This window comes from Streptomyces sp. CB01635 (assembly GCF_002803065.1).
Taxonomy (GTDB): domain Bacteria; phylum Actinomycetota; class Actinomycetes; order Streptomycetales; family Streptomycetaceae; genus Streptomyces.
Map to the genome: position 1 here is coordinate 270,461 of NZ_NNBL01000001.1, position 57,671 is coordinate 328,131.

Annotated in this window: 44 protein-coding genes (1 of these 44 cut by a window edge); 29 read left to right on the forward strand and 15 right to left on the reverse strand. The window is 71.6% G+C overall.

The annotated features are described in order from the left end of the window. On the reverse strand, nucleotides 1–539 hold the 5' portion of the coding sequence (locus CG723_RS01145) for a hypothetical protein (RefSeq protein ID WP_100591252.1). It extends 397 nt beyond the left edge of the window; the window shows 539 of its 936 coding nt (coding positions 1–539); the start codon lies at nucleotides 537–539; the stop codon falls past the left edge of the window. Nucleotides 540–598: 59 nt separating this feature from the next. Here CG723_RS01145 and CG723_RS01150 point away from each other — a divergent pair, with 59 nt between their 5' ends. The 5 genes from CG723_RS01150 to CG723_RS01170 all read left to right on the forward strand — a co-directional run bounded on the left by CG723_RS01150 (nucleotide 599) and on the right by CG723_RS01170 (nucleotide 7,413). Next, nucleotides 599–1,816, forward strand: a complete 1,218-nt coding sequence (locus CG723_RS01150; RefSeq protein ID WP_100591253.1) for a CapA family protein — start codon at nucleotides 599–601, stop codon at nucleotides 1,814–1,816. Nucleotides 1,817–2,046: 230 nt separating this feature from the next. Beyond that, nucleotides 2,047–4,281, forward strand: a complete 2,235-nt coding sequence (locus CG723_RS01155) for a HAMP domain-containing protein (protein ID WP_100591765.1) — start codon at nucleotides 2,047–2,049, stop codon at nucleotides 4,279–4,281. 6 nt (nucleotides 4,282–4,287) lie between these two features. Beyond that, entirely contained in the window at nucleotides 4,288–5,841 is a 1,554-nt protein-coding gene (gene pgsB, locus CG723_RS01160; protein WP_100591254.1) for a poly-gamma-glutamate synthase PgsB, read from the forward strand. Continuing rightward, nucleotides 5,838–6,320, forward strand: a complete 483-nt coding sequence (locus CG723_RS01165; protein WP_100591255.1) for a poly-gamma-glutamate biosynthesis protein PgsC/CapC — start codon at nucleotides 5,838–5,840, stop codon at nucleotides 6,318–6,320. The genes pgsB and CG723_RS01165 overlap by 4 nt, the downstream gene beginning before the upstream one ends. A gap of 22 nt (nucleotides 6,321–6,342) precedes the next feature. After that, complete coding sequence (locus CG723_RS01170; RefSeq protein WP_100591256.1) at nucleotides 6,343–7,413, forward strand: C40 family peptidase; 1,071 nt, start codon at nucleotides 6,343–6,345, stop codon at nucleotides 7,411–7,413. A gap of 76 nt (nucleotides 7,414–7,489) precedes the next feature. On the opposite strand, the gene CG723_RS01175 is transcribed toward CG723_RS01170, so the two are convergent. From CG723_RS01175 to CG723_RS01200, 6 genes are all read right to left on the reverse strand, one after another. Then, nucleotides 7,490–9,622 carry a 3-hydroxyacyl-CoA dehydrogenase NAD-binding domain-containing protein gene (locus CG723_RS01175; protein ID WP_100591257.1) on the reverse strand — a complete coding sequence of 711 codons (2,133 nt, stop codon included), beginning with the start codon at nucleotides 9,620–9,622 and terminating at the stop codon, nucleotides 7,490–7,492. Then, the gene (locus CG723_RS01180) at nucleotides 9,619–10,845 is read right to left on the reverse strand and encodes a thiolase family protein (RefSeq protein WP_100591258.1); all 1,227 of its coding nucleotides are present in this window, start codon (nucleotides 10,843–10,845) and stop codon (nucleotides 9,619–9,621) included. Before CG723_RS01180 ends, CG723_RS01175 begins: the two co-directional genes overlap by 4 nt. Nucleotides 10,846–10,979: 134 nt before the next feature. Then, nucleotides 10,980–11,690 carry a hypothetical protein gene (locus CG723_RS01185; protein ID WP_100591259.1) on the reverse strand — a complete coding sequence of 237 codons (711 nt, stop codon included), beginning with the start codon at nucleotides 11,688–11,690 and terminating at the stop codon, nucleotides 10,980–10,982. Between the two features lie 98 nt (nucleotides 11,691–11,788). After that, complete coding sequence (locus CG723_RS01190; RefSeq protein WP_100591260.1) at nucleotides 11,789–13,072, reverse strand: HRDC domain-containing protein; 1,284 nt, start codon at nucleotides 13,070–13,072, stop codon at nucleotides 11,789–11,791. A gap of 323 nt (nucleotides 13,073–13,395) precedes the next feature. Next, on the reverse strand, nucleotides 13,396–14,058 hold the full coding sequence (locus tag CG723_RS01195) for a response regulator transcription factor (protein ID WP_100591261.1): 663 nt from the start codon (nucleotides 14,056–14,058) through the stop codon (nucleotides 13,396–13,398). Between the two features lie 356 nt (nucleotides 14,059–14,414). Continuing rightward, nucleotides 14,415–15,089: a DUF3000 domain-containing protein gene (locus CG723_RS01200; protein WP_100591262.1), complete on the reverse strand. Its 675-nt coding sequence runs from the start codon at nucleotides 15,087–15,089 to the stop codon at nucleotides 14,415–14,417. Between the two features lie 110 nt (nucleotides 15,090–15,199). On the opposite strand from CG723_RS01200, the gene hemE reads away from it, so the two are divergent. Then, nucleotides 15,200–16,267 (forward strand): uroporphyrinogen decarboxylase, encoded by a 1,068-nt coding sequence (gene hemE, locus CG723_RS01205; RefSeq protein ID WP_100591263.1) that lies wholly within the window; start codon nucleotides 15,200–15,202, stop codon nucleotides 16,265–16,267. Nucleotides 16,268–16,403: 136 nt separating this feature from the next. Next, on the forward strand, nucleotides 16,404–16,760 hold the full coding sequence (locus CG723_RS01210) for a hypothetical protein (protein WP_100591264.1): 357 nt from the start codon (nucleotides 16,404–16,406) through the stop codon (nucleotides 16,758–16,760). On the opposite strand, the gene CG723_RS01215 is transcribed toward CG723_RS01210, so the two are convergent. Next, on the reverse strand, nucleotides 16,757–18,136 hold the full coding sequence (locus CG723_RS01215; protein WP_100591265.1) for an FAD-dependent oxidoreductase: 1,380 nt from the start codon (nucleotides 18,134–18,136) through the stop codon (nucleotides 16,757–16,759). The genes CG723_RS01210 and CG723_RS01215 overlap by 4 nt on opposite strands. Nucleotides 18,137–18,163: 27 nt before the next feature. Then, a complete protein-coding gene (locus CG723_RS01220) occupies nucleotides 18,164–19,156 on the reverse strand; it encodes a DUF4349 domain-containing protein (protein ID WP_100591266.1) in 993 nt (330 codons plus the stop codon). A 147-nt stretch (nucleotides 19,157–19,303) separates the two neighbouring features. On the opposite strand from CG723_RS01220, the gene hemG reads away from it, so the two are divergent. Together hemG and hemQ are read left to right on the forward strand one after the other, a co-directional pair. Then, the gene (hemG, locus tag CG723_RS01225; RefSeq protein WP_100591267.1) at nucleotides 19,304–20,770 is read left to right on the forward strand and encodes a protoporphyrinogen oxidase; all 1,467 of its coding nucleotides are present in this window, start codon (nucleotides 19,304–19,306) and stop codon (nucleotides 20,768–20,770) included. Between the two features lie 4 nt (nucleotides 20,771–20,774). After that, nucleotides 20,775–21,494, forward strand: a complete 720-nt coding sequence (gene hemQ, locus CG723_RS01230; protein WP_100591268.1) for a hydrogen peroxide-dependent heme synthase — start codon at nucleotides 20,775–20,777, stop codon at nucleotides 21,492–21,494. 75 nt (nucleotides 21,495–21,569) lie between these two features. Here hemQ and CG723_RS01235 read toward each other — a convergent pair whose 3' ends face one another. The 6 genes from CG723_RS01235 to CG723_RS01260 all read right to left on the reverse strand — a co-directional run bounded on the left by CG723_RS01235 (nucleotide 21,570) and on the right by CG723_RS01260 (nucleotide 27,571). Continuing rightward, nucleotides 21,570–23,162, reverse strand: a complete 1,593-nt coding sequence (locus CG723_RS01235) for an alpha/beta hydrolase (protein WP_100591269.1) — start codon at nucleotides 23,160–23,162, stop codon at nucleotides 21,570–21,572. 149 nt (nucleotides 23,163–23,311) lie between these two features. Next, on the reverse strand, nucleotides 23,312–24,082 hold the full coding sequence (locus tag CG723_RS01240; RefSeq protein WP_100591270.1) for a TIGR04222 domain-containing membrane protein: 771 nt from the start codon (nucleotides 24,080–24,082) through the stop codon (nucleotides 23,312–23,314). 112 nt (nucleotides 24,083–24,194) lie between these two features. Then, nucleotides 24,195–24,938 carry a DUF4142 domain-containing protein gene (locus tag CG723_RS01245; RefSeq protein ID WP_100591271.1) on the reverse strand — a complete coding sequence of 248 codons (744 nt, stop codon included), beginning with the start codon at nucleotides 24,936–24,938 and terminating at the stop codon, nucleotides 24,195–24,197. Between the two features lie 104 nt (nucleotides 24,939–25,042). Continuing rightward, nucleotides 25,043–26,368: a DUF692 domain-containing protein gene (locus tag CG723_RS01250; RefSeq protein ID WP_100591272.1), complete on the reverse strand. Its 1,326-nt coding sequence runs from the start codon at nucleotides 26,366–26,368 to the stop codon at nucleotides 25,043–25,045. Nucleotides 26,369–26,542: 174 nt separating this feature from the next. After that, entirely contained in the window at nucleotides 26,543–27,319 is a 777-nt protein-coding gene (locus CG723_RS01255) for a peptidyl-tRNA hydrolase (protein ID WP_100591273.1), read from the reverse strand. A 57-nt stretch (nucleotides 27,320–27,376) separates the two neighbouring features. Further along, a complete protein-coding gene (locus CG723_RS01260) occupies nucleotides 27,377–27,571 on the reverse strand; it encodes a hypothetical protein (protein WP_100591274.1) in 195 nt (64 codons plus the stop codon). A gap of 641 nt (nucleotides 27,572–28,212) precedes the next feature. Here CG723_RS01260 and CG723_RS01265 point away from each other — a divergent pair. From CG723_RS01265 to CG723_RS01360, 20 genes are all read left to right on the forward strand, one after another. After that, nucleotides 28,213–30,078, forward strand: a complete 1,866-nt coding sequence (locus tag CG723_RS01265; RefSeq protein WP_100591275.1) for a phage tail sheath subtilisin-like domain-containing protein — start codon at nucleotides 28,213–28,215, stop codon at nucleotides 30,076–30,078. Between the two features lie 34 nt (nucleotides 30,079–30,112). Further along, nucleotides 30,113–30,637: a phage tail protein gene (locus CG723_RS01270; RefSeq protein WP_100591276.1), complete on the forward strand. Its 525-nt coding sequence runs from the start codon at nucleotides 30,113–30,115 to the stop codon at nucleotides 30,635–30,637. A gap of 79 nt (nucleotides 30,638–30,716) precedes the next feature. Further along, nucleotides 30,717–31,445: a T4 family baseplate hub assembly chaperone gene (locus CG723_RS01275; RefSeq protein ID WP_100591766.1), complete on the forward strand. Its 729-nt coding sequence runs from the start codon at nucleotides 30,717–30,719 to the stop codon at nucleotides 31,443–31,445. Beyond that, complete coding sequence (locus CG723_RS01280; RefSeq protein WP_100591277.1) at nucleotides 31,438–32,163, forward strand: hypothetical protein; 726 nt, start codon at nucleotides 31,438–31,440, stop codon at nucleotides 32,161–32,163. Before CG723_RS01275 ends, CG723_RS01280 begins: the two co-directional genes overlap by 8 nt. 60 nt (nucleotides 32,164–32,223) lie before the next feature. Next, on the forward strand, nucleotides 32,224–33,051 hold the full coding sequence (locus CG723_RS01285; RefSeq protein ID WP_100591278.1) for a DUF4255 domain-containing protein: 828 nt from the start codon (nucleotides 32,224–32,226) through the stop codon (nucleotides 33,049–33,051). Nucleotides 33,052–33,084: 33 nt separating this feature from the next. Beyond that, nucleotides 33,085–35,046 carry an ATP-binding protein gene (locus tag CG723_RS01290; RefSeq protein ID WP_100591767.1) on the forward strand — a complete coding sequence of 654 codons (1,962 nt, stop codon included), beginning with the start codon at nucleotides 33,085–33,087 and terminating at the stop codon, nucleotides 35,044–35,046. Continuing rightward, complete coding sequence (locus CG723_RS01295) at nucleotides 35,037–35,369, forward strand: DUF4424 domain-containing protein (RefSeq protein ID WP_234374081.1); 333 nt, start codon at nucleotides 35,037–35,039, stop codon at nucleotides 35,367–35,369. The genes CG723_RS01290 and CG723_RS01295 overlap by 10 nt, the downstream gene beginning before the upstream one ends. Further along, a complete protein-coding gene (locus tag CG723_RS01300; RefSeq protein WP_234374083.1) occupies nucleotides 35,366–41,785 on the forward strand; it encodes an eCIS core domain-containing protein in 6,420 nt (2,139 codons plus the stop codon). The genes CG723_RS01295 and CG723_RS01300 overlap by 4 nt, the downstream gene beginning before the upstream one ends. 30 nt (nucleotides 41,786–41,815) lie before the next feature. After that, the gene (locus CG723_RS01305) at nucleotides 41,816–42,592 is read left to right on the forward strand and encodes a hypothetical protein (protein ID WP_100591279.1); all 777 of its coding nucleotides are present in this window, start codon (nucleotides 41,816–41,818) and stop codon (nucleotides 42,590–42,592) included. Further along, nucleotides 42,589–43,263, forward strand: a complete 675-nt coding sequence (locus CG723_RS01310) for a hypothetical protein (protein WP_100591280.1) — start codon at nucleotides 42,589–42,591, stop codon at nucleotides 43,261–43,263. Before CG723_RS01305 ends, CG723_RS01310 begins: the two co-directional genes overlap by 4 nt. A gap of 10 nt (nucleotides 43,264–43,273) precedes the next feature. After that, nucleotides 43,274–43,627: a hypothetical protein gene (locus CG723_RS01315; protein WP_100591281.1), complete on the forward strand. Its 354-nt coding sequence runs from the start codon at nucleotides 43,274–43,276 to the stop codon at nucleotides 43,625–43,627. Continuing rightward, nucleotides 43,620–44,759: a hypothetical protein gene (locus CG723_RS01320; RefSeq protein ID WP_100591282.1), complete on the forward strand. Its 1,140-nt coding sequence runs from the start codon at nucleotides 43,620–43,622 to the stop codon at nucleotides 44,757–44,759. Before CG723_RS01315 ends, CG723_RS01320 begins: the two co-directional genes overlap by 8 nt. Nucleotides 44,760–44,789: 30 nt before the next feature. Next, nucleotides 44,790–45,326, forward strand: a complete 537-nt coding sequence (locus CG723_RS01325; protein WP_100591283.1) for a phage baseplate assembly protein V — start codon at nucleotides 44,790–44,792, stop codon at nucleotides 45,324–45,326. A gap of 19 nt (nucleotides 45,327–45,345) precedes the next feature. Then, nucleotides 45,346–45,681, forward strand: coding sequence for a hypothetical protein (locus tag CG723_RS01330; RefSeq protein ID WP_100591284.1), 336 nt, complete (start codon nucleotides 45,346–45,348; stop codon nucleotides 45,679–45,681). After that, nucleotides 45,678–46,070 carry a GPW/gp25 family protein gene (locus tag CG723_RS01335; RefSeq protein ID WP_100591285.1) on the forward strand — a complete coding sequence of 131 codons (393 nt, stop codon included), beginning with the start codon at nucleotides 45,678–45,680 and terminating at the stop codon, nucleotides 46,068–46,070. Before CG723_RS01330 ends, CG723_RS01335 begins: the two co-directional genes overlap by 4 nt. Continuing rightward, on the forward strand, nucleotides 46,067–49,177 hold the full coding sequence (locus CG723_RS01340; RefSeq protein ID WP_100591286.1) for a putative baseplate assembly protein: 3,111 nt from the start codon (nucleotides 46,067–46,069) through the stop codon (nucleotides 49,175–49,177). The genes CG723_RS01335 and CG723_RS01340 overlap by 4 nt, the downstream gene beginning before the upstream one ends. Further along, complete coding sequence (locus CG723_RS01345; RefSeq protein WP_100591287.1) at nucleotides 49,174–52,932, forward strand: putative baseplate assembly protein; 3,759 nt, start codon at nucleotides 49,174–49,176, stop codon at nucleotides 52,930–52,932. Before CG723_RS01340 ends, CG723_RS01345 begins: the two co-directional genes overlap by 4 nt. Further along, nucleotides 52,932–55,109 carry a hypothetical protein gene (locus tag CG723_RS01350; RefSeq protein ID WP_100591288.1) on the forward strand — a complete coding sequence of 726 codons (2,178 nt, stop codon included), beginning with the start codon at nucleotides 52,932–52,934 and terminating at the stop codon, nucleotides 55,107–55,109. Before CG723_RS01345 ends, CG723_RS01350 begins: the two co-directional genes overlap by 1 nt. 54 nt (nucleotides 55,110–55,163) lie before the next feature. Next, nucleotides 55,164–56,732, forward strand: coding sequence for a DUF6519 domain-containing protein (locus tag CG723_RS01355; RefSeq protein ID WP_100591289.1), 1,569 nt, complete (start codon nucleotides 55,164–55,166; stop codon nucleotides 56,730–56,732). Next, complete coding sequence (locus CG723_RS01360) at nucleotides 56,732–57,625, forward strand: peptidoglycan-binding protein (protein ID WP_100591290.1); 894 nt, start codon at nucleotides 56,732–56,734, stop codon at nucleotides 57,623–57,625. Before CG723_RS01355 ends, CG723_RS01360 begins: the two co-directional genes overlap by 1 nt. Nucleotides 57,626–57,671: the final 46 nt, after the last annotated feature.

Consider the following 57,671-nt stretch of genomic DNA (forward strand, 5'->3'; position numbering starts at 1 on the left):
TCCGCCGCGTCACCCGTGCCGGCTTTGCGATGTGCACCAGCAATTACGAGGACGCCGCCCTGGCCGCCGCGCAGGACGCCCACCGCGAGCCGCTCGGTGTTGCGGTCGGCGACCGGGTGCGGGACCTGCACGGACCAGCGTGCGGGGGAGCCGGTCTCCACGTACACGCGCCCCCAGCCGCGAGGCGCGCGGCCCTGCTCGGTGCGGTCGGCGATCTCCGCGTACCGCCGCCCGGTGGAGCTGTCCGTGACGTTGTCGAGCGAGAGGTCGATTTCGGACAGGCGCTCCCTTGCCTGGTCCGCCTGGCCGGCGAGCAGCAGCCGGAGACCGCTCGCGGCCGTGTGCCGCTCATTGCGTGTCGGGGACCGGTAGCCGGTTGAGGGGGTGAAGCGCGCGGTGTAGTCCGTGACCCGGGTCAGCAGGTCGACGCCCGTCCGGCCGCCGGTCCCTGCGCCGGGAGCGCGGCTGGCCGCCGGCTCTTTCCGGTGCGTGATCCCGGCCACGAGCGCGGTCGCAACGACCGCTGCGATCAGCAGCATTGTTGCAATCGTTACCGTCTTCGTCCTGTTCGTCCTCATGCTTGTATAAAGATAGCCCGGTGAATAGACGCCCCTCCCGCCGGTCGTGGTCCGGCATAGCCCTGTCCGCGCTGCTCGCGGGAACCGCGGCCTGCGGCCCCTTCGGCTCGGACGACGGCAAGGCGGCCGCGGACGGCCCCTCGTTCACCGTCGCGGCGGCCGGAGACATCCTCATCCACCCGCAGCTCACCGAACAGGCGCGCAAGGACGCCAAGGTGACCGGCCGGGGCGAGAAGGGCCTCGACTTCGACCCGATGCTGGCCGGGGTCAAGCCCGTCATCAGCAAGGCCGACCTGGCCATCTGCCACTTCGAACCGGTCGCCGGCAAGCCCGAGGGCCCCTTCGAGAGCTACCCCGCGTTCCTGGTGCCGCCGCAGATCGCCACCACCATCAAGCACGTCGGTTACGACACCTGCTCCAGCGCCTCCAACCACACCCTCGACCATGGCGTCGCCGGTGTGCAGAACACGCTGAACGTCCTCGACCGGGCGGGCCTGAAGCACACCGGGTCGGCACGCAGCGCCGCCGAGGCGGCCAAGCCGCTCATCATGGAAGTCAAGGGCGTCAAGGTCGCCCAGCTCTCGTACGCCTTCGGGTTCAACGGCAACGAGATTCCGGCGGACAAGCCCTGGCTGGTCAACCAGATCGACTTCAGGAACATCGCCGCGGCCGAGAAGCGGGCCCGCGCCGCGGGCGCCGACGTGGTGATCCTCAGCATCCACTGGGGCCGCGAGAACCAGCCGAACCCCAGCCGCTCCCAGCTCCAGCTGGGCCGCAAGCTGGCGCGCGAGACCGGCATCGACCTGATCATCGGCCACCACGCGCACGTGGTGCAGCCCATGGAGAAGGTCGACGGCACCTGGATCGCCTACGGGCTCGGCAACCAGATCGCCCGCCACGACGTGCCGACCGGCCTCACCGAGGAGGGCGTCATCGGCTGGTTCGAATTCACCAAGAGGGCCGGGAAGTGGGACGTACAGGCGAAGTACGTGCCGACGTTCACGCAGATCCCGCCGGACCCGGACGAGTCGGGCAATCTCCCCAAGGGTGCGGTCGAGAACCACCGGCTCGTGGACATCGCGGCGGCCCTGCGGGACGGCCGGGGTGACGGTGACACGAAGCTGAGCGAGCAGCAGCGCGCCCGCTACCGCCTGGCCTTCGAGCGCACGGAGGGCACGATGCTCAACCGCGGCGCGGCCAAGGACGGACTCGCCCCGCTGGAGCCGCTGCCCGAGTAGGACCTCGGCAAAGCGACGCTTGTCACCTTTTTCCTCACCAGTACAACCCTTTGACTTCGATGTGGGTCAGATGTTTCCGGATCGCACTCCTGTGCGTTCCGGTGCGCGCAACCCCCACGGCCGCGGAGCGACTTTCGCGTGTCCGGACGCGCCCCCACGTTCCAGAGAGGAGCCCTCCGTTGGCCGCTTCGCGCCAGAAGCGGCGGCACAAGGTCCGCCGACGGGCCGACATGTCCCTGCTGGGCGGCATACGTCCGCCCATCGCAGTGCTGTCGGTTCTGCTCCTCGCCCTCGCGGGCATCACCGCCCTCACCCTCGGCCGCGTCGGTCACGACCGCGTACCGGAAGCCGTCCGCACCTCGCAGCAGCACTTCGCCGAGGACGGGGCCATCGGCCTGCGCGCCTCCGTCGACGAGGGCGTCACCGACCTCACCAGGACGGCCGCGCTGTTCAGCGCCGGCGATCCGGTGTCGGCCGACGCCGTCCTCGACAAGATCGGCAACGTCTACCAGAAGTGGATGGGCACCGCCGTCGTCGAGATCAAGTCCGGCAAACTCCTCGCCGCTCGCGGCGAGAACGTGCCGCTGACCGCGATCGACCGCGCCAAGCTCTCCGACGACAACGGCCTCGCCCCGCGCATGGTGCGCCTCCAGAACGGCGAGACGCGCCTGCTCACCTTCGCGCTCCTGAACTGGAAGGGTCAGCCGCAGCAGCTGCTCGTCGCCTCCAACAGTCTGAAGTTCCCCGGCATCAGCCTCGGCGAGTTCCGCTCCATCGCCGTCATCGACCAGGCCGGCACGATCCTCAGCAGCGACGGCATCCCCGAGCCCGAGCAGGTGCTCACCGACCTTCAGCGCGCCGAGGTCAAAGAGTCCAACCGGCAGCTGAAGGCCTTCGCGAAGAGCGCCGCCGGCAAGGCGGAACAGCACCCCATCAAGTCCAAGGAGCCCGGCTCCGGCGGCTTCCTCGGCGTCAGCGGCAGCCTCAGCGGCGACCGCTACATGGGCGAGCGGTCCGTCGCCGGCTACGCCGCGCTCGCATCGCCGCAGCCCGGCGAGCCCACGGTCGCCACCGGCCTCGGCCTGACCGTCGTCGCCATGGTCAAGGTCGCCGAGGACCCGGCGGTCACCGCCAGCCCGATGTTCGGCCTGGCGGCCGCGGCCGCCCTGCTGCTCATCGGCGGCCTCACCGTCACGCTGCTGCTCGGCACCGTGCAACGGCCACTGATCAGGCTGTTCCTGGAGAGCCGCCGCATCACCCGCGGCGACCTCGCCCGGCCCGTCGCCGTGCCCCGGCGCGGCGAGGCCGCCAGGATCGGCGCGGCCCTGGAGCGCCTGCGCCGCCAGCTGCTCGGCGAACTCCCGCAGCCCGCTGCGCCTGCCCGCCGCCGCTTCGGCGCCCGCTCGCTCCTCGCGGTCGCCGGGGTCCTGCTGCTCGTCTGGTCGGGCCCCCTGCTGCTCATGCTCAACCGCGCCGGCGACACCGTCGTCGTACCCCAGCAGATGGTCAACGACCAGCGCGAACGCACCGACACCCTGTCCGACCGGGTGCGCCGCGCGCTCAACGAGGGGCACGCCGACCTGATGTCGGTCGCCTCCCTCATCGGCGACCGCACCAAGCCCTCGCAGATGACCGAGGTGCTCGAAGCCACCATGAACGAACACGAGCGCTACGAGTCCCTCTATGTACTCGACGCCCAGGGCAACGTCCTCGCCAGGTCCGGGCACGGCCCGCACAACGAGAAGGGCGAAGGTCCCTCGGCGCAGCCCATCCGCGTCCTGGACGACCAGGGCAAGAAGCCGGTCATCGTGGGCACCGCCGAACTGCCCGGCCGCCAGGGTGCCGCCGTGGTCGGCGAGTTCCGTATCGACTTCCTCAACTCACTGCTCAAGCGCCCCGGGCTCGGCGACGTCCGGGTCGTCGACGCCGAGCGGCGCGTCATCGGCGGCAACACCGGCTATCTCGCCTTCCACAAGCTGCCCGGCAACCGCCTCGACGAGCTCGCCGACGGCACCAACCAGAAGGTCGGCATGAGCCCGCGCCCCAGCGGGGTCCTGTTCCGTGACGGCGGCGACATCCAGATCGCCGCGGCCGCCCCCTTCGTCGGCGGCGGCGCGGCCAAGTCGCTCGGCTGGACCGTCGTCAGCTGGCAGCCCGCATCGAGCCTCGCCATCCCCGAGTACAGCCTCCAGAACCGCACGGTCCTGGCCGGTCTGCTCGGGATCACCGCGGCGGCCGCCTGCCTGGGCTGGCTGCACATCGTCGTCGTACGGCCCCTGCGCGACCTGGCCCGGCAGGCCGAGTCGCTCGCGGACGGTGACCGCAAGACCGTCCTGTTCCCACGCCACCACGACGAGGTCGGCGCCGTCGCCCGCAGCCTGGAGCTGATCAGGCAGCAGGTCCAGAGCCAGCAGCGCAAACGCGACGGCGGTGCCCGCACGCCCGCCGGAGCCGGAAGGAACTAGAACCCCGTGCTCTTCCTCTACACCGTGCTCGTGGTGTGCGGAGCCGTCCTGCTGATCGCCGGAATCGTCGAACAGCGGCGGCACTTCGCCAACCTCGAACACATACCGACCCGCGTCCTCGTCAACGGCATTCGCGGCAAGTCGTCCATCACGCGCCTGTGCGCGGGCGCCCTGCGCGGCGGCGACCTGACCACGGTCGCCAAGACGACCGGCACGGCGGCCCGCTTCATCCACCCCGACGCCACCGAGGAACCGGTCTACCGCAAGTTCGGTATCGCCAACGTCGTCGAGCAGATCGGCATCGTGCGCCGCGCCGCCGCCTACAACCCGGACGCGCTCGTCATCGAGTGCATGGCCGTCATGCCGGCGCTCCAGGAGATCAACCAGTCCAAGCTGATCCGCTCCACCATCGGCGTCCTGTGCAACGTCCGTGAGGACCACCTCGCCGAGATGGGCCCCACCCTCGACGACGTGGCGCGCTCGCTGTGCCGCTCCATGCCGGAGGGAGGCATCTGCGTGACCGCCGAGCAGGAGCGCTTCCACATCCTCCAGGAGGAGGCGGACGCCAGGGACTGCAAGCTGATCTACGCCGACCCCGAGACGGTCAGCGACGAGGAGCTGCGCGGGTTCAGCTGGTTCACCTTCAAGGAGAACGTGGCGATCGCGCTGACCGTCGCCGAGCTGGTGGGCGTCGACCGGGACACCGCGCTCCAGGGCATGTACGACGCCCCGCCGGACCCCGGAGTCCTCTCCGTCGAGCGCTATCTCACGCACGACAACAAGAAGCTCCGTTTCGCGAACGTCTTCGCGGCCAACGACCCCGAGTCGACGCTGATGAACATCAACCAGCTCCTCGACCTCGGTGCCATCCACCGCCCGCTGAACGTCGTCATCAACTGCCGCCCGGACCGCGTCGAACGCAACGGCCAGATGGGCGAGATCATCCCCGAGCTCGATCCGGACCAGGTCTTCGTCATCGGCCACCCGGCCAAGTCCGCCATCGACGCGATCCCGGCCGCCTACCGGGACCGGGCCGTGGACCTCGGCGGCGACCGGCGTGAGGCCGAGGAGTTCATGGGCAAGCTGCTCGGCAGCCTCGGCCCCGACTCCTCGCTCGTCGCCATCGGCAACATCCACGGCCAGGGCGAGCACCTCCTGGAGCACCTCGCCGAACTCCCCGCGGACGAGTCCGACGACCCGGCGGACCGCTTCGAGCCCGCCGAGTCCTCCTGGCAGGACGCACCGGCCGTGCCGGAACACATCGAGACGGTGCAGCTGTACGCGCCCCGCATCGACCCGTACCAGCAGTACCCCGAGGCGTACGAGACGCGCTACACGCCCCCGCTGCACATCCCCGTGCAGCGCGACGCGGACCACCCGCATCCCGGGTACCAGGATCCGCAGCCGCTCCGCGAGGCCTGGCCCGCGGTCACGCAGCACCAGCCCGTCCAGCCGGCCGAACAGACCGTCCCCCGTGGCCCGTTCGAACCGCGCATCCCGCCCGCACCTCCCGCCGAAGACCCGCAGCAGTGGCACAGCAGCCCAGGAGAACCACGTTGATCCCCACCGTCCTCACCCCCGAGATCGCCGCGATCGGCATCGCGATCGGGCTGCTGTTCTCCCTGGTCTGCTACCTCACGACGAACCTCTCGCCGGGCGGAATGATCACCCCGGGCTGGATCGCGCTGACGCTCGTCGAAGACCTCCAGCGCGCGGCCATGGTCGTCGGCGTCACCGTCCTCACCTATGTGGGCACCCTCCTGATGCAGCGCTACGTGATCCTCTACGGCAAGCGCCTGTTCGCCGCCGTCGTGCTGCTCGGAGTGACGCTCCAGGCCACCGTGATGATCGTCCTCTCCCTCGAGTTCCCGCTGATGTACGCGAACCAGACCCTGGGCTTCATCGTCCCCGGCCTCATCGCCTACCAGCTCGTCCGCCAGCCCAAGGGCCCCACGATCCTCGCCACCGGCTCGGTGACGCTGATGGCGTACGTCGTCCTCACCGCCGGAATCCTCCTCGGCGTCATGCCGTCCGCCTGAACCACCCACCGGAGCCGACCCCATGAGTGCCAAGAAGAAGCACCCCGTCCTGCACACCGCGATCGTTCTGTCGCTGCTCGGCGGCAGCGCCTATCTGACGGTGGAGCTGCGCAAGGACGAGCAGGCGAAGGCGCCCGCCGTCCAGGCCGTCACCGACACCCCGCTCCTGGAGTCCAGCACGGGCCAGCAGGGCGGCGAGCGGAACTGGGAGCGGCTGAAGAACCCCGAGCGTTCCGTCCTGCGCGGCGAGGGGGGCCAGGTCCTCGCGACCTTCACCGACAGCGCGCGCACGGCCACGCTCAAGGGCCCGAGCCGCACCTTCACCGAGCCCGCCAACACCAAGTCCCGCGTGGTCACCGAGGACTGGGTGCGCCTCATGCCGGAACCCTGGCGCAAGGGCGCGGAGAAGGAGAAGTGGTTCAAGGACTGGTTCAAGGAGTTCTACGGGAGCGAGGAGGACGACATCTTCGCCTTCGCCTTCCAGTACCTGGAGGGCGCCCCGGTCAAGAAGGACGACGAGGGCATCGCCTACGGCGGTGACGCCAACTTCGGGCCGATCAACCCGAACGGCAGCGAGGGCAACGACCTGCGCGACGAACTCTCCGACTTCTACGACTACCTGGGCATCCCGTACACCTTCCGGGACGGGGTCACGCAGCAGCCCGAGACCAAGCGCGCCCGGTCCGTCGACTGTTCCGGCTTCCAGCGTCTGGTGTGGGGCTACCGGGCCCGCTACCCCCTGATGTCCTCCGACAAGTCGGGCGACGGTCTGCCGCGCACCGCCAACGGCATGGCCCGCTCGGACGTCGGGGCCGACATCATCCCGCTCAAGGGTGTCGGCGCCGCGGACCGGCCCCAGTCCATCGACGTGCTCCAGCCCGGAGACCTCGTGTTCTTCAAGCTCGACGCCCGCACGAATCAGCGCCTCGACCACGTCGGTCTGTACATGGGCCACGACACGGACGGCCACATGATCTTCGTGTCGAGCCGCGAAGAGGTCAACGGCCCGACGATCGGCGACAAGGGCGGAACGTCCCGCCTCGACGGCAACGGCTACTACGCGAGCACCCTGCGCAGCGCGAAGCGGCTCTGAACCCGCGCCGCGGCGTCCGCAAACGCCGGTGCCCGGCACGCCAGTCGGCATGCCGGGCACCGAAAACGCCGGGGAGTTACGCCGGAACGCTGGCCACGCCCTGCGCCAGGAACCGCTTGCCGGTCACCCGCTCGCTGACGCCCTCACGGTCCAGGTACGGCGTGATGCCGCCCAGGTGGAAGGGCCAGCCGGCGCCGGTGATCAGGCACAGGTCGATGTCCTGCGCCTCGGCGACGACACCCTCGTCGAGCATGAGCCCGATCTCCTGCGCCACCGCGTCGAGCACGCGGTCACGGACCTGCTCCTCGGTCAGGACGACATCGCCCTGCTTGAGGAGCGCGGCGACCTCGGGGTCCAGCTCCGGCTTGCCGGAATCGTAGACGTAGAAGCCGCGCTTGCCCGCCTTGACGACGGCCGCGAGGTTCGGGGACACCGTGAACCGCTCCGGGAAGGCGCGGTTCAGGGTCTCCGAGACGTGCAGACCGATCGCCGGACCGACGAGCTCCAGGAGCACCAGCGGGGACATCGGCAGGCCGAGCGGCTCGACGGCCTTCTCGGCGACCTCGACCGGGGTGCCCTCGTCGATGACGTTCTGGATCTCGCCCATGAAGCGGGTGAGGATGCGGTTGACGACGAACGCCGGGGCGTCCTTCACCAGAACCGCCGTCTTCTTCAGCTTCTTGGCGACACCGAAGGCCGTGGCCAGCGAGGCGTCGTCGGTCTGCTCGCCGCGGACGATCTCCAGGAGCGGGAGGATCGCGACGGGGTTGAAGAAGTGGAAGCCGACGACCCGCTCGGGGTGCTTCAGCTTCGACGCCATCTCGGAGACCGAGAGGGACGAGGTGTTGGTGGCGAGGATCGCGTGCGCCGGGGCGACCGCCTCGACCTCCGCGAACACCTGCTGCTTGACGCCGATCTCCTCGAAGACGGCCTCGATGATGAAGTCCGCGTCGGAGAAGCCCTCGGCCTTGTCCAGGACACCGGAGACGAGCGCCTTGAGGCGGTTGGCCTTGTCCTGGTTGATGCGGCCCTTGCCGAGCAGCTTCTCGATCTCGGCGTGGACGTAGCCCACACCCTTGTCGACGCGCTCCTGGTCGATGTCGGTCAGGACGACCGGCACCTCGAGGCGGCGCAGGAAGAGCAGCGCGAGCTGCGAGGCCATCAGGCCCGCACCCACGACGCCGACCTTGGTGACCGGACGCGCGAGCGACTTGTCCGGGGCGCCTGCCGGGCGCTTGCCGCGCTTCTGGACGAGGTTGAACGAGTAGATACCCGCGCGCAGCTCGCCGCCCATGATGAGGTCGGCGAGCGCCTTGTCCTCGGCGTCGAACCCGGCCTGCAGGTTCCCGTCCTTGGCGGCGGCGATGATGTCGAGGGCGCGGTACGCGGCCGGGGCGGCGCCGTGCACCTTGCTGTCGGCGATGAACTTGCCGCGCGCGACGGCCTGGTCCCACGCGTCACCGCGGTCGACCTCGGCGCGCTCGACGGCCACGTCGCCCTTGAGGACGTTCGCCGTCCAGATCAGCGACTGCTCCAGGAAGTCGGCGCCCTCGAAGATCGCGTCGGCGATGCCGAGTTCGAAGACCTGCTTGCCCTTGAGCTGGCGGTTCTGGTTGAGCGAGTTCTCGATGATGACCGAGACGGCCTTGTCGGCGCCGATCAGGTTCGGGAGCAGCGCGCAGCCGCCCCAGCCCGGGACCAGACCGAGGAAGACCTCGGGGAGCGAGAAGGCCGGGAGCGCCTTGGAGACGGTGCGGTAGGTGCAGTGCAGACCGACCTCGACACCGCCGCCCATGGCCGCGCCGTTGTAGTACGCGAACGTCGGCACGGCGAGGCCCGAGAGGCGCTTGAAGACCTCGTGGCCGCCCTTGCCGATGGCCAGCGCGTCGTCGTGCTTCGTGAGGAGCTCGACGCCCTTGAGGTCGGCGCCGACGGCGAAGATGAACGGCTTGCCGGTGATGCCGGCGCCGACGATCGTGCCCTCGGCCGCCTCCTTCTCGACCTGGTCGATCGCGGCGTTCAGGTTCGCGAGCGAGGCCGGGCCGAAGGTGGTCGGCTTGGTGTGGTCGAAGCCGTTGTCGAGCGTGATCAGCGCGAACCGGCCCGCACCGAACGGCAGGTCGAGGTGGCGTACGTTCGCCGACGTGACGACCTCGTCCGGGAACAGCTCGGCGGCGCCCTTCAGGAGCTCAGCGGTGGTGGTGCTCACTTGTCGCCTCCGGCGTCCTTGTGGTGCGGGTTCTCCCAGATGACCGTGGCGCCCATGCCGAAGCCGACGCACATCGTCGTCAGGCCGTAGCGGACCTCGGGCTGCTCCTCGAACTGGCGGGCCAGCTGCGTCATCAGGCGCACGCCGGACGAGGCCAGCGGGTGACCGAACGCGATGGCGCCGCCGTACTGGTTGACGCGCGCGTCGTCGTCGGCGATGCCGTAGTGGTCCAGGAAGGCGAGGACCTGGATGGCGAAGGCCTCGTTGATCTCGAAGAGGTTGATGTCCTCGATCGACAGACCGGCCTTGGCGAGGGCCTTCTCCGTGGCCGGGATCGGGCCGTAGCCCATGACCTCCGGCTCGACGCCCACGAAGGCGTAGGAGACGAGGCGCATCTTCACCGGGAGGTTGTTCTCGCGGGCGAAGTCCTCGGACGCGATGATCGACGCCGTCGCACCGTCGTTCAGACCGGCGGCGTTGCCCGCGGTGACGCGGCCGTGCACGCGGAACGGCGTCTTGAGGCCGGACAGGTTCTCCAGCGTGGTGCCCGGGCGCATCGGCTCGTCGGCGGTGACCAGGCCCCAGCCGGTCTCGCCGACGTCCGGGTTGGTGTTGCGCACGGAGACCGGGACCAGGTCCTGCTGGATCTTCCCGTTCGCGTACGCCTTCGCGGCCTTCTCCTGCGAGCGCACGGCGTACTCGTCGGCGCGCTGCTTGGTGATCTGCGGGTAGCGGTCGTGCAGGTTCTCGGCGGTCATGCCCATGAACAGGGCCGACTCGTCGACGAGCTTCTCCGACACGAAGCGCGGGTTCGGGTCGACGCCCTCGCCCATGGGGTGGCGGCCCATGTGCTCGACACCGCCGGCGATGACGGCGTCGTACGCGCCGAAGGCGATGGAGCCCGCGGTGGCGGTGACGGCGGTCAGTGCGCCGGCGCACATGCGGTCGATGGAGTAGCCGGGCACGGACTGCGGGAGGCCCGCGAGGATGCCGGCGGTGCGGCCGAGGGTCAGGCCCTGGTCGCCGATCTGCGTGGTCGCGGCGATGGCGACCTCGTCGATCTTCGCGGGGTCGAGGGCCGGGTTGCGGCGCAGCAGCTCCCTGATGGCCTTCACGACGAGATCGTCGGCGCGGGTCTCGTGGTAGATGCCCTTCGGGCCCGCCTTGCCGAACGGGGTGCGGACGCCGTCGACGAAGACGACGTCCCTGACGGTACGAGGCACGATGGCTCTCCTCCAGATGCGGGATGGCACTGCCGCGCGGCGCGTACCCGGGGTGCGGGAAGCGCGCTGCGAATACCGTCATGCTACTTGCGGGTAACCAAGACGTGTAGTCCCCCCGGCCGGAGCGGCGAAGGTCACACCGCGCGATCGAGAACCGAGCGCACCACGGGCCCCGCCGAAGCCACGACGTCACGGACGAACCGCACCCGTCCCACCCCGAGCCCGCGCAGCGCCGAGCCGTGGTCGCAGGCGACGACGAGCGCCGCGGCGAGAAGCAGCGCCCGCCACCCCAGGAGCACCAGGCGCCCCACCGGGCGCGGCACCCGCGCGAAGGCTTCGCGCAGCCGCTCGCAGTGGAACGGCACATGCCGCTCCTCGTCGGCGAGTATCGCGCCCGCCACCTGCGTCGTGAGCCCGTCGTCGGTGCCGTCGCGCAGCGCCCGGTAGTAACGCAGCGCCACGACCTCGGCGACCATCAGGACCAGGAGTTCGAGCCGCAGCCCGAGAAGCCGGCGCAGCCGGACGAAGACGGTGTCGCTCCAGTGCGACGCGAGCGGCGGAACGCCGCCGGCGCCGAGCAGCAGTCCGAGCAGCCGGGCGTGGTTCTGCTCCTCGGCCACGAACAGCCGGACGGCACGCGCGTACGGGGCGTCGCCCGCCCGGTCGGCCTTGGCGATCAGATTCGCCCCGTCACCGCTCTCACCGATCTGGAAGCGCCGCACGCTCCGCCAGATCGCGGTATCCACCCGCGCGCCCCGCTCCCAGGCGGGTTCCCCTGCCGCGGCCCGGCGCTCCCGCTCGACCTCGAACTCCCACACCCATCCCGCGTACCCCCTGGTGATCATGGGGTGACGTTAGACAGGCACTCCCCGCCGATACGAGCGAGGAGGGCCGACCGGTACGAAACCGCGACGAACGCGGGGCGCCGCGCGGGGCGGCCGGGTCAGGCGGTCTGCTTCAGCGCCTCGGCGAGCAGCGGCGTGACCTGCTCTATCTGCCAGGGCCGCGCCCCGTACCCGCGCAGCGCCTCGGCCACCGCCGCCTCGGAGCGGTCGCCCGGGGGCTCCCAGCACACGCGGCGGACCGTGTCCGGAGTGACCAGGTTCTCCTGCGGCATGTTCAGCGTCTCGGCCAGCGACGACACCGAGGCCCGCGCCGCGGAGAGCCGCGCAGCGGCGACCGGGTCCTTGTCGGCCCAGGCCCGCGGGGGAGGCGGCCCGGCGAGCGGCGCCCCGGGCTGCGGCAGCTCCGCGTCGGGCAGCTCCTTCGCCCGGTCCACGGCCGCCTGCCACTGCTCCAGCTGACGCCGGCCCGTGCGGTGCCCGAAACCGGGCAGCGCCGCCAGTGCGTGCACATTCGGGGGAAGCGAGAGCGCCGCCTCGACGATCGCGCCGTCCCCGAGCACCTTGCCCGGCGACACATCACGCCGCTGCGCGATCCGGTCCCGCGCGGTCCACAGCTCCCGCACGACGGCCATCTGCCGGCGGCGCCGCACCTTGTGCATCCCGGACGTGCGCCGCCACGGGTCCTTGCGGGGCGGCGCGGGCGGCGCCGAGGCGATGGCGTCGAACTCCTGGTGCGCCCAGTCCAGCTTGCCCTGCCGGTCGAGCTCCTTCTCCAGCGCGTCCCGCAGGTCCACGAGGAGCTCCACGTCCAGCGCGGCGTAGCGCAGCCACGGGTCGGGCAGGGGACGCGTCGACCAGTCGACGGCGGAGTGGCCCTTCTCCAGTACGTAGCCGAGGACGTTCTCCACCATCGCGCCGAGCCCCACGCGCGGGAAACCGGCCAGGCGCCCGGCGAGCTCGGTGTCGAAGAGGCGGCTGGGGACCATACCTATCTCGCGCAGACACGGCAGGTCCTGCGTCGCGGCGTGCAGTACCCACTCGGCGTCGGCGATCGCGTCGCCGAGGGCGGACAGGTCGGGGCACGCGACGGGGTCGATGAGCGCGGAGCCCGCGCCCTCGCGGCGCAGCTGCACCAGGTAGGCGCGCTGCCCGTAGCGGTAGCCGGAGGCTCGCTCGGCGTCGACGGCCACGGGCCCGGTGCCCGCGGCGAAGGCCGCGACCACCTCGGCCAGGGAGGCCTCGTCGGCGATCACCGGCGGGATGCCCTCGCGCGGCTCGAGCAGGGGGATCGGCACCTCCGCAACAGAGCCGCCGTCGTCCGGGGGTGCGCCCCCGGTGGTTCGCAGTGAAGTGTCTGCTGCGGTCTCTTGGGCGTCGGTCACCTGTCAAGGGTATCTGCCCGTACGCATGCCTGACCTGCGTGTTCTGGCCATTGGTCAACTGACCTGCGAAAACGCGTGTCGACAGGTCGCGGTGCGTCTGGGGGGTTCTCGCACCAGAGTGCCCGGAATATGCACTTTAGTGCCAATAATCCATACTCGATCTACAGCCGTGGGAAGGCCCTCTTGTCGGGACTTGCACCGCGAGGGACACCGAAAAGGGTCCGCCAGCGAGCTGACGGACCCTCGTGAACGTCTGTGTACCTTCAGCGCCCGTCGACGGAACGTTCCGTCGACGGGCGCTGAAGGTATGTAAAGCAGTCAGGTCAGTGGATGATGCCGGTGCGCAGGGCCACGGCGACCATTCCGGCGCGGTCGCCCGTGCCGAGCTTGCGCGCGATGCGGGCGAGGTGGCTCTTGACGGTCAGCGCGGACAGGCCCATCGAGACTCCGATGGCCTTGTTCGACTGGCCCTCTGCGACGAGCCGGAGCACCTCGACCTCACGGCCTGACAGTTCGCGGTAGCCGCCCGGGTGGCTCGGAGCACCCGGGGGGCGGCGGTGCATACGGGCCGCGGCGGACCCGATGGGGGCGGCGCCGGGGCGGGAGGGCAGCCCGACGTTGGTACGGGTGCCGGTGACGACGTAGCCCTTGACGCCGCCCGCGAGGGCGTTGCGTACGGCACCGATGTCGTCGGCGGCGGAGAGGGCGAGCCCGTTGGGCCAGCCCGCGGCACGGGTTTCGGACAGAAGGGTCAGGCCGGAGCCGTCGGGAAGGTGGACGTCTGCGACGCAGATGTCGCGGGGGTTGCCGATGCGGGGACGAGCCTCCGCGACGGACGAGGCCTCGATGACGTCACGTACACCGAGCGCCCACAGGTGGCGGGTGACGGTGGAACGGACGCGCGGGTCGGCCACGACCACCATGGCGGTCGGCTTGTTCGGGCGGTAGGCGACCAGGCTTGCGGGCTGCTCGAGGAGAACGGACACCAGGCCTCCTGGGGTGCGGGACGGGACCGGCTCGGGGATGAAGCCGGGGCGAACCGTGCTTTCAAGGTCACAGACCTCTTCGGCAGTAAACCCGCTCGCCTTTAGAGAAAGATCACGATTTAGTGAGTAACAATTCGTGCAATTCGGACACGCGATCGATCATCCGAAGATCGAACCGAATCACAACGGGACCGGAACTCTTCGAGGTCCGGTCCTGATCCGTTCTGTCCCCGCCACTGTCCCTGCCCCTGGTCACCGGCGGCGGAAGGCCGAAAATCGCCTACCGATGGCTGTACCTCTTCGCCCGTCAGGACTCCTGCACCGCCGTTCAGGACTCGTGCATCGCCGTTCAGGACCTACTTCTGCGGCCCCCGGCGCTGAGGCAGCGTCACCACGGACGCGTCCCCGGGACCGGCCGGCGGCAGGCCCGCGATCTGGCTGAGGAGATCGCACCAGGCCGCCAGGTGCGAGGCCGTGTCCGGCACCCCGGCGGGCCCTTCACGCGGTGTCCACGAGGCCCGGATCTCGATCTGCGACGCCGGCGCACGCTCACTGAGCCCGCCGAAGTAGTGCGAACTCGCCCGCGTCACCGTGCCGCTCGCCTCCCCGTACGAGAGTCCCCGCCCCTGGAGCGCGCCCGTCAGCCACGACCAGCAGACCTCGGGGAGCAGGGGGTCCGCCGCCATCTCCGGCTCCAGCTCCGCCCGCACCAGCGTCACCAGACGGAACGTCCCGTGCCACGCGTCGTGCCCCGCCGGGTCGTGCAGCAGGACGAGGCGGCCGTCCGCGAGGTCGTCGTCGCCGTCCACCACCGCGGCCTCCAGCGCGTATGCGTGCGGCGCGAGGCGCTGGGGCGGCTTGGTCGGGTCCACCTCGATCTCCGGGCGCAGCCGTGCTCCCTGCAAGGCCTCGACCGCCGCTCGGAACGGCGGTGGTGCCGAGTCCACCGGATCCATCGTCTTGCGCCCCTCCCGCTCCGATTCACTCATTCCCTCAGCGCCGTCCGACAGTCGTCCCTCAGCCGCAGCCATGCGGGGAAGATTAAGGGGAACGCGGCCTTCGCGCAGGGAGAGACACCCGGCACCTCCGCCCCGATGTCCCCGCGCCCGGCGGGGTTCGCACCCGTGCGAGACTTTCCGACGTGAGTGCCAACCTCCGCCCCACGGGCCAGCAGCCGACAGCGACGTACGAATCCGCCTTCCTCAAGGCGTGCCGGCGTGAGCCGGTGCCGCACACCCCGGTGTGGTTCATGCGGCAGGCCGGTCGTTCGCTGCCCGAGTACCTCAAGGTGCGCGAGGGCATTCCGATGCTCGAGTCCTGCATGATGCCCGAGCTCGTCGCCGAGATCACGATGCAGCCCGTGCGCCGCCACCACGTCGACGCGGCCATCTACTTCAGCGACATCGTCGTGCCGCTCAAGGCCATCGGCATCGACCTCGACATCAAGCCGGGCGTCGGTCCCGTCGTCGAGCAGCCCATCCGCTCGCGAGCCGACCTCGCGCGGCTGCGCGACCTCACGCCCGAGGACGTCTGGTACGTCACCGAGGCGATCGGTCTGCTGACGGCCGAGCTCGGCTCCACCCCCCTCATCGGTTTCGCGGGCGCGCCCTTCACCCTTGCGAGCTACCTCGTGGAGGGCGGTCCGTCCAAGAACCACGAGCACACCAAGGCGCTCATGTACGGCGACCCGCAGCTGTGGGCCGACCTGCTCGACCGCCTCGCCGAGATCACCTCCGCGTTCCTCAAGGTGCAGATCGAGGCGGGCGCCTCCGCAGTCCAGCTCTTCGACTCGTGGGTCGGCGCGCTCGCCCCCGCCGACTACCGGCGCTCCGTGATGCCCGCGTCGTCCAAGGTGTTCAAGGCCGTCGAGGAGTACGGCGTGCCGCGCATCCACTTCGGTGTCGGCACCGGCGAGCTCCTCGGTCTCATGGGCGAGGCCGGCGCCGACGTGGTCGGCGTCGACTGGCGCGTGCCGCTCGACGAGGCCGCGCGCCGCGTCGGCCCCGGCAAGGCGCTCCAGGGCAACATCGACCCGGCGGTCCTCTTCTCCACGCGGGAAGCGGTGGAGGCCAAGGCCCGCGAGGTGCTCGACGCGGCGGCGGACCTGGAGGGCCACGTCTTCAACCTCGGCCACGGCGTGCCGCCCACCACCGACCCGGACTCCCTGTCGCGTCTCGTGGAGTACGTCCACACGCAGACCGCCCGCTAGGGGTAGGCAGCCACGGCGGGGTCCTGACCGACCCCGCCCCGCCGGACGGACAGCGCCGCCCCCTGAACGCAAGGCGCCCGCCGCGCGTACGTCATGCCGAGCAGTGTCCCGCCGCCCCAAGCGAGGAGACCAGCCCATGACCGACCATCAGCCGGGTGCCCCCGTCCCTCCCCTCACCGCCCTGCCCGACGGTGAGGCCCAGCTCGCCGTCGTACTGCGCCTGACCTGGGAGGATCTGGCCGCGCTCGGTCAGGAGGCCGGCCGCATCGCCGCCCGCACGCACCGCCCGGTCACGCTCGACGAGGCCGTCAGCCACCGCCTGCGCACCCGCTTGCCCGCGGCCCACGCCAAACCTCCGCAGGCCACGGCCGCTTCCGCCCTGAGCGCGGCCACGCCCCGCACCCCCGGCGACCAGGCCCGCCAGGCCATAGAGAAGATCAACGGCACGTCCACCCCGATGCCGCCCACATCATCCGGCCCGGACGCGCCCTAGCCCCTGCGCACCGCCGCGCTCGACTTGCGGGCCGCCACCAGGACCGGGTCCCACACCGGTGAGAACGGCGGTGCGTAGCCGAGGTCGAGGGCCGTCATCTGGTCCACCGTCATGCCCGCGGTCAGGGCGACCGCCGCGATGTCGACCCGCTTCGCGGCGCCCTCGCGGCCGACGATCTGCACGCCGAGCAGGCGGCCCGTGCGGCGCTCGGCGATCATCTTCACCGTCATCGGGGCCGCGCCCGGGTAGTAGCCCGCGCGGCTCGTCGACTCGACCGTCGCGGACACGAACTGCAGACCGGCCCGCCGCGCGTCCTTCTCGCGCAGGCCCGTGCGCGCGATCTCCAGGTCGCACACCTTGCTCACCGCCGTCCCGACGACGCCCGGGAACGTCGCGTAACCGCCGCCCGCGTTCATGCCGATGACCTGCCCGTGCTTGTTGGCGTGCGTGCCGAGCGCGATGTGGCGCTCGCGGCCCGAGACCAGGTCGAGGACCTCCACGCAGTCCCCGCCCGCCCAGATGTTCTCGTGGCCGCGCACGCGCATGGCCAGATCGGTGAGGAGCCCGCCGTGCTCGCCCAGGGGGAGCCCCGCGGCGCGCGCCAGCGCGGTCTCCGGGCGGACGCCGATGCCCAGGACGACGACGTCCGCCGGATACTCGTCGGCGGTCGTCGCCACCGCCCGCGCCCGCCCGTCGCCGTCCGTGAGGATCTTGGTGACCTCGGCGTCGTCGACCATGGTGATGCCCATGGCGGTCATCGACTCGTGGACCAGGCGGCCCATGTCGGGGTCGAGCGTCGACATCGGCTCCGGCCCGCGGTTGACGACCGTGACCTCGTATCCGCGGCGGATCAGCGCCTCCGCCATCTCGACGCCGATGTAGCCCGCGCCGACGACGACGGCCCGCCGCCCCTGCGTCGCGGCGAGCGTGTCGAGCAGTGCCTGGCCGTCGTCGAGGGTCTGCACGCCGTGCACGCCCGGCGCGTCGATCCCGGGAATCCGCGGCCGCACCGGCCGGGCACCCGTAGCGATCACGAGCTTGTCGTACGAGGTCCAGGCATCCGTCCCCGTGTCGAGCGCGCGTGACCTCACCCGTCCGCCCTCGACGTCGAGTTCGGTCACCTCCGTGCGCATGCGCAGGTCGATGGACCGCTCCCGGTGCTCCTCGGGCGTGCGCGCGATCAGCTCGTCGCGCCCTTCCACCTCGCCACCGACCCAGTACGGGATGCCGCACGCCGAGTACGAGGAGAAGTGCCCCCGCTCGAAGGCCACGATCTCCAGCTCGTCGGGGCCGCGCATCCTGCGGGCCTGCGACGCGGCGGACATGCCCGCCGCGTCGCCGCCGATGACCACCAGTCGCTCACGTGTAGGGCTCATGCCCACCAAACTACGTCCGTGCCCCCGTCACTCCTCCTCGCCCCGCTCCCCGGCCGGCGGATGCGCGGGCAGCGGGCCGAGCGCCGTCGTCAACGGCTGTGGGGCAGTGGTGGCCCTGCGCGGCAGCCGCGGACGCACCAGGCGCAGCCACAGGAAGACCAGCAGGCCGCCCACCACGGCGAACGGCAGCACGGCGCCGATGGCCACCGCGACCCAGCGCAGCATTGTCACGAACGCTCCCCAGCCACCCGCGACCGCGTCGGTGAACCCCGGGTCGTCGTCCTTGTGCCCCGCCGGTTTCACCGGGGTCTCGGTCAGTGACAGCGTGATCGTCGCGAGGCTCGTGCGGTCCTTGAGGGACGCCTGCTGCGCGAGCAGGGCCTCCAGATCGGACTCGCGGGTGCTCAACTCCCCTTCCAGGGCGACCACATCGCTCAGCTTCGTCGCCTTGTCCATCAGCTCGCGCACCCGCGCCACGCTCGCCCGCTGCGACTTGACGCGGCTCTCCACGTCGACGACCTGGTCGGTGACGTCCTGCGCCTTCACGTTCCGCTCGATGAGCCGGCCCGAGCCCGCGAGGTCCGAGAGGACCTGCTCGTAGCGCTCCTGCGGCACGCGCAGGACGACACGGGAACGCTCATGTCCCCTGCCGTCGCGGTCGGTCGACTCGTTGCCGACGATGCCGCCCGCGTCCTCGGCCGCCGTGCGTGCCTGGTCGAGCGCCTGCGGGACGTCCTTGACCTGCACGGTGAGCGTCGCCGTGCGGATGATGTGGACGCCGGCGAGCTTGGGCGGCTCGCGTCGGGACGACTTCGCGTCCGACTGACCCCCGCCGGCCTCCTTCGCGGAGCCCTGGTCCGAGGCGGCCGCCTCGCCGCCCGCGGCCTTGGCGGAGTCCCCGCTGTCCGAGGCGCCGGCGCTGCACCCCGTGAGCGCCAGCGCCGCCACGAGCAGGACGGCGCCGGCCGCCCGCATCCCGCGGCGCCCCGGCCGCTTTCCTGTGGTGCCTGATATCCGCATCGACGTACCCCTTGAGGTTGAGTGGGACGGCCGGCCAAGGACAGGTCCTGGCCGCTTCCTTTGACGGTCCGCCGGCCCTTTTCGGTGGTTGCCGGGTGGTCCCGATGCGGTCACGGTCGGGACTCGCCGGTCTGAGACAGTGGGGCCATGCGCGAAGCGGACACAGGTACGGGAACGGGACAGGCCCCGAGGGCGGTCGTCATCGGCGGTGGCATCGCGGGGCTAGCCGCGGCTCACCGGCTGCTCGCGGCGGGCGCGCAGGTCACCGTCCTGGAGGCGTCGGGCCGGCTCGGCGGCAAGCTGCGCGCCGGTGAGATCGCGGGTGTACGGGTCGATCTCGGCGCCGAGTCGATGCTCGCCCGGCGCCCCGAGGCCGTGGACCTCGCCCGCGAGGTCGGGCTCGGAGACCGGCTCCAGCCGCCGGGCACGGCGACGGCCTCGCTCTGGACCAGGGGCGCGCTGCGCCCGATGCCCAAGGGCCATGTGATGGGCGTCCCCGGCACCGCCGCCGCACTCTCCGGGGTCCTGTCCGACGAGGGCCTCGCCCGCATCGAGCAGGACCGCGAGCTGCCCGCCACCGAGTTCGGCGACGACGTCGCCGTCGGCGCGTACGTCGCCGAGCGCCTCGGCCGCGAGGTCGTCGACCGGCTCGTGGAGCCGCTGCTCGGCGGCGTCTACGCGGGCGACGCGTACCGCATCTCGATGCGCAGCGCCGTCCCCCAGCTCTTCGAGGAGGCCCGCAGCCACCGCTCCCTGACCGAGGCCGTCCGCGCGATCCAGGAGCGCGCGGCGCGGAACCAGCAGACCGGCCCCGTCTTCATGGGCATCGAGGGCGGCATCGGACAGCTCCCGCTCGCCGTCGCCGACTCGGTGCGCGCGCGGGGCGGCGAGATCCTCCTCGACAGCCCCGCCCACGGACTGCGCCGCACCCCCGACGGCTGGGAGGTCCGGGTCGACGACCGGGTCATCGAGGCCGACGCCGTCGTCCTCGCCGTTCCCGCGCAGCAGGCCGCCTGGCTCCTCGACACCGAGTCGCCGGCCGCCGCCGCCGAGCTGCGCACCGTCGAGTACGCGTCGATGGCCCTGATCACCCTCGCGTTCCGGCGCGACGAGGCGCACCTGCCCGAGGGCTCCGGCTTCCTCGTGCCGCCGGTCGACGGCCACACGATCAAGGCGTCCACGTTCGCCTCGAACAAGTGGGGGTGGATCGCGGCCGAGGACCCCGGCCTGGTCGTCGTACGCACCTCCGTGGGCCGCTACCAGGACGAGAAGGACCTCGCGCGCGACGACGACGGGCTCGTCGAGGTGTCGCGCCACGACCTGCGGGAGGCCACCGGGCTGAGTGCCACGCCCGTCGCCACGCGCGTCACGCGCTGGCACGAGGGCCTGCCCCAGTACCCCGTCGGCCACCACGCGCGCGTGGCGCGGATCCGCGGCCACGTCGCCAAGATCCCCGGACTTGCCGTGTGCGGAGCGGCGTACGACGGCGTCGGCATCCCGGCCTGCGTCGCGAGCGCCTACGCCGCCGTCGACCAGCTGGACGGCGACCTGACCGGCGTGGAGGAGCTCACCGCGAACCCGGTGCAGAGTCTGCACGGCGGCGCGGGAGAATAGCCCTATGAGTGACGACGCCCCCGCCAAGATCCCGAACGCAGGCAAGAAGGCCAAGGACCTCAATGAGGTCATCCGCTACACCCTGTGGTCCGTCTTCAAGCTCCGAGACGTCCTCCCCGAGGACCGGGCCGGCTACGCCGACGAGGTCCAGGAGCTCTTCGACCAGCTCGCCGCGAAGGACGTGACGGTCCGCGGCACGTACGACGTGTCGGGCCTGCGCGCGGACGCCGACGTCATGGTCTGGTGGCACGCGGAGACCGCGGACCAGCTCCAGGAGGCGTACAACCTCTTCCGCCGCACGAAGCTGGGGCGCGCCCTCGAGCCGGTCTGGTCGAACATGGCGCTGCACCGCCCCGCCGAGTTCAACCGCTCGCACATCCCGGCCTTCCTCGCCGACGAGACGCCCCGCAACTACGTGAGCGTCTATCCGTTCGTGCGCTCCTACGACTGGTACCTGCTGCCCGACGAGGACCGCCGCCGCATGCTCGCGGACCACGGCAAGATGGCCCGCGGCTACCCGGACGTCCGCGCCAACACCGTCGCCTCGTTCTCGCTGGGCGACTACGAGTGGCTCCTCGCCTTCGAGGCCGACGAGCTGTACCGCATCGTCGACCTGATGCGTCACCTGCGCGCCTCCGAGGCTCGTATGCACGTCCGCGAGGAGGTCCCGTTCTACACGGGCCGCCGCAAGAGCGTCGCCGAACTGGTCGAGGGTCTCGCGTAGTTCGCACCCGGTCCGCACGCGAAGGGGCCGACCGGTTGGACGACCGGTCGGCCCCTTCGCGTTCCGTGCCGGCCGTCAGTCCACGGCGAGCGGCGCCGGTTCGGGGTGCGGGGCGCAGGACGCGGCGCGGGTCACCGGGACCCGCCCCTCCATCAGATACGCGTCGAGGTGGCTGTTCACGCACTTGTTCGGGCCGGCGGCGATGCCGTGGGTGCCCGCGCCGCGCTCCGTGACCAGGACCGACCCCGGAAGCCTGCGCCACAGCTCACGGGCGCCCTCGTACGGGGTGGCCGCGTCCCGCTCGGCGGCCAGGATCAGGGTCGCAGGCAGCGCGCCGGGGGCGGTCCGTACGTCGACGGGGCGCTGGCGCGGGGCGGGCCAGTACGCGCAGGGCAGGTTCATCCAGGCGTTGTCCCACGTCTCGAACGGGGCGTGGCGCGCGAGCTCGGTGTTGTCGCGGTCCCAGACGCGGAAGTCGGTGGGCCACGCCGAGTCGTTGCACTCGACGGCCGTGTAGACGGCGGCGCTGTTCTCGTTCTCGGTGGCCGCCGCGGTCTGCGGCGCGGCCTGCTCGGTGAGCGGCTTCGGATTGCCCTTCAGATACTCGGACAGCGCGGACGCCCGCATCGCCCAGTAGTCGTCGTAGTACCCGGCCTGGAGGTATGCGGCCTGGAGCTGGCCGGGGCCGACGGTGCCGCCCACCGGCTCGCTCGCGAGCCGCGCCCTGACCTTCTCGTAGCTCTGCTGTACATCGGCGGCGGTCGCGCCCAGGTGGTACGTCTTGTCGTGCTTGGCCACCCACCGCCGGAAGTCCGCCCAGCGCCGCTCGAAGGCCACCGACTGCACGAGGTTGTTGGTGTACCAGATCTGCTTCGGGTCGGGGTTCACGGCCGAGTCGAAGACCATGCGGCGCACATGCGTGGGGAAGAGCGTCGCGTACACGGCCCCGAAGTACGTGCCGTACGACGACCCCATGAAGTTCAGCTTCCGCTCGCCGAGCCCGGCGCGCAGCACGTCCAGGTCGCGGGCGTTGTTGAGCGTCGTGTAGTGCCGCAGCGCGCCCCCGGCGTTCTTCGCGCACCCCCGCGCGTAAGCCTTGGCCTGCGCGATCCGCTCCAGCTTGTACGAGGCGGAGGGGTGCGTCGGCGCCTGCGTGGGGGCCTTCGCGAACCGCTTCGGGTCCGCGCAGGAAAGCGGGGCCGAGCGGCCGACGCCGCGCGGCGCGTAGCCGACGAGGTCGTACGCGGAGGCGATGCGCTTCCACTGCGGCATCAGCCCGACGAGCGGGAAGTACATGCCGGACGCGCCCGGGCCGCCCGGGTTGAAGACGACGGAGCCCTGCCTGCGGACCGGCCTGCCGCCCTTCGGCGCCGTCGTGCCGGTGGCCTTCACGCGGCTGACGGTGAGCTTGATCTGCTTGCCGTCGGGGTGGGCGTAGTCGAGGGGGACGGAGACCGTGCCGCACTTGATGTAGTCCGGGAGGTGCTCCGCGGCGGCGCAGGCGCCGAAGGTGATTCCGGAGACCGCGGCGCGGGCGGCGGCGACGGATGTGCCGCGCAGCTCGGCGGTGTCGGGCGGGGTCTGGGTGTCGGCGCGGCCGGGGGCGGCGACGAGGGCGGTCAGGACCAGGGATCCGGCGGCCGCGTAGACGGCGGGGGCTGCTCTCATCGCTCTTCTGGGTCCCTTTCGTCCGGCCCTCGTGCGGCCGTTTCGCGCGGCCTTCGGGGCTGTCACCCGCCTGCCGGGAGCAGACGCGAACAAAGGGGATACTTCGTGCGGCAGTTGACGAAGTAAAGCACCGGCCTGCCGGTGTCGGCTCAATGACCCCGTTGCGCCGTTCCGAAGGCGGAGCGCAGCGCGGGGTCGGATACTGCGCGGACGCCGTGCACGGCGACGGCGGTCAGCAGGGCGGCCTCCCCGACCCCTTCGCGTACGCCCCTCGGCAGGGCGCCGATCAGCCGCTGCCCGGTGGGTGAGGCCCAGCGCGTGTAGGGGTGGACCTCGAAGCGGGCGATCGCCAGACAGGACAGCGTGAGGATCAGGGGCAGCGCGAACCACGCGGCGATCAGCACGCCGTCGCCGGGCTCCCCGCCCGGCATCGTCAGCGATACGGCGGCCAGGACCACGACGGCGAGCGCGGCGGCCCGCACCTGGCGGACCGCGGCCGCGACCCCGCCGCGCGCGCCGTCGGGAACGGCGAGGCCCGCCGCGACGAGCCGGTCGGCCAGCGCCCGTACCGCGTCCGCGGCCGCCGTCGCCCGGCGCACCGCCCCTATCCGCGACTGCCCGTCCGGACCGATGGCGCCGATCACCGAGCGCTCGATGTCGTCGCCGCCGACCGGGTCGACCACGGTGGCCCAGCCGGTGTGCGCGAGCAGCAGCCGCCGGCTGCGCGCCATCGAGACGAGGGTCAGATCGGCGACCCGGAAGGGGCCGCCCGACAGGAACGCGGCCTCGTACAGCGTCAGTTCGTGCGCGCCGCCGCCGGCCGGCTCGCCGTGCGCGGCGTGCACCGCGGCGAGGCAGAGGCGCGCGCAGGACAGAAAGGCGGCGGCGCAGGCCATGAGCAGGAACAGGAGCCAGAACATGGCGTTTTTCTATGCCACGCGCTCGGGTGGCGCCACGGCTTGTTCACCATATGGACAGAGCGTCGTCGGTATGTGACGTTCCGTTTGTCGTGCCCGGTTGAGTCAGGTCGTGTCAGGGCTTGGGCCGGGAGGCCGCCGGGGGCAGCGGGAAGGACGGGGAGGGGGAGAGGGGCGTCGGGGGCTCGGGGGACGTCACCGGACCCGGCGGGGCGGGGGAGCGGGTCTCCGGTGGCGTACTCGTACCGGCGGCGTCCCGCGCGAGCGCGTCGAAGTCGACCAGGCCCGTGGACTCCAGGATCTTGATGTGGTCGAGGACGGTCTTGTTCGCGTCGTCCGCCAGGTCCCGTACGAGCGAGTTGCGTGTCGTCGCGCGGACCTGGGCGACCAGCGAGAAGACCTTCCCGTGGGCCCGGCGCAGGATGTTGGCGAACTTCCGCTCGTAGTCCTCGCCGTGCGCCGCGCTCAGCTCGGAGAGCCAGTGCTGCTGCTGGCTGCCCGGCTGGTTGGGGAGTTCGAGGCCGAGCCGCGCGGCGACCTCGCGCACGCGCGCGTCCAGGAAGGTGTGCCCCTCGACGAGGTGCTCACCCGCCGTCCGCACCGCCGTGCTCGTCCCTCTCGCCTCGGCCTGCTGGCCCGCGGGCAGCTCCCACAGGCCCGCGAGCCGGACCTTCGTGACGAACTCGCGGTCCAGCGCCGACAGCGGGCCGAATCTGGTCGACACGGTCCCCTCGTCGAGCAGGTCCACGCCCGTGCCGGAGCGGTCGGCGTACGACCAGACCGGGAACACGAGAGCTGCGAGTGTGGTGACGAGCCCGGCGACGATGAGTCCGGTGCCGTTGACGAATCGGGTGCGCATGGTGCCTCCTGGTGCGGCACCGCACGCTAGTCCGCCTCACGGACGTGGGCTCGGGTACCCCCGCGAATACGCCAACTGCGGTACGGGGCGCGGGGTGGCGACGCTCAGGCGGACCGGAGAGCCGGACGCCCCCGGTTCAGGGCGGACCGCGCCGCGCGCACCAGGCGTGCCCCCGGGTGCGCGGCCGGCGGGGTGGGCCCCGACCGCTCCCGCCACCACCGGTCCAGTTCCCGCCGCGCCCCCGCGTCCCCGGGCCCGCCGGAGTCGAGCAGGTGCTCGGCGAAGCCGAGGGCGTCACGGCGGTAGCCGCCCGTCATGGGCCGGCCCTGCGCGTACGACAGGAACGCCGGGCGGTACGCGGCCGCGCCGAGGATCTCCGGCAGTTCGGGGGCCACCTTCGCCACGACGTCCGCCCGCTTGGCGCACAGCGCCCGGCTCTGGACCTTGAGCCGCACCCGGTCGAACCCCTCCGGCGCGGGCGTCCCCGCGACGAGGGCGGACAGGAGCGCGGCCTGCGCGAGCGCGAGCCGCTGACGGGCGGGATCGGTCCCCTGAACAGTGTTGCCCGAAAGGAAGCGCACGGTGCGCCCATCGGCGGGCGCGGTCGCCAACGTCCCCCTGATCTCGGCGAGTTCACGCTCCAGCTCCTGCGGAGCCGGGAAGTTCTCGTCGCGCTCCAGGAGGACTCCGGGCGGCGAGACCCGGGACGCCAGGTCGGCGAGGATGTCGAGGACGGGGCGCGGCACGGGGTGCGCGTGGCTGTCGTGCCACACGCCGTCGCGCTCGAAGCCGCCCGCCACATGCACGTACGCGATGGCCTCGACCGGCAGCTCGCCGAGCGCCTTCGCGGGATCCTCGCCGCGGTTGACGTGGTTCGTGTGCAGATTCGCCACGTCGATCAGGAGGTGGACGCCGGTGCGCTCCACCAGTTCGTACAGGAACTGTCCCTCCGTCATCTCCTCGCCGGGCCAGGAGAACAGGGCCGCGATGTTCTCCACGGCGAGGGGTACGGGCAGTGCGTCCTGGGCGATGCGGATGTTCTCGCAGAGCACGTCGAGGGCGTCCCTCGTGCGCGGGACCGGCAGCAGATGGCCGGCCTCCAGCGGCTGCGACGCGGTGAGCGCGCCGCCCGCCCGTACGAACGCGATGTGCTCGGTGACGAGCGGGGAACCGAGGGCCTCGGCGCGGGCCGCCAGGTCGGCGAGCCTGTCCTCGTCGGGCCGCTGCGCGCCGCCGAGGCCGAGCGAGACGCCATGCGGCACGACGGTGACGCCGCGCTCGCGCAGCCGCCGCAGGGAGTCGGGGACGTGCCCGGGGCACACGTTCTCCGCGACGGCCTCGACCCAGTCGATGCCGGGCATCGCCTCCACGGCCTCCGCGATCTCCGGACGCCAGCCGATGCCCGTACCCAGACGCTCGATCCGCTGCATGGTTCCCCTCCTCCACCCCGGCCGTATGCCGTGCGATGCCGGTGTCATGACCCCGGCGGACACCGCCGAACCCCGGAGAGGGGACGTTCAGAGGTTCATTTGAGGTTCCGCGCGGCGCCCCGAGGGGCGAGCCGACACGGGGTTGCCCGAAGCGGCTCCCGGCCCCGCGGGTCGCTACGCCTGCTGACCGACAGGGAGGGGACAGAAGCGACTGCCCCCTTCGGTGACCACCGTCATTCCGGGGGCGATCTCCGTGAAGCCGGCGTCGTTCACCACCGGCAGCCCGGCCCGCGTCAGCGGCCCCCACCGGTCGCGGTCGGCCACACGGACCGACAGCGGGAAGCCCGCCTCGCGCCACTCCTTGCGCTCGGTGTCCGACAGCTCCCACCAGGCCAGCTGGGCGGCGTGCCCGGCCTGGGCCATGGTCTTGCCCGCGGTCATGTCGAGCTCGGGGTTCAGCCACAGGACGGGCGCCCGGGGGTCCGGCGCGGACGGCGGCTCCGGGTCGTCGAGCTCCGTGCCGGAGACCTGCAGCCGGGCCAGATCCTTGGGCCAGCCGTCGAGCGGGACCGGCGGAAACACCCGGACCTCGGCCGACCTCCCCGTCACCGTGATCCCTTCGAGCGCCTCCGCCCTGCGCCACTCCGCGCCGCGCGCCCGCCGCACCACCTTGCGGATCCGGGCGTCCTGCCAGTCGCGCATGACCTGCGCCCACTCGCCGTCGCCGGTCGCCCGCGGGTCGGAGAGGATCACGAGGACCGCGCGGGCCGCCGTCTCCAGCGCGTCGGTGCGGGCCGGGGGAGCGGCCTTCTCGATCCGCGCCACGAGGGGCAGCACGAACTGCGGCGCCTCGTCACGCGAGGTCCGCTCGGACCGGAAGGGGCTGTCCTGCGGCACCTCGGCAGAGGTGTCGGCGGTGTCGTTCGGGAGGGTCTGGTCGTCACTGCTCACCGGACCAGTCTGCCAGGCGGAAGATCGGCTCCTCGCGGCCCTCTGCGGCAGCTGTGGTCACCCCGAGCAGGAGGTGCGCTGTGCCTCCTGCCATGCGCACACGGGGCACAGCGTCACACCCTTGTGGGACTCCGGGTACTCGGTGGGCTTGCGGCACAGCACGCACTCGGCGAACGGTTCCGTGGTCGCGCCGGCCGTTTCGGATACGTCCGGGCCCGTACGCGGACCCGGCCCGCCGCGGTGGTCAGCCATGACTCCCAGCGTAGTCCCGGCCCCGGACGGGCGGGCGGCCCCGGAGCGATGCCGGGCATCGCCTCCACGGCCTTCGCGAACTCCTCCACCCCGGCCGTATGCCGCGCGACGCCGGCGCGCAGGGCCGGGTGGTCGGCGACGCGGCCTCACCCCGGTGGAATCGGCCACAGCACTCTTCGTACGCCTCCGCAAGGCCGCAAGGGCAGGAGGGCTTGTGAGCCGGGGCGGAGCCACCCTGCCGCCGGAATTATGAGGTACGTCCGGACATGAGTTCCCTTCTGCTGCACCAACTGCTGTGTGAGATCCGTGAACTATCTGTTCCGACACGTGCACATCGTGTGTGGGTCGCACGCACCTCCCTTCATCGAACCGTCTTTCGGACTGGCGTAAACATGCCTTGTTCCCACAACTCCCCACTCCCCAAGGTGGGTTGAGCACTTGAGCATCAGGAGTCACAAGCGTGCGTGCTTGACCCGGGCGGCCGTCCGTCCGGGGCATTGACGGGGGAACTGATACGGGCTGTGCGGACCGGCGCGACATGACGCGTCCGGAGACCGCCGCGCGCCCGCCGTGCCGACACCTCCCCCTCTGCCGCCTCTTGGTGCCTTTCACCCGGTGCCCGAGAAGGGATAGGAGGGGGAATGCCGACGAATGCCGTGAGCGCCGCGAGGCCGACTTACCCGGGCGTCTACGTCGAAGAGCTTCCCAGCAGCACCCGCGCCATCTCCGCCGTGACCACTTCGGTGACCGCGTTCGTGGGGCACACCCGGCGCGGCCCGCTCAACGAGCCGGTGCGCGTCACCGGATTCGCCGAGTTCGAGCGGCGCTTCGGAGGGCTGAGCGCACAGAGCCCGCTCGCCTACGCGGTGCACCAGTTCTTCGGCAACGGCGGCTCCGTCGCCGTGGTCGTCAGGGTCGCCAAGGCCGGCAGCGGCAAGGCCGCCTGCGTCGTCCTGGAGTCCACCGAGGGCCACAGCGAGAGCCATGTTCTCGAGGTCCACGCCAAGGAACCCGGCGTGTGGGGCAACGGTCTGCGGGTCGCCGTCGACTACGACACCCCGGACTGCGACGAGACCTTCAATCTGCGGGTCTACGACGCCAAGGGCGACGCCCGCGAGAGCTTCACCGGCCTGTCCATGGACGCCGGCAGCGGAACCTACGCGCCCACCGTGATCAACGCCGGGTCGCGCCTCATCCGCGTCGACGCCGTGGACGAGGGCCGCCCCGACCCGTCCGGCACCGTCTCCAAGCCGTTCGGCCACGAACTGCCCGACCTGGCCGTCGACCTGACGGTGAAGATCGGTGACGTGGAGCGTGAGTTCCAGCTCTACGACGCCGACTGCGACGGCGAAGCCCCGTCCTCCGTGGCCGAGCTGGCGCTGCTTCTGGAGCGCAAGCTGCGGGCGCTGCCCGACGCGCCGGGCCGGCACGCCTTCGCGGGTGTCGAGGTCACGGCGTTCGGCCGGCGCGTCCAGGTCGTCGCGGGCTCCACCGACCCCGAGGACGTCGTCCGCTTCCTGGGCGAGTGCGCCAACGACCTGGGCCTGGAGGCCTCGGTCAACCCGCCGGTGTTCCCGCTGGAGGGCGGCGAGGACGGCGAGGCTCCCGGCCCGCGCGACCTCATCGGCTCCGAGGCCGACAAGACCGGCATCCAGGCGCTGCGCGGGGTGGCCGACGTCAACCTGCTGTCGCTGCCGGAGCTGGCGTCGTACGAGAAGACCGAGGACGCCCTCACCGTCGTATCCGCAGCTCAGCGGCTGTGCGAGGAGCGACGGATCTTCCTGCTGGTCGACGCGCCCAGCACCTGGGTGAGCGTGGACTCGGCGCGGGCGGGCCTGTCCGCCTTCGACGCCGTGCGCGGCAACCACGCGGGCCTGTACTTCCCGCACCTGCAGCTCACCGACCCCCTCACCGGGCGGCTGCGCGCCTTCCCGCCGTCCGGCGCGGTCGCCGGCGTCATCGCGCGCACCGACTCCGAGCGCGGTGTCTGGAAGGCACCGGCCGGTACGGAGGCGCAGCTCGTCGGAGTGCGCTCGCTGACCGTCGATCTGACGGACCGCGAGACGGGGCTGCTCAATCCGCTCGGTGTGAACTGCCTGCGCACCTTCCCGCTGGCCGGTCCGCTGGTGTGGGGCGCGCGCACGCTGGAGGGCTCCGACGCCCTCGACAGCGCGTGGAAGTACGTGCCGGTGCGGCGGCTCGCGCTGCAGGTGGAGGAGAGCCTCCAACGCGGTTTGCAGTGGGTCGTGTTCGAACCCAACGACGAGAGCCTGTGGCAGCAGATCCGGCTGTCCGCCTCCTCGTATCTGCACACGCTCTTCCGCCAGGGCGCCTTCAAGGGCAGCACCCCGCGGGAGGCGTACTTCGTCAAGTGCGACAGCGAGACCACGACGGACGAGGACGTGGCGAACGGGATCGTCAACGTGCTCGTCGGTATCGCGCCGGTCCGTCCGGCCGAGTTCGTGGTCGTCAAGATCCAGCAGACGTCCGGGCAGTTCGCTCTCTAGCGGCCCGGGATCCAGGGAGAGCTGAAGGAAATCGATGGCTGAGTTCACGGTCAACGCCCATCGCTTCGACCCGTACAAGAACTTCAAGTTCCTGGTCCTGTGGGACGGACGTACGGTCGCCGGCATCAGCAAGATCAGTCCGCTGAAGCGGACCACGGAGGTCGTCAAGCACCGCCACGGCGGCGACCCCTCCTCCCCGCGCAAGTCGCCGGGGCGCTCGGAGTTCGAGGGCATCACCCTCGAACGCGGGGTGACCCACGACCCGGAGTTCGACCGCTGGGCCAACAAGGTCTGGCAGGTCGGCGCGGGCCTCGGCTCGGAGGTGTCCCTCGCGGACTTCCGCAAGGACCTCGTCATCCAGGTCCTCAACGAGGCCGGCCAGGTCGCCGTCTCGCACAAGCTGTACCGGACCTGGCCCAGCGAGTACCAGGTCCTCGGTGAACTGGACGCCAACGCCAACGCGGTGGCCATCCAGTCGCTGAAGCTCGAGTGCGAGGGCTGGGAGCGGGACTACGAGGTGCCCGAGCCGGAGGAGCCCTCGTTCCTCAACCCGGCCTGAGCGCTCCGCCGGAAGTGCCGCGACGGGTCGTCGTTCGTCTGCGGCTTGATCGTGGCTGGTCGCGGAAATCGGGGTGGACATGGTGATCACCGGGGCGGCTGAACTGCTGGCTGCCTGGGAGGCGGGCCTTGGCGAGGCTCCGGTCGGGCGTGCGCTGCTGCTGCACCGCACGGCACGACCGGACGTCGGGGCGGAACGGCTGCCGGCGCTGCCGGTGGGCGAGCGCGAGGCGGACCTGTTCGCGCTGCGCCGGGCGCTGTTCGGCGAACGGATGCAGGTTCGCCTGGCGTGCGTGGCGTGCGGACAGGACATGGAGTTCGACCTGGACGCCGGGGAGCTCTCCGGGTCGCTGGGCGGGCGCGGCGAGTCGTCCGTACGAGTCCAACAGGACGGCTGGGACGTCGAGTTCAGGCTGCCCGGCGTCGCCGACCTGACGGCGGCGGCCCGGGCGGCGGATCCACGTACGGCCCTGTTCGCGCAATGCCTGGTCTCGGCGGTGCACGACGGGACGGCGGTGACGGCGGGGGAGTTGCCCGCGCCGGTACAGCGCCGGATCGTCGAGGCCGTCGAGGCGGCCGACCCCGGCGCCGACCTGGCGCTCAACGTGGCCTGCCCCGAGTGCGGGCAGGCCACCCGGGCCGAGCTCGACATCGCCTCCTACCTGTGGACCGAACTGGACTCCTGGGCACGGGACGTGCTGCTCGACGTCCATCTGCTCGCCACCGCCTACGGCTGGAGCGAGCCGGAGATCCTGGCGCTCAGCCCGACGCGGCGCCGCTACTACCTGGAGCTGTGTGCGGATGTCTGACTCCGAGACCCCTCAGGGCTCGCCGGACTTCCTCGACCGGCTGCTCGCGCGGCACACCGCCCCGCGACAGGCCGTGGCGCGGGTACGGCCCCGGCTGCCCGGCCCGTTCGAGCGGGTCGAGGCGGTACGGGCCGAGGCATCGGCATCGGAGGAGGACGCGCTGCTGTGGCCCGCGGCCACGCCGTCGGCCGTTCCGCTGCCGGATGCGCCGTCGCCGACGGCTGTGGCGGCACGGACGCACACGGAACGGGAGCGGACCGTCGTCCGCAGCGAACGGGTGGCGGAACAGCAGGGGCCACGGCCGGCGCCGGTGGTCATGGCCGAGGCGCCGCTGCTGCGGCCCGCCGCGCCACTGGCGCCGCCGCGGACTCCGCCCGAGACCGGGCGGCGTGCGGCGGGCCGGGGGCGTGCGGAGCCGGGAGCCGCGCAGTCCGCGGTGTCCGTGCCCGTCCCCCCGGGCAGGGACGCCGTTCCCCACGCCGTATCGGCGGTGCTGCCCCCCGGCGCCGCCGATACGGCGGCAACGCGCGACGCCGTACGGCAGGCCGCGGCCCGGCGACCGGCGCGGGCCGTCGAGCAGGTGGTGCAGGTGCAGATCGGGCGGCTCGAAGTGACGGCGGGCGAGGCGCCCGGCGGCGGACGGCCGCGGACGCCCGCCGCGGGGAGGGCCGGGGCGACCTTGAGCCTCACGGAATACCTGGCGCGGGGGCGCGAGTGAACCGCGAACACGGATCAGTACGACGACCAGCAGTCCGAGAGGAACCGAGGAACTGACGCCATGAGCAACGCACTTGCCCTCGCGCATGTCACCCAGGCCCTCGCCCTGCTGCTCGAGTCCAACCTGGGTCCCGAGATCGACATGGCCGTCAAGGTCGAGCCGCGCAAGCCGCCGGCCGACCCGCCGACCGAGCCCACCATCTCCGTGTTCCTCTACCAGGTCACGCCCGACACCTCGCAGCGCAACAACGACCTGCCGACGCGTGCGGCCGACGGCACGCTGGTCAAGCGGCCCGTCGCGGCACTCGACCTGCACTTCCTGATCACCGCGTACGGCGACGAGACGGAACTGGTCGGTCAGCGGCTGATCGGTTCCGTGGTGCGCGCGCTGCACGAGATACCGGTCCTGCCGAAGGACATCATCGAACTCGCCGGTGAGCGGCCGTACTTGGCAGGCAGCAATCTCGCCGAGTCGGCGCAGCGCGTGCGGTTCACTCCGACGGTGATGGACGTCGACGAGACGTCGAAGCTGTGGGGGATGCTCTACCAGACGCCCTACACCCTGTCGGTGGTCTACCAGGCGGCCCTCGTCCTCATCGACGGCCGGGAGACTCCGGTGGCGGGCAAGCCGGTGGAGAGGCCGGAGGTACGGGTGCTGCCGTTCGGGGCGCCGGGCGCACCGGTCCCTCCGGGGGCGGAACCGACTCCTGACGTGACATCAAATGAGCCTGCTGCAGGCGATGTTGCGAAGAAGGAGGCCGAACCTCCGGCCCCGAGCGCCAAGAAGGCAGCCAGGACCCCAGCGAAGGCCGTCGCGAAATCCCCGGCCAAGGCCCCGGCGCGCACGCGCAAGACAGCGCCCCGGGCCGCCAAGCCCACGCAGGAGTGACACGGCATGGAGACGACGGGGGCAGGTGAGGACATGGGGACGTACGAACAGAGCGCGGCGGACGCCGACCCGGGCAGTGCGACGCTGACCGCGGAGATCCGACGCGTCCTGGCCCGCGTCGACGCGCATGCGGCACGTGCCACGGAGGAGAGCGACGGTGCCCCTGGGGCCGAACTCGCCACCGCGCCCGGCGGCCCCGGTAGCGCCCCGCTCGACGCCCTCGTCTCCTGCTTCAGCATCACGCCCTTCGAGCGCGACCTCGTCCTCCTCGCCGCCGCCCACGAGCTGGAGCCCACGGCCGCCGCCCGATGTGCCGCCGCCTGCGGTGACCCCGAGCGGGCGTACCCCACCTTCTCGCTCGCGCTGGCAGCGCTGGCCGAGCCGCACTGGAGCGCCCTCACGCCCGTGGCGCCGCTCAGGCGCTGGCGGATCGTCGAGCTGGACGACGAGTCGCGGCTGACGGCCTCCCGGCTGCGCCTCGACGAGCGCATCCTGCACTTCCTGCTGGGCTCCCCCTATCTGGACGCACGGCTGCACGGTCAGTTGCGCCGCACGCCGGCGCCTCAGGAGCTGACGCCGTCGTACGACCTGGCCGCGAGCCGGCTCGCCGAGGGCTGGGCGACGGCGGCGGACTCCGAGGCGCCGCTCGTCGAGGTGACCGGCGGGGACCTGCGCAGCCGGGCCGACCTCGCCGCCGCGGCGGCCGCCCGCTCGGGACTCGGGCTCTACTCGATGAGCGCCGAGGACGTGCCGTCCGACCCGGTCGAGCGCGACCGGCTCGCCCGGCTGTGGCAGCGTGAGGCGGTTCTGCTGCCCTCGGCGCTGCTCGTCGAGGTGGGCGAACTGGACCGCGACCAACGGGCGGCGACCGAATCGTTCCTGGCCGGGGCGGCTGTGCCGGTGGTGGTGTCGAGCGAGGATCCGCTGCGTTCGGATCGGTCGTACGGGGCCCGGGTGGCCGTGCCGCGGCTGGACGACGAGGAACAACTCGGGCTGTGGACGAGTGCGTTCGAGGGAGTGGACCTGGACGAGGGCGAACTCCGCTCCCTGGTCGCCCAGTTCCAGCTGCCGCCACATGTCGTGCGTTCCGCGGCCACCGCCGTACACCGACGGCTGCCGCACGAGGACGAGCTGGACGCCGCCGAACTCGCCTGGCGGGCCGGACTCGACGAGGCGCGGATCGGCATGGACGAGCTGGGGCGGCGGATCGAGCCGCAGGCCGGCTGGGACGACCTGGTGCTGCACGAGCGGCAGACGAGCGTGCTGCGCGAGATCGTCGCGCATGTGCGGCAGCGGGCAACCGTCCACCAGGAGTGGGGGTTTGCGGCCACCCTGCGCCGTGGCCTCGGCGTGACCGCGATGTTCGCGGGCGGCTCCGGTACCGGCAAGACGCTGGCCGCCGAGGTCATGGCGAAGGAACTCGGCCTCGACCTGTTCGTCATCGACCTCTCGCAGGTGGTCAGCAAGTACATCGGCGAGACCGAGAAGAACCTCCGCCGGGTCTTCGACGCCGCCGAACGCGGCGGTGCCCTGCTCCTGTTCGACGAGGCCGACGCGCTGTTCGGCAAGCGCAGCGAGGTCAAGGACAGCCACGACCGGTACGCCAACCTCGAGGTGAGCTATCTGTTGATGCGGATGGAGGCCTACCGGGGCCTGGCCATCCTCACCACCAACATGAAGAACGCCCTCGACACGGCCTTCCTGCGGCGCATCCGCTTCGTCGTCGACTTCCCCTTCCCGGCCGAGCACGAGCGCGCCGAGATCTGGCGCCGCGTGCTGCCGCCGCAGGCCCCGGTGAAGGGCATCGACGCGTCGCTGCTCGCCCAGCTCACCGTCGCCGGCGGCTCGATCCGCAACATCGCCCTGTCCGGGGCCTTCTTGGCCGCCGAGGAGGGCGACCGGCTGCAGATGCGGCACATGCTCGCCGCCGCCCGTACCGAGTACCTGAAGCTGGAGCGCTCGCTGACGCCCACGGAGGTGCGCGGATGGGTGTGAATGTCTCACGGGACCACTCGCGGCATCCATCAGGCGGCCACTCCCGGGACCAGGCGCCTTCGGCGATCCGCGTGGAGATCGGGGAGCTGGTGCTCGACGGCTTCCGGGCGGATCCGGAGCGCGTCTCGGCCGCGTTCGAGAGTGAGCTGACCCGGCTGGTCCGGCTGCACGGCGTGCCCCTGGCGGCGGACGGTCCCCTCGCGGCCGACGCGCTGTCCGGGCTGCCGCCCCTGCCCGCCGGCCTGTCCGCGCGGCGGCTGGGGCAGGAGCTGGCGCGTGCCGTGCACGAGGGACTGAGCGGTCACGGGGAGGTGAGCCGGTGAGCTCCCGGACCCAGGACGCCGGTGCGGAGCAGTCCGCCGAGCAGCGGCGCCGCAAGCGCAAGGAGCGGGCCGCCAAGTCCCGTGCGCCCGAGCCGAAGAACATCGTCAGCGGCGCCGGTCAGCCCCTCGATCCCGGTCTGCGAAGGGAGTTGGAGGAGCAGCTCGGACACGATCTCGGTCGGGTACGGCTGCACACCGGCCGGGACGCCGGGCGGCTGACCGAGCTGCTCGGGGCGGACGCGGTCGCGGTCGGCCAGGACGTCTTCTTCCGCGAGGGCGCCTACCGGCCCGGCACCGACGAGGGCCGCCGGCTGCTCACCCACGAGCTGCAGCACACGGTGCAGAACCCGCACGGCCTCGGCGCCCTGCGGGCCGGCCGCGAGCTCGGCGCCGTGAGCCTGCCGCAGCAGGCCATCGAGCGGGAGGCGGAAGCGGCTGCTCAGGCGGTCGTTCAGGAGGAGTCCGCCCCACGGGTCGAGGAGGGGCAGGCCACACCCGGCTGGCTGCGCTACGCCACCGTCGACGCCGACCGGATGCGTGCCGAGGCCGTCGACCCGGCGACCCTCGTGGACCGGCTCGCGGGCAACGTGCTGCGCAGTCTGCGTGGCGACCCCACCGATGCCTCCGGCCGAGTGCGGCTCCAACTGGCGCGGATGTCACAGGAGTTGGAGGACGCGGTTGTCGATCGCCTCGAGAACCGTCTGCTGACGCCCGAGTACGACCGTCTCCTGGAGATCGCCGATCAGGCTCGCCCCGGTCCGGTCGAACTCCAGCCCGCCGAGACGCCGTTGCCCGAGATCGACCTCTTCGAAGAGCTGGGCGTCGAACGCACCCAGTGGCAGAAGAAGCAGGAGTCGGACCGGGGATCCGCCGACAAGCGTGCCGCCGACGCCCGCGAGGAACAGCAGGACACCAAGGCACGCGACGACAAGAGCGGCAGCGAGCGCAGCCGGGCCCGCTCGGACGCCGCCACCGAGGAGCAGGACGCCGCCCGGCGCACGGAGCAGGAGGACGAGCGCAACGTCTCCCGGCAGCAGGCGCGCGAGGAGGAACAGCAGGAGGGCGAGCAGGCCGCCACCGACCGCGAGCGCACCGACCAGGCATCCGACGAGCGCGTACAGGGGCAGCGGGAAGGCGCCGAACAGGCCAAGGAGGAGCGCAAGGAGCAGCGCGACCGCGAGGAGGCCGACCCGCGGCAGGCGAGCGCGTCGGGCGCCGACAAGCGCAAGCGGCGGGACGACCAGACCCAGCCGGGAGCCGGGTCGAAGAACGCGGAACCGGACCCGAAGCAGAAGGCCCAGCCCGGCCCCGCACGCCCCGAGAAGGTCGACGAGCGGGCCGAACAGCCCGACTCCGCGTTGTCCGAGCATGGCCTGAACGAGCAGGACGAGGATGGCGGCCCCGACGCCGAGCCGCGCGAGGAGGAACGGCCGCTCGGCCTCGAAGCGGGCGCCGAACAAGAGGTCGCGGGCGGCGAGGACGAGGGCGGCCGGGCGCCGGGCGCGCGGGACGAGCCCGCGATCAGACCCGAGGACTACCTGCCCGAGGCCGACCTCGACCTGTCCGCCGTACCGACCGCGGACAAGCTCCAGCCGGGCGCCGCCGAACCGTCGCTGCCTTCCTTCCCCACCCCTCCGCCGACGAAGGCCGAGAAGGCGGAGCAGGAGCGGGAGAAGAACGAAGGAGAGCAGGACGAGGCCGGGCCCGAGCCGAAAGCCCCCGGCCAGGACGAGGGGCCCGTCGAGGGCGAGGCCCCGCAGCCCGAGGACGGGCCCGCCGCGCAGGCCCGGGACCGTAACACCAAGGACCTTCAGGAGACCGACAAGCCGCTCGACCAGGAGGTCGGCCCGGATCCCGCGACCCAGGACAAGGAACGGCCCGAACCCGAGGCCGAGAAGCCCGACCCGGAACAGCAGCAGGAGAGGGAGCAGACCAGGGGACCGGAGGACGAGGGCACCGAGGGGGACGGCGACGACGAGCAGCCGGACGCCGAGGACACGCAGGACGAGCAGAGGGAACACCAGGACCGTACGACCGCGGAGTCCCGGTCGGCCGCGGGCCCGGCGGCAGCCGCGGCGCCCTCCGCGAGTCCGGTGGCGGCGGCCGTGTCCCGGCCCGCCGGCGCGCAGACTCCCAAGACCCCGGTCGAGGACCGTGACCCCTCGCCCGCCGCCCGGCGCGGAGCCGAACCGCCCCGGTCCGAGCGCGAGGCGCCGGCGGCCAAGAGCCGGGTGCCCAAGGAGACCGGGCCGGGCGCCGTGCCGCGCGGGCCCGTGGGCGCCGCGGAGAAGACCGGGCCGACGACCGCTGCCGGACCCGGTGCCGCGCCGTCCGTCGCGCAGGCGGCGGTGAGCCCGGCCGCCGAGCAGACCGACGGGCCCGGCCAGACCGCTGCCGACACGGCCGCGCCCCGGCCCGAGGCGTCCCTGGAGAAGGACGGCGGCGGCTGCGCGCCGCCCGCGCCCGCGCCCGAGAAGGACGAGGGCGGGCAGGGAAGTTGCGGGGGCGGCGGTGGTGAGGCCGCGCCCGAGCAGAAGCAGGAGGAACCGCCGGACGTCTCGGGGCAGGACCCCAAGGCCGCCGTGCAGACCGTGAGCAAACTGGCGCCCGATCAGGCGGCCGCCGCCATGCCCGGGGTCGACAGGGCCGCGGACAAGAAGATCGGCGAGGAGCAGAAGCGGCTGGACGCGGCCCCGCCGACGCGCGAACGTCCGTCAGGCGCGCCGCAGACACGTTCGGCGCCGCCCTCGGCCGCTCCCGCGGCGCCGCAGGTCACCGGCAAGGTGGAGAAGCTCGGTCCGGAGAACCAGGGCGACAAGCAGAAGGCCAAGGGCGGTGACAAGGCCGAGGGCAAGCAGCCCACGGACAACGTGCCTCCGCCGCCCGCCCCCGCCGTGCCCGACAAGGGGCTCAGCGAGTCCGAGGCGAAGAGCGTCGAAGCCGCGGCCGACGCCGTCCCGACCACCGACCCGCAACTCGAGAACAAGACCGTCGGCCCGGCCCCCAAGATCCGTCTTGAGGGCGCCAGCGACCCCAAGCGCACCGACGACCAGGCCAAGGCGCTCAAGGACAAGCAGTCCGACCTGCAGTCGACCGGCCGCGCCGACGCGGCCAAGCCCATGGGCGAGGACCAGATCTTCCCCAACGCGCCCCGTGAACAGCTCACCGGCAAGGCGTCCGGTGGTTCCGGGGGCGGCAAGGGCGGGGCGTTGGAGGCAACGCCCGCGCCGAAGGCCGGCGTGGGGGCGGTGGCCAAACAGGAAAAGGGCTCCGAGATCACCGGCGCCGCCGGTCGGGCGCAGGGCGACCTCGGCTCCAAGGAGAAGCAGCACCAGCAGGGCGAGCAGCAGGCGAAGCAGGACAAGCAGACCGAGATCGACCGCGAGGTCGACCGCAACACCCAGCAGCAGACCACCGAACGCGGCCGTGTCGCGCGCGAAACGCAGAAGCAGCGCGAGGACTGGCGGACCGAGCAGGACAAGAAGACCGAGGACGCGGACAAGAAGTCCGACGACGAACACGGCAAGAAGAACAAGGAGATCGTCAAGGCGCGCGACGACAAGGACAAGGAGGTCGGCGCGCGCAAGGACAAGGACAACTCGCAGATCGACACCGAGCGCGAGAACGCCGAGAAGGAGGCCAAGAAGAAGAAGGAGGAGAAGAAGCCCTCCGGAGGCCTGTTCGGCTGGATCGCCGGCAAGGTCGCCGACTTCTTCAAGGGCCTGCTCGCGGCGGTCACCGCGGTCTTCGACGCCGCCCGCAAGGCCGTCAACGGGATCATCGACACGTTCAAGACGTGGGCCAACCAGGCCATCGACTTCGTACGCGATCTGGCGGTCAACGCGATCAACGCGCTCGCCGACGTGCTGATCGCGATCGGGGACGTACTCCTCGCGGCCTTCCCGGAGCTACGGGACCGCTTCCGCAAGGCGATCGAGGGCCTGAGGGACGCGGCGGTCGCGAAGGTCAACCAGCTGGCGGACAGCCTGAAGAAGGCGGTCAACACGCTGCTGGACGCGTTGGCGGCCGGCCTGAACAAGCTCCTCGACGTCCTTGAGGCGGGCGTCAAGGCGGTCATCAAGGCCTACCAGGCCGTCATCGTGGGCGCGATCAAGTTCGCGCAGGCGGCGATCGAGGCGCTCGGGAAGTTCGCGGCGCTGGTCGCGGACATCGCGCCCGACCCGGGCGGCTGGATCTCCAAGGCGGGCAGCTCGGCGAAGACCGGCATCACCGACCACCTCTGGGGCGCCATCAAGGTGGCGGTCAAGGGATGGTTCGACACCAAGGTCGAGGGCATCCTCGGCCTCGGCAAAGCAGTGATCGACGTCCTGGTGAAGGGCTGCGTGTCGATCAAACAGATCGGCAAGATGGCCTGGGACGCGATCATCGCCTCCCTCCCGATGATGATCGCGACCCTGGTCATCGAGAAGGTCGTCTCGATGATCGTGCCGGCGGCGGGGGCGATCCTGACGATCGTCCAAGGCCTGATGGCGGCCTGGTCGACCGTCAGCTCGATCCTGGCGGCGTTCGGCAAGTTCTGGGCGTACCTGAAGGCGGTGAAGGCGGGCCCGGCGGCATGCCTGTTCGCGGAGGCGGTCGCCGCGGGTGTCGTCGCCCTCCTGGACTTCATCACCAACTTCCTTCTGCAGAAGCTGGCTTCGGCGACCAAGGGCGTTGGCAAGCGCCTCAAGGGCATGGCCCAGAAGATCATGGACGGCCTGAAGAAGGTCGGGGGAGGGGCGAAGAAGGCGGCGGGTTCGGCGGTCAATTCGGCTCGGGGGGCGATGCGGAAGGCCAGGCAGGCGTTGTCCAGGGAGGGCGCCGAGCGGAGGCCGAAGGGCAGGCCTTCACCGGACGAGAAGTCCCCTGTAAAGCCGAAGGACCATGCGACGCCCAAGGGGCCGGCGAAGAAGCCGGATGGGGCGGAGACGAAGCCGAAGGAGAGGACGCCCGACAAGGAGCGGGAGCCGTCACAGGACAAGGCCCCCGGCAAGGAGCGAGAGCCCGCCAAGGACAAGGCCCCGGAGAGCGCCCCGAAGAAGAAGCAGAAGGAGATCGAGGGCCCGAAGCCGAGCAAGCCCAAGAAGCCCAAGTCCCCGGTCGGCAAGGCCCTTTCCAGGGCCAAGGGCGCGGTCAAGTCCGCCCTGAAGAAGGTCGGTAACGCGGCGAAGACGCTTGGCAACAAGCTCAAGAAGAGCAAGCCGGGCAAAGCCCTCAAGACCAGTGCGTCGAAGCTGCGCGCCGCTTTCAAGAAGAAGCGTGACCAACTGCGTGACCGTCACAAGCGGCGTACGGACGACAGGAAACAGCGCCGCCATGACCGGCGCAGGCGTGAGGGGTCTCCCGAGTCGAAGCAGCAGCGCCTCTCCCTGATCGTCGAGCGGCTTCGGCGCACCATCGTCCCGCTCCTCAAGCGAGGTCTGCGCGGGCCGATCTATTACGGGCTGCTCCAGGCGCTGCGCGTCTGGCATCGGCTGACGCGCCTGACATCGTCCGGCCGGCCGGATTTCCGTATCACCGCCACGCTCAACCCCAGTGGCCCTGTCACGCCGGGAACATGGGACGAGGACGAGGACGGGTACAAGGTAGCCCGCTTCGAGCCTTTCGAAACCGACCCCCAGGGCAAGAAGGACAAGGATCTCAAAGAGGATCACCCGGACGTTGCGGCATTCCGAAGGGCCATCGCGGTGGAGTTGGAGGGGCTCAAGGAGGACGCCTCCCTGAAGGAGGTCAAGGGCCTGTGCGCACGCCTTGCGAACAGATCGCGCGGAATCAAGGCCCAGCAGTTGAGGTGGCTCGACGAATCACCTGACGCGTCGACTCTGCTGCTGGATCACCCCGGTGCTGCCATTTCTGCGGTGGGGCGTTTCCAGAAGGAGAGCGTGTACGAACCCACCGGTGAAGTGATATCCCAGAGCATTTTCAGGGACAGTAATGGTGGCCAGTACGTTCGCGATCAGAAGGGCCAGTACGTCCCTCGTCGGGTAACCCGAAACATGTCGGCGGAAGATCTCAAGAACTACAAGGACAGTGGAATCTCCGCACGGAAGAAGGGCGCGAACATCGCCCCTTGGCAGCATGTCGCGGGCGCGAAGAATTCTCCCTTCATATCCACGACAAAGATGAGCGAAGGAAATATCACCGATCCGAATGGGCTGAAATGGTCCACAGCGGCGGGCTTCGAATTCTACGGAACCATCGAAATCGACCTTGCGCACATCAATCCTGACTATATTCTCGACCTCACGACGAGGAAGGGGCAGCAGGAGTGGAACCTCAAAGCGCCTGGGAAGACGATCAGGCAACAGGCGCTGCGAGACGTCGTGCGGACCCAGGAGGTCCTTGTCCGCGGCGGCATCCCGAAGGAAGCCATCACGCTCATCATTGACAAGAATGGAAAGAGCGTCACCAAGTAAGGCTCCCGGGCCGCGAAGCAGGAAAAGGGCATGGAGAAATTCGACACATATCACTGGCAGGGTCGGCACCTTGAGGATCCGGAACTCGAGGAGGCCCGGATCGAGCTTGTGTCTCCACAGAGCGGTGATGCCGCGCGGCATGCGTTCACCCGGCTTCTCTGCAGTGACAGCATTCAGGCCATGGGGATCGCCCTGGATCATTACCACTACGCGCTCTCGGGTGAGCGGCACGGAATGGCAAGTCTCTTTGCTCCCTACGCCTCCGATGTTCTGGAATGTGCCCGAAAAATTTTGCGGCGCCCTCCGGTATCCGCGACCTATGAAGCCTCCGCAATTGACAAAGCTGCTTGTGCCAGCGCGCTGCTCGTCCTGGTGAATGAGGCGACGCCCGAGGACTCGGATCTCATCGCGCGAAGCATCGAAGAGGCTCCCGGCCCCGACGCGCTCTCCGCGGCTCTTGGTGCGGCCGGCACCATTCTGGACTCGGTCCGCGAGCCCAGCCCGCGCTTGGTCGCCGTCATGGAGCGACTCATCTTCGACGAGTCCGTGGACTTCGATGAACGGCTGGAGGCGCTGCAGGCACTTGCCCAGGGGAGTTCTCCCGTCGTGATGGCCGTGCTGGTGCGGGCCTCGGCTCTGGAGGACCTGGAGCTGCAGGTGACGGCCGTCCAGGGGCTCGGCTTTCACGACATGGGCACCTATCGAGGCCTCGTCGAGGAGCGTTCGGCCTCCTGGCCCGAAGGGGCTCCTTACCCGGCCGCGGACGTTCGGCGGCTCCTGCGAGAAGACGACAGGGGGAGCAAATGACCCGTTACGCCGACATCCCGAAGCCCATCCGCTCCGGCATAGTCGTAGTCGACCCCGACCGAGGCACCCCCCAGCGCGTCATCGTGCTGCAGTTCAACCCCGACACCCTGGAGCGCAGCATCGCCCCCCAGACCGCCGGCGACAGCGGCGACGGTGGCGGCGGGGGAGACCGGAACGAGGCGCTGCGTCTCAAGGGCCCCGCCCAGGAGACCTGGAAGTTCACCGCCGAGATCGATGCCACCGATCAGCTGGAGATCGCGGCACCCGATGGCATTCACCCGCAGCTCGCGACCCTCGAGATGCTCGTGCAGCCGACCACGGCCCAACTGCGCGCAGCGAGTCGGCTCTCGCAGAAGGGGACCATCGAGATCAGCCCGATCGAGATGCCGTTGACGCTGTTCACGTGGGGGAGCAAGCGGGTCATGCCCGTGCGGCTCACGGAGCTTTCCGTCAACGAGTCCGCCTTTGACGTGAATCTCAATCCGATTCGGGCCTCGCTGAGCATCGGGATGAAGATCCTCACCGTCAGCGATCTGCCGGCGGGGCATCGCGGGGCCGATCTGTACATGGCGCACCTCGCGCAGAAGGAGCGGCTCGCCGCGGCCGCGCGGGGCGGGAGTCTCGGGGCGCTCGGGCTGCCCGGCGCGGACGTACTGAGCGGAAGGGGCTGAGCAGCACACCATGGCCGACATCGAGCCGTACGAGAGCGCCCTCGGGGCGATACCCGGCGCGCACCCGTACCCACGCACCAGCCGCTACCACGACGCGGAGATCGGCGTGCACCGTCTCCCCGACGGCACCGAAGTCCGTTACGCCAAGCGCCGCTTGCTGCCCCCGCTCGACGCGCAGGAGACGCAGGAGCATGTGGTCGGTGCCGGCGAGCGGGCCGATCTGCTCGCCCAGCGGTACTTCGGCGATTCCGGTCAGTGGTGGCGGATCGCCGATGCCAACCCCGTACTCGATCCGCGGGAGTTGACGGACGAGGCCGGGCAGGTCATCGACATCCCCGAGCCCGGGGGACACCGGCGTGTCTGAGCAGCCCGTGGGGCAGGGCCCCGTCCACATCACGCTCCTCATGGGGCCGAAGCTCGCCCGCCCCGTGCCGGCCGAGGTGACCGAGGCGTTGCTGTCGGCGCAGATCACGGCCACTGCGGGGGAGCGCAGCGGCTTTCAGATCGCCTTCGACCTCACCAAGACCGGGATCATCAACCAGCGGCTCCTGCCCGAGGGGTTCTTCGATCCCAAGACGCGGCTCATCGTCACCGTCAGCGTCCGGGGGACACCCGATGTTCTCTTCGACGGGCTCATCGTCCGTCAGGAGGTCGGTGCCAGCAATCAGCCCGGACACTCCACCCTCACCGTCACCGGCGAGGACCTGACGCTGCTGATGGACCTGGAGGAGCGCACCGCCCGGTACCCCAATCTCCCGCCCTCCGAGCGCGTCCTCGACATCTTGCGCCGCTACTCCGACTACGGCATCCGGCCCGACGTCTACGCCGAGAAGATCGCGCAGCCGCCTCACCAGGATCTGCGCGTGCACTACCAGACCGGCACCGATCTCCAGTACGTCACCGAGCTGGCCAGGGCCAACGGTTACACCTTCTACCTGGATCCCGGCCCCAACCCCGGCCAGTCCTCCGCCCGTTGGGGCCCCGAGGTCCGGCTCGGCATCCGTCAGCACGCCCTCAACGTCAATATGGACGCCAACACCACGGTGGACCAGCTGACGTTCGCGTACGACGGCACGGCCAGAGAAGAGCCGCAGGCACGGTGGCAGGACCCAGGGACCCGCGTCTCCACCCTCCTGCCCCAGCCGCCGATCAGCCCCCTGCGTCCGCCCCTCGGGCGCCGGCCCACCCCGGCCCTCAAGCGCAAGACCCTCTCCGGGACAGCCAAGCAGCAGCGTGAGCAGGCCGAGGCCGAACTCCTCGCCCGTGCCGCCGTCTCCGCCGACGTCGTCTCCGGGTCCGGCTCGCTCGACGTCAACCGGCACGGGTACATCCTGCAGCCCCGTCAGCTGGTCGGCGTGCGCGGTTCCGGGCGGGCCTACGACGGCGACTACTACGTCAAGTCCGTCACGCACAACCTGCGCCCGGGCTCGTTCCAGCAGAACTTCACCCTCTCCAGGGAGGGGCTGGAGGCGCGCAGCGACCACGTCCGTCCGTAACAACAACCCTTTGATCAGGAGCAGTTCAGCATGGCGGCAGACGGCAATCGCTACCTCGGCAAGTTCCGCGGCCGGGTCGTGGACAACAACGACCCGCTGCGCATCGGCCGCATCACCGTCGAGGTGCCCGACGTCCTCGGTGACGAGGCATCCACCTGGGCGCTTCCCTGCCTGCCGTTCACCGGGCCCGAGGCCGGACAGTTCGTGGTGCCGCCGCCGGGCGCGGGCGTGTGGGTGGAGTTCGAGCAGGGGGACCCGAGTTTCCCTGTGTGGACCGGATGTTGGTACGGCGCCGCCGAGGAGCTGCCGCCCGACGCGCGGCGCGAGCTGGCGGCGAACTCGCCCAGCAAGCCGTTCGTCGTACAGACGCCGGCCGCGCACAAGCTCGTCATGAGCGACACCGCCGGTGCCGAGCAGGGGATCCTGCTCCAGGCCCAAGGCGGCGCGTACATCCGCATCACCAAGGAAGCCGTGGTCATCGCGACCGGCGCAGGCGCCCAAGTCGTGCTCCGTGGCAACGAAGTAACCATCAACGAGGGCCAGTTGACCGTGCTCTCGAAGCGATAGAAGACGGGGGAAGCACCAAGTGTCCGGGAGTCTGCTCGACGCCGGCGCCGTGATCGGCTGCCCGCACGGCGGCCGGGTCACCGCCGCCACCACACCCTCCGGCGGCGTACGCATCGGGGGCGTGGCCGTCGCGACGGCCACGCACGCGTACGTCGTCACCGGCTGCCCGCACACCGAAGCCGGTGTGCACAAGCCCTGCGTCTCGGTCCGCTGGACCGCCGACGGCGCCGGCATCACGGTCGACGGCGCCCCTGTGCTGCTCGACACCTCCGCGGCCCAGTGCTTCACCGCGGCGTTCGTGCCGCAGGGGCCGCCCGTCGTCCAGGCCGCACAGCGAAAGGTGATCGTCCGATGAGCCAGACGAGCCGGGGAACCCGCCCGCGCAGCGACATCGCGTTCCCCTTCCGCACCGACCGCCGGGGACGCACCGCGCACGCCGGCCACGGCGAGCACGTCCACGACCTGATCGAGCAACTGCTGTTCACCAGCCCCGGCGAGCGGGCGATGCGCCCGGACTTCGGCTGCGGGCTCCTCGACCTGGTCTTCGCCCCGAACACCCCAGAACTCGTCAGCACGCTCGAACTGTCCGTGCAGGCCTCACTCCAGCGCTGGCTCGGCGACCTCATCGACGTGGTGGCCCTCGACGTGGAGAGCGCCGACGACGCCGTACGGGTCTACCTGTCGTACGTCCTGCGCGCCACTGGAACCCGCACGGACGACGTCTTCGAAGGGAGGGCGGCGTGACCACCGGTACCACCACCTCCCGCCGCGTCAAGGTAAGAGCCGCTCAGCTCAATGGAGTCGACTCCGTCGAGGTCGGCGACGACGGGCTGCTGCTCACCGTCATGTTCCTCGGCAAGGCACCCCACGGCCTCGGACCGGAGAACGTCCGGATCGACGGCGGCCGCCGGATCACCGGCATCACCGCCGTCGACGTCAGTGTCGAGCGCGAGGAGGACCCGGAGCTCGACGACCGGTTCTACGTCACCCTCGACCAGGCCGGAGACACCTCGGAATACGTGTTCTCGCTCGTCGAGACCGACCCGTACGGGCGGCCCGGCACCGAGCCCTTCCGTGGTTTCGACCAGCGCTACCACCGCGCGTCCTTCTCCTTCCGGCCCGACTGCCCGACTCCCTTCGACTGCAAGGGCGATGGCGAGGAGGTACCGGACTTCCCGGCCGCTCCCGTCGTCGACTACACGGCCCGCGACTACGACACCATCCGCAAGCTGCTCCTGGACCGGCTCGCGCTCACCACCCCCGACTGGGTCGAGCGCAACCCCGCCGACCTGGGCGTCACCCTCGTCGAGCTGCTCGCGTACACCGGCGACCAGATCAGCTACCAGCAGGACGCGGTGGCCACCGAGGCCTACCTGGACACCGCGCGCCGACGGGTCTCCGTACGCCGGCACGTCCGGCTCATCGACTACGCGCTGCACGACGGCTGCTCGGCGCGCGCCTACGTCACCGTCCGGACCGCCGGCGACACCACGCTCGCCCCGGGCACCTTCCGCTTCGCCTCCGTCGACGTCCGCACCCTCGACCCGCACGACCGCCCCGAACCGGGCACCGTGATCGACGAGAACGACCTCGGCGACCTGGACGAGCGCGGCGCGGTGGAGGTCTTCGAACCGGTCGTCGCCGCGGACCCGCTGGAGCTGAAGGCCGCGCACAACACGATCCGCCTGTGGACCTGGGGCGGCGAGGTGTGCACCCTGCCCCAGGGCGCCACCGCCGCCACCCTGCGCGACGAGTGGGACGACCCGGAGACCTGCCGGGGCCGTCAACTCGGTCTGTATCCAGGTGACTTGCTCATACTCGAAGAGGTGAAGGGCCCGCGCACCGGCACCCCCGGAGACCAGGACCCTGGTCACCGTCAGGCCGTGCGCCTCACCTCCGTCACCCCGGCCGTCGACCGCATCGAGGACCAGCCGGTCCTGGAGGTCACCTGGGCCGCCGAGGACGCCCTGCACTTCCCGCTCTGTCTCACCACGCGCGGCGGCCGCGACTGCCTGCCCGTCGAGGATGTGACCGTGGCCCGCGGCAATGTCGTTCTTGTCGACCACGGCCGCACCCTCGCCGGACTCCCGCAGACGGCCACCGTGCCGCCCGAGCCCGCCGTCGTCGCGCCCTGCGAGCCCGCCTTCGGCTGCCACGACCGGGACGAGGGCAACGCGCCGGCCCGGCTCGTCAACTCCCTCACGGACCTGACGGAGAGCGGGCGAGCACTCGTACCCGACGACGTCCGCGAACTGTTCGAGGCCGTGGGCGAGGGAGCGACCGTGCGCGCCGGACTCGGTCTGGAACGCGCCGGGCAGCGGCACGAACGCGTGGTGCCCGGCACGGCGTACGCCCAGGCGGTCGCCCTGCGCACCCTGCTCGCGCAGTCCGTCTACCCGGGCATCGCACCCCGCTTCCGCCCGGTGCTCGGCCGTTCACCGGTCGTCCAGGCGGTGCCGTTCCCGGAGGCGCGGATCGTGGCCGCCGGGCAGGCCGAGCGGATCGCCGCGATCCCCGGGCGGGTGCGGCGGCGGCTCGTCGAGCTGTGGCGCAGCGCCCGCGACCGTGACGGGCTCGCCGCCGCGGAGATCGACGAACTCACCCTGATCTACGGCCTGAAGGTCGTCGAGCGGGTCGAGCTCCGTACGCATCCCGTCCGCGCCCTGCGCGAACTCCTGCACAAGAACGACGAGTTGCTGGACACCAAGCTCCGGCGCGTGGAGATTCTCGCCTCCCGCGCCCGCGCGGGCACGGTCCTCGACGGGCACATCGCCTGGGAGATCGCCCATAGCTGGGGTCCGGACCACGCGGCCGGGCTGCACCCGGACGAGCCCGTGCTGCGCGGGTCCGCGACCGCCGCGCTCGGCCAGGACCCGCGCACGGCCCTGCCCGCCGTACGTGTCGAGGACGGCGACCTGACCTGGGCGCCCCGCCGCGACCTGTTGCACAGTGGCCCCCGCGACCGGCACTTCGTCGGCGAACTGGAGGACGACGGCCGCCTCGCCCTGCGCTTCGGCGACGGGCGGCACGGCGCGAAGCCCACGCCGGGCAGCCGGCTCGCCCTGCACCACCGGCTCGGCGGCGGCATCGCGGGCAACGTCGGCGCGGAGGCCATCAACCACCTGGTCGTCCGGAGCGACTGCGCCCATCCGCCGGCCACCACGGTCCGCAACCCGCTGCCCGCCACCGGCGGCGTCGAGCCCGAACCCGTCGAACAGGCACGCCAGTTGGCCCCGCTCGACCTGCGTCGCACCCGCCTGCGCGCGGTCACGGCCGAGGACTACGCCGCGCTCGCAGCGGAACTGCCCGGCGTGCAGCGCGCCGCCGCGGAGATCCGCTGGACCGGCAGCGTCCAGGAAGCCCACATCGCGATCGACGCGTACGGCAGCGCGGAGCCGTCGGCCGAGCTGCTCGCCCGGGTCGAGCAGTCCCTGGAGGCCTACCGGCGCATCGGCCACGACCTGGTGGTCGGTCCCGCCCGCCTGGTGCCCCTCGACATCGCGCTGCGCGTGTGCGCCGCGCCCGGCCATCAGCACGGGCAGATCCTGGCCGAGCTGTACCGGGTGCTGGGCAGCGGCCGCCTCGCGGGCGGCCGGCTCGGGTTCTTCCACCCCGACGCGCTGACCTTCGGTGAACCCGTACGGCTCAGCCGTCTGGTCGCCGTCGCCGCCGCCGTACCGGGCGTGCTGAGCGCCCAAGTCGTGCGGCTGCGGCGGCTGTTCGAACAGGACCGAGGAGAGAGGGAGGACGGCGTGCTGCGGCTCGGCCCGCTGGAGATCGCCACCTGCGACAACGACCCGGACCGGCCGGAGAACGGCCTGCTGGCGATATCCCTGGGAGGTGCCCGATGAGCCAGGCCTGTTCCTGCGGGGGCGCGTGCGGCGGCCACGACGAGCGTCTCGCGCCCGCCCCGCTGCACAACCCGCCCGGCCGCACCGCCCTCGACTACCGCGTCGGCGAGTACGGCTCGTTCCTGGCCGCCCTGCTGGACCGGCTCGCCTCACCGGCGTACCCGGCGCTCGGCGGCCTGACCGTCCGTACCCCCGACGACCCGGCGATCGGCCTCCTCGACGCCACCGCCGTCCTCGGCGACCTGCTCACCTTCCACTCGGAGCGAATCGCCGACGAGGCCTACATCCGTACGGCCGGCGAGCACCGCTCGCTGGTCCTGCTGGGGCGCCTCGTCGGCCACCGCCCCCGGCCCGGCGTCGCCGCCGCCACCCACCTCGCGTACACCCTCGAACGCGACCCGCGTGCCGAGGCGCTGCCCGTGCTGATCCCGCGCGGCGCGCGCACCCACGGGGTGCCCGCCTCCGCGGACGAGGAGTCCGTGACTTTCGAGACCAGCCGGGACCTCACGGCCCGCTGGGACTGGAACGAGCTGAAGGTGCGCAGGCGCCGGCCGTCCCTGGTCACGCCGGAGGATCTGGAGCGGCGCTCCGAGCTCTTCGTCGAGGGCACCGCGAACTCCCTGCAGACCGGCGATCAGTTGCTCTTCGTCTTCGGCGAACAGGCGGGTGGTCGACGGAACTTGCTGCCCGTCGCAGGCGTGCGCATCGACCGGGACGACGACATTACGGCGATCTCCCTGCAGAAGTCGGCACCGCCCACGCTGAAGGAGCTGGTCGACGAGGTGCGGCGGTGGACCGCCGAGCCTGCGGCCCCGGGCGAGCCCGGCGAGGAGCCGCCCACGCCCGAGGTGCCCAACCCGCGCCCGGTCAGCCGGCTGATCGAGGACTTCGAGGATCAGGTTCTGGCGCCGCTCCGAGCGGCCCTGGACGACGTGAAGACCCCCGAGAGCCTCGCGGCCGCCCTCGCCGAGCCCGTCGCCCGCCTCGGCGAGGCACAGGTGCTGGCCACCGGGTGGGAGGACGTGGCGGCCTGGTTCGAACAGCTGGAGGCGGTGCTGGCGGAACTTGCCGAGCGGGCATTGGAGTTGGCGCCCACGCGGACCGCCGGGACCCCGGTGGCCACCAAGGCGAAGAGCACCGCCGACCCGCGCGATGCCGCCTTCCGTACCTTGGCCGCCGTCCTCCCCGCCCTCCGCGCCCAGACCCCTGCCCCGCCCTCCGGCACCGGCCCCCAGCGCCCCGGCACGGACACGGCCCGCCTCCTCGCGGCCCTCAACCCCGGCCTCACCGGCCTCTACCCGGCCTGGCGCAGGGCGGGGGCCGCCGCCCCCGGCGGCGCGCAACTCCTGCGCGACCTGCTCGCGATGCGGGTCACCGCGTCCCCCTTCGGCGCCACGGCCCCGCTCAAGCCCGTCCAGGACGACAAGGGCCGGGTCATCCGCAGCGCGGACTGGCCGCTCACGGGGGCCATGCTGACCAGCATGCGGGTCGTCCACGACACCGCGGGCAAGGCGCCGATCCGGGCGGAGTTCCAGTACGTCGAGGGCAACGGCTCCGACCAGCGGGCAGTGCCGCTGCCCGTCACCCGGCAGGTCACCTTCGCGCTGGGCCCCGGCCAGGTCGACCTGTCGACGCGCTCCGCCCAGGACCGCGACCTGAGCTGGCTCGTTCGCCGCCCCGCCGACTCCCAAGAGCCGGGCGTCACCGTGCGCCTCCGCGACGGTCTGCCCGAATGCACCCTGTTCGTGTCCCGTCCGGACCAGGACCGCCTGATCCACGTCGGCATCAACAACGGCACCGCACAGGAGCTCTCCCTGCGGCCCGGCGCCACCGAGCAGTTCACCCACGGCGAGTACGAGGTGAGCCTGCGCTACACGGTGGGCAGCACCGAGCCCAACGTCGAGGTCGTCATTGCCAGCAAGCCCGCGCCCGTCAACCGGCGCGTGCTCCAACTCGACACCGTGCACACCGGCATCACGGTCGGCAGCTGGGTCGCGATCCAGCGCCCCGCCAAGGGAGCCCAGGACGGCATCCCCGGCGACGCCGAGCTGGCGTTCGTCACCACCCAGGTCGTGGCCGCGCGTACGGCGGCGTACACCAACTACGGGATCACCGGCCGCGGCACCGAACTCACCCTCGTCGACCCCTGGCTGGACGAGTTCGATGTCCTGCTGTCGCACATCCGCGACACCACCGTGTACGCGGCGGGCGAGCCGCTGCGCCCGGCCGACGAGCCGCTCGGCGAGGAGGTCCACGGCAACGGGATCGAACTCGCCGAGCTGTACGACGGGTTGCGCGCCGGACGCACACTCATCGTGACCGGCGAGCGCAGCGACATCCCCGGTACGGCCGGCGTCACGGCCGCCGAGGTCGTGACGATCGCCGCCACAGACCAGACAGTGGATCCGCAGTTGCCCGGCGACCGCGTCCACACCCACCTCACCCTGACCACCGACCTCGCCCACCGCTACCGCCGTGAGACGGTCCGCATCCTCGGGAACGTCGTCGAGGCCACGCACGGCGAGAGCCGGGAGGAGGCCATCGGCAGCGGCGACTCGGACCGCGTCAACCAGACGTTTGCCCTGTGGCAGTCCCCGCTGACCTGGCTCGCCGACGACAACCCCCTCGGCGCCACACCGGTGCTGGAGATCCGGGTCGACGGCGTCCTGTGGCACGAGGTCGACAGCCTTGCCGGACGCGGCCCGCGCGAGCGGATCTACATCACCGGCACCGCCTCCGACGGCCGGACGACGGTCACCTTCGGCGACGGCGTGCACGGGGCCCGGCTGCCCAGTGGTCACGAGAACGTCCACGCCCGCTACCGCTTCGGCACCGGCAAGGCCGCCAACGTCCCCGCCGACCGGCTCACCCAGCCCCTCACCCGCCCGCTCGGTGTCACCGCCGTCACCAACCTGCGCCCGGCCACGGGCGGCGCCGACGCGGACGGCCCGGGCCTGACCCGCCGGACGATCCCGCTTGCCGTCTCCGCCCTCGACCGTCTCGTCTCGGCGGCCGACTACGAGGACTTCGCCCGCTCCCGCGCCGGTATCGGCCGGGCCGCCGCACGCGAACTCTTCGACGGGCGGCGGCGCGTTCTGCACGTGACGGTCGCGGGCACCGACGACGTACCCCTGGACGGCGGCTCGGACACCCTGCGCGCCCTGCGCGGGGCCCTCACCGAGTACGGAGACGCCAACCTGCCCGTCCGCGTGGACGTGCGCGAACTGGTCCTGCTGCTCGTCGCCGCCAAGGTGAAGGTCGCTCCGGACCACGCCTGGGAATTCGTCGAACCACGGCTGCGGCAGGCGCTGCTGCGCCGACTCGGGTACGAGGGCCGCGAGTTGGGGCAGGCTGCCCGGCTCTCCGACGTCCTCGCCGCGGCCCACACGGTGCCGGGTGTCGACTACGTCGACGTCGACGTCTTCAACGGCGTCCCCGCGTCCGCCACCCCGGAAGAGCTCACCGCGCTGCTCACCGACCCCGGCGCACCGCGGTCGAGTGTTCCCGCGCACGAGGCGACGTACGACGAGAAGATCCACACCGTTCGCGACGCCGACGGCGAGACCCTGTCGGCGGTCTGCGCGCGCTACGGCATCCCACTCGCCGAACTTCTGCGCCTCAACCCCGACATCACCGACACCCGGCGCCTGGCGAAGGGCCGGTCGGTGGTCGTCTTCCGCGGCATCCGCCCGGCGCAGCTCGCCCTGCTGTCGCCGCGTGCCGCAGACACGCTGATACTCACGGAGGTCAAGTGATGGCCACGAACGCGGCGAACTCGACGGATGTCCAGTTCGACACGGCAGCCCCCGCGACATCCCGGGAACCCGACGGCCTCGCCGCCCTGCTGCCCCGCTGGCATCTCCTGCGCGACGCCGAGGAGGGCGAGCCGCTGCGCGCGCTGCTCGCGGTCATCGCCGAGCAGCTCGACCGGGTCCGCGACGGCGTCGAGCAGGGCTACGAGGACCTGTTCGTGGAGACGGCGGCTCCCTGGGCACTGCCGTACCTCGGCGACCTGGTCGGCTACCGCACCCTGCCGGGCTACGAACGCGTCCTCACCACGGGCCTGCACGAGGGCGGGCGTGCCGCGCTGGCCGACGCCGTCGCGCCGCGCGCGGACGTGGCTGCCACCGTCGCCAACCGGCGCCGGAAGGGAACGCTGCACCTGCTGGAGGAGATCTCCGAGCAGGTCGCAGACTGGCCCGCGCGGGCCGTCGAGCTGTCGCGGCTGGTAGCTCACCACCAGTCGGTGAAGCTGTTCCGGGAAACGGCCGCGGAGAGGGGCCGTCTCCTCGACCTCCGGGACGGCTCTGCGCTCGCGCTCGCCGGCGGCCCCTTCGACAGCACTGCCCGCACCGTCGACATCCGCCGTGCCAACTCGCGCAAGAAGCAGGGTGGTCGGACCCCGGCGGGAGTCGGCCTCTTCGTCTGGCGGCTCAAGGCGTACTCGCTGACGTCCTCTCCGGCGTACTGCATCGACCGCGCCCGCAACCTCTACACGTTCTCGATCCTCGGCAGTGACAGCCCCCTGGTCACCAAGCCGGTCCCGGAACCGTCGCCGACCCACGTCGCCACGGTCGACAACGTCCCCGCGTTCATCACCCGCCGCCTGCTCCACGACCGTCTCCTCGACTACTACGGTCCCGGCAAGAGCTTCGTCATCTGGCGCGACGGCGAGGACAAGCCCGTACCGCCCTCGGACATCGTGGTCACCGACCTGTCCGACTGGCGCTACCGCCCGGGCCGCGGGCAGGTCGCCGTCGACCCCGAGCTCGGACGGATCGCGTTCGGGGCGCGGTCGGCGCCCCGGCAGGGCGTGTGGGTGGACTACCACTACGCGTCCGGCGCCGACATGGGCGGCGGCGAGTACGAGCGGCCCGACCGCGTGGACCGGCCCGACGCCGCCTTCTACCGGGTCGGCCCGGGACAGCCGTACCGGCAGATCATGGACGCGTACCGGGCCTGGCAGCACGACCGCCGTGCGGACCGCACCGGGCCCGACGGCATCATCGAGATCACGCACAGCGGCGCCTACCAGGAGCAGCTGGACTTCGACCTCGACCCCGGCGACCGGCTGGAGCTCCGGGCGGCCGAGGGCACGCGGCCGGTGATGCGCCTGCTCGACTGGTACAGCAACCGGCCCGACGCCCTCAACATCCGTGCCGTGGCGGACGATTGCGCCCCGCACGAGCGGCCGCGCATCGTCCTCGACGGGCTGCTGGTCGCGGGGCGCGGCATCAACGTCACCGGGCCGATGGGAGCCGTCGTCGTACGGCACACCACCCTCGTACCCGGCTGGTCACTGGAGCCCGAGTGCGAGCCGCACTCGCCCGACGAGCCCAGCATCGTCCTGGAACGCACTACCGCCTGCCTCCAGATCGAGCACAGCGTCCTCGGCACCATCGAGGTCATCGGCGACGAGGTCGGCGAGGACCCCCTCGACATCCACCTCCGCGACAGCGTCCTGGACGCCACCGGACACGACCGCGAGGCCCTGTCCGCCCCGGACTGCCGCCTCGCTCACGCCGTCCTGCACGCGCACCGCGCGACCGTCATCGGCGAAGTCCACACGCACGCGGTGGAGATCGCCGAGAACTCGGTCTTCACGGGCAAGCTGCGGGTGGCCCGGCGCGGCATCGGCTGCCTGCGGTACTCGTACGTCCCCGTCGGCTCGCGCACGCCACGACGACACCGCTGCCAGCCCGATCTCACGCCCGGCGTACAGCCGTTGTTCGCCGCCGTGCGCTACGGGACCCCCTGGTACGGGCAGTTGGCCGACGCCTGCTCCGAGCTGATCCGGCGCGGTGCGGACGACGGCGCCGAGATGGGCGCCTTCCACGACCTGTACCGGCCGCAGCGCGAGGACGGTCTGCGCGCACGCCTCGCGGACCACACACCCGCGGGGACGGACGCCGGAATCTTCTTCGTGACATGAGCAGTGCCGCCGTACGACCCACCCGCACTTTCCTGAACCAGGGGGACCCCCTTCATGCACGCTGATCTCTCCCGTCTCACCTTCCACCCGGAGCGGCACTACTCCGCGGTCGTCGCCCAGCAGGGCCGCGTCCAGCTCGACGCCGACGCCAACGAGCAGACCGCGATCCAGCTCCACCAGGCCCGCACCCTCGCCGCGGACCTGATCGGCCGCTACGGCGGGCCGCGGGACGCGGCGGGCTTCCGCATCGAGTACGTGGGCGGCAAGCACGACATCGACACCCTCTACATCCACGGCGGCCGTTACTACGTCGACGGCATCCTGCTCGACGCGGACCGCCCGGCCCCCGGCACGCCCGTGCCGGACGAGGACGCCGAGAACGCCATGGACACGGAGGGCGCGGAGGACACGGCCGCCCCGCCCTCGTACTGGACCTACTGGGACCAGCCCGACGCCTACCGCGACGCGGAGAAGCCAGGCGACCGGCTGCCCTCGCCCGCGCAGTCGCCGTTCGTGGTCTACCTGAACGTGTGGGAGCGGTCGGTGAACGCGGCCGAGGACCCGGCGCTGCGCGAGGTCGCCCTCGGCGCGGCGATGCCGGACACCGCGGCCCGCGTCAAGGTGGTCTGGCAGGTGCTGCCGCTGTCTCTCGCGGCGCTGGCGATCGAGGACGCCGACCCGTCGAAGGAGGTCGTCCGCGCGGCCTTCGACAAGTGGGCGCAGAGCCAGGCGGCGACCACCGCCCGGCTGGCCGCCCGCAGCGAGCGGCCCGACCATGCCGACGAGGACCCGTGCCTGGTCAGGCCCGATGCCCGCTACCGCGGTCCGGAGAACCAGCTGTACCGGGTCGAGGTCCATGCCGGTGGCGAGGCGAAGGACGCCACCTTCAAGTGGTCCCGTGAGAACGGCTCGGTCGTCTTCCCGGTCGACGAACTGGACGGCACCTGGGTGCAGTTGGCGTCCCTCGGTCACGACGACAAGCTCGACCTGGACGTCGGCGACTTCGTCGAGTTCACGGACACCGCCTGCGCCTCCCGCCTGGAAGCCCTGCCCCTGCTGCGCGTCGAGGAGCTCGACCTGCCGGGCCGCCGCGTCCGCCTCTCCGCCGAGCCCGGGCCGGGCGTCGGCCGGCTGCCCCACCTGCACCCGTTCCTGCGCCGCTGGGACCACCGCGAGGGTCCGAAGCGCAGGGGCCGTACCGCAGCCCTGAAGGGCGGCGCCGTCCCCGTCACGGAGGGGGAGTGGCTGCCTCTGGAGGACGGCGTCGAGGTGTACTTCGCCAAGGGCGGCACCTACCGGACCGGCGACCACTGGCTCGTCCCCGCCCGCACCGCCACCGGCAGCGTCGAATGGCCGACGGACCCGGCGCGTCGCCCGTTGCTCCAGGGGCCCGCCGGCGTCGCCCGCCACTTCGCCCCGCTGGCCCTGGTCAAGGGCGAGGAGAGCGCCGTCGACCTGCGCCTCGCCTTCGGCCCGCTCGCGATCGGCATCCCGGCCGCGGACGAGGCGACCCTTGCGGCGGAGGAACAGGCACACCGTGAGGAGCTCGCGGCCGAAGGCCCCTCGCACAGCAGGTCGCAGACCACCGCAGAAGCGGAGTCCGCCGTGGAAGGAGACGAGTGATGGCCACACCTCTGAGCGCGTCCAAGCTGGTGGAGATCCTGCGTAAAGAGGGTCTGACGGTCCACGAGGTGCGCAGCTGGCGCACGCACAACCGCAATACGAAGGGTCCCTGGGGCCCGGTGAACGGCGTGATGATCCACCACACCGTCACCTCCGGCACGGACGCCTCCGTGAACATCTGCTACAACGGCTACTCGGGCCTGCCGGGGCCGCTGTGTCACGGCGTCATCGACAAGAAGGGCGAGATCCACCTCGTCGGCAACGGCCGTGCCAATCATGCGGGGCTGGGCGACAGCGACGTGCTGCGCGCCGTGGTGAACGAGTCGAAGCTGCCGCACGACAACGAGGCCGACACCGACGGCAACCGGCACTTCTACGGCTTCGAGTGCATCAACCTCGGCGACGGCAAGGACCCCTGGCCCGAGGCGCAGAAGGAGGCCATCGAGAAGGTGTCCGCCGCGATCTGCCGTCACTACGGCTGGAGCGAGCGGTCGGTCATCGGCCACAAGGAGTGGCAGCCGGGCAAGCAGGACCCGCGCGGCTTCACGATGGACAGCATGCGCAAGCGGATCGCCGACCGGCTCGCCGGAAAGTCCCAGGGCTCCGACCCCAAGCCCGACCCGAAGCCCACGCCGTCCAAGCCGTCGCACGCTCCGTTTCCCGGCAGCGGCTTCTTCCACAACGGCCAGAAGTCCGCGGTCATCACGGCCATGGGCCGCCGCCTGGTCGCCGAGGGCTGTGACCACTACGAGGAGGGGCCGAGCCCCGAGTGGACCGATGCCGACCGCAAGTCCTACAAGGCCTGGCAGCAGAAGCTCGGCTTCAAGGGCAAGGACGCGGACGGCATTCCGGGCAAGACCAGCTGGGACAAGCTGAAAGTCCCGGCGTCCTGAGAGCCTGACCGCCCTGCCCGCCTACGCCGGTTCGGCGTTGGTGGGC

What these genes read in the sequence shown, in the direction of transcription:
- CG723_RS01155 (WP_100591765.1), top strand. Translation starts at nt 2,047, where the DNA reads ATGTCCCTGCTGGGCGGCATACGTCCGCCCATCGCAGTGCTGTCGGTT.
- CG723_RS01170 (WP_100591256.1), top strand. Translation starts at nt 6,343, where the DNA reads ATGAGTGCCAAGAAGAAGCACCCCGTCCTGCACACCGCGATCGTTCTG.
- CG723_RS01185 (WP_100591259.1), bottom strand. Translation starts at nt 11,690, where the DNA reads ATGATCACCAGGGGGTACGCGGGATGGGTGTGGGAGTTCGAGGTCGAG.
- CG723_RS01200 (WP_100591262.1), bottom strand. Translation starts at nt 15,089, where the DNA reads ATGGCTGCGGCTGAGGGACGACTGTCGGACGGCGCTGAGGGAATGAGT.
- CG723_RS01210 (WP_100591264.1), top strand. Translation starts at nt 16,404, where the DNA reads ATGACCGACCATCAGCCGGGTGCCCCCGTCCCTCCCCTCACCGCCCTG.
- CG723_RS01215 (WP_100591265.1), bottom strand. Translation starts at nt 18,136, where the DNA reads ATGAGCCCTACACGTGAGCGACTGGTGGTCATCGGCGGCGACGCGGCG.
- CG723_RS01220 (WP_100591266.1), bottom strand. Translation starts at nt 19,156, where the DNA reads ATGCGGATATCAGGCACCACAGGAAAGCGGCCGGGGCGCCGCGGGATG.
- hemG (WP_100591267.1), top strand. Translation starts at nt 19,304, where the DNA reads ATGCGCGAAGCGGACACAGGTACGGGAACGGGACAGGCCCCGAGGGCG.
- hemQ (WP_100591268.1), top strand. Translation starts at nt 20,775, where the DNA reads ATGAGTGACGACGCCCCCGCCAAGATCCCGAACGCAGGCAAGAAGGCC.
- CG723_RS01235 (WP_100591269.1), bottom strand. Translation starts at nt 23,162, where the DNA reads ATGAGAGCAGCCCCCGCCGTCTACGCGGCCGCCGGATCCCTGGTCCTG.
- CG723_RS01240 (WP_100591270.1), bottom strand. Translation starts at nt 24,082, where the DNA reads ATGTTCTGGCTCCTGTTCCTGCTCATGGCCTGCGCCGCCGCCTTTCTG.
- CG723_RS01245 (WP_100591271.1), bottom strand. Translation starts at nt 24,938, where the DNA reads ATGCGCACCCGATTCGTCAACGGCACCGGACTCATCGTCGCCGGGCTC.
- CG723_RS01250 (WP_100591272.1), bottom strand. Translation starts at nt 26,368, where the DNA reads ATGCAGCGGATCGAGCGTCTGGGTACGGGCATCGGCTGGCGTCCGGAG.
- CG723_RS01260 (WP_100591274.1), bottom strand. Translation starts at nt 27,571, where the DNA reads ATGGCTGACCACCGCGGCGGGCCGGGTCCGCGTACGGGCCCGGACGTA.
- CG723_RS01265 (WP_100591275.1), top strand. Translation starts at nt 28,213, where the DNA reads ATGCCGACGAATGCCGTGAGCGCCGCGAGGCCGACTTACCCGGGCGTC.
- CG723_RS01270 (WP_100591276.1), top strand. Translation starts at nt 30,113, where the DNA reads ATGGCTGAGTTCACGGTCAACGCCCATCGCTTCGACCCGTACAAGAAC.
- CG723_RS01275 (WP_100591766.1), top strand. Translation starts at nt 30,717, where the DNA reads ATGGTGATCACCGGGGCGGCTGAACTGCTGGCTGCCTGGGAGGCGGGC.
- CG723_RS01280 (WP_100591277.1), top strand. Translation starts at nt 31,438, where the DNA reads ATGTCTGACTCCGAGACCCCTCAGGGCTCGCCGGACTTCCTCGACCGG.
- CG723_RS01285 (WP_100591278.1), top strand. Translation starts at nt 32,224, where the DNA reads ATGAGCAACGCACTTGCCCTCGCGCATGTCACCCAGGCCCTCGCCCTG.
- CG723_RS01290 (WP_100591767.1), top strand. Translation starts at nt 33,085, where the DNA reads ATGGGGACGTACGAACAGAGCGCGGCGGACGCCGACCCGGGCAGTGCG.
- CG723_RS01295 (WP_234374081.1), top strand. Translation starts at nt 35,037, where the DNA reads ATGGGTGTGAATGTCTCACGGGACCACTCGCGGCATCCATCAGGCGGC.
- CG723_RS01305 (WP_100591279.1), top strand. Translation starts at nt 41,816, where the DNA reads ATGGAGAAATTCGACACATATCACTGGCAGGGTCGGCACCTTGAGGAT.
- CG723_RS01310 (WP_100591280.1), top strand. Translation starts at nt 42,589, where the DNA reads ATGACCCGTTACGCCGACATCCCGAAGCCCATCCGCTCCGGCATAGTC.
- CG723_RS01315 (WP_100591281.1), top strand. Translation starts at nt 43,274, where the DNA reads ATGGCCGACATCGAGCCGTACGAGAGCGCCCTCGGGGCGATACCCGGC.
- CG723_RS01325 (WP_100591283.1), top strand. Translation starts at nt 44,790, where the DNA reads ATGGCGGCAGACGGCAATCGCTACCTCGGCAAGTTCCGCGGCCGGGTC.
- CG723_RS01335 (WP_100591285.1), top strand. Translation starts at nt 45,678, where the DNA reads ATGAGCCAGACGAGCCGGGGAACCCGCCCGCGCAGCGACATCGCGTTC.
- CG723_RS01345 (WP_100591287.1), top strand. Translation starts at nt 49,174, where the DNA reads ATGAGCCAGGCCTGTTCCTGCGGGGGCGCGTGCGGCGGCCACGACGAG.
- CG723_RS01350 (WP_100591288.1), top strand. Translation starts at nt 52,932, where the DNA reads ATGGCCACGAACGCGGCGAACTCGACGGATGTCCAGTTCGACACGGCA.
- CG723_RS01355 (WP_100591289.1), top strand. Translation starts at nt 55,164, where the DNA reads ATGCACGCTGATCTCTCCCGTCTCACCTTCCACCCGGAGCGGCACTAC.
- CG723_RS01360 (WP_100591290.1), top strand. Translation starts at nt 56,732, where the DNA reads ATGGCCACACCTCTGAGCGCGTCCAAGCTGGTGGAGATCCTGCGTAAA.